Raw genomic sequence first — 44,931 nt, forward strand, 5'->3', positions numbered from 1 at the left:
CACTATTGAGTTCTCAAACATCGTTCGCACACTCAGCGCAATGAATCTTTATCATTCACCGTCTTGAGCGGCTGGAGTTCACACTCTAGTAAACAAGTTTAAACCTTGTCAACTGGGAGTTAATCTCCGTGTCACCAGCGTCTCGCGGCGACTTCGATAAATATACGCACACCCCCAACAAACAACAAATCCCCAGGTATTCATGCTTTTTCGAGCAGTTCTTATCCCGGTTGTGAATCGCAGGTCTAGAAAAACGACGAATCCCGCCGCACAAGGCGGCGGGATAGGCATGGTCTGCTCCGACTAAGAAGACCGGTTGTTAGCTGAGCTTGGCACCGGCGAAGTTCTTCTTTCCTCGTCGCAGAACAAGCCACGAACCGTGAAGCAGATCCGTAGCGTCCGGCTCCCACTCATCAGACTCAATGCGCTTGTTGTTGACGTACGCGCCACCTTCCTTGATGGTGCGTCGGGCAGCGCCCTTCGAATCGGCCAAGCCAGCGGCAACCAACAAATCAACAATGGTTCGCGGCTCCCCTGCGGAAATCTCTGCCACAGTGGTCTCAGACAAGGCACCAGCCAGGGTATTTTCGTCCAAATCAGTGAGCTCAGCTTTGCCGAACAGTGCCTGCGCTGCTAGCTCCACAGCCTTCGTAGCCTCTTCACCGTGCACCAATGTGGTCATCTCCTGGGCCAACCTGCGCTGCGCTTCACGACGGAATGGTTCGTCCGCGACCTTCTGTTCGTAGGAAGCAATCTCTTCCTGATCAAGGAAGGTGAACCAACGCAGGTAGTCGATGACCACAGAGTCGCCAGCGTTTAGGAAGTACTGGTACCACGCGTACGGGGACGTCTTCTCCGGATCCAACCACAGCTTTCCGCCACCGGTGGATTTACCGAACTTCTGCCCCTGGGCGTCCGTAACCAACGGAACGGTAAGGCCGTGAACCTTCGCACCGTTGACACGTCGGTTGAGATCCACGCCGGATACGATGTTGCCCCACTGGTCGCCACCGCCGATCTGCAGGACACAATTCAGCTCGTTATGCAGGTGCACGTAGTCGTTGGACTGAAGCAGCATGTAGGAGAACTCAGTGTACGAGATTCCGTCGGACTCCAAGCGACGCTTGACCGTGTCACGGTCCAGCATCGTATTCAAAGAAAAGTTCTTTCCCACGTCGCGCAGGAAGTCAATGACAGACATCTGAGAAGTCCAGTCCGCGTTGTTGACCATGGTCGCCGCGTTCTCACCCTCGAAGTCAATGAACTGGCGCAGCTGCTTCTTGATAGCCACCATATTCTCATTGATGGTCTCCTGCGAAAGCATGGAGCGCTCCCCCACATCCCGCGGGTCGCCGATTTGCCCCGTAGCGCCACCAGCGAGGGCGATTGGGTGATGCCCGGCCTTTTGAAAACGGCGCAGCATAATCATCGGCACCAAGTGGCCCGCGTGCAAGGAGTCACCCGTGGGGTCGAAACCGCAATATAGAGTGATGGGTTCCTCGCAAGCCGCGCGGAGGGCGTCGAGATCTGTGGACTGGTTAATGAGGCCGCGCCACTGCAGCTCATCAATGATGTTCATGGAGGCTCCTTTTACTTCGATTCCGGCTGGACGGGATAAGTGTTCGCAAAGACCACTAAATTCGCGGGATGCGTCTTAGGCATCGTCGTCAGTTGGCGGCCACGGTGTTGCGTGATCGGCCAGCATGACGGGAATACCGTTTTCAATGGGATAGGCCACCCCTAGCCGGTCATTGACCAGTACCTGTTCTTCTTCCAGGTAGTTCAGCGGGCCTTTGTCCTGCGGACACACCAAAATGTCGAGCAGCTTCGGATCAAGACTCATACCCGCCAACCCTACACCTCCTTGGAATCTGCAGAAGGAGTGGTCCCACCAAATTGCAGCTTCAGCGCCATGGAGTGATCCTGCAGGCCACGGACCGAGTTCTGGGCAATGGCGTCACGAATCTCCGTCATCTCTCGATTGAGTATCCCCAGCGCCTCAGTTACCTCTTTGACCGCTGCGGGCTCGTTGAGTTCCGTTACTTCTAAATAGGACTTCACCAAACTGCTCGAGTGCTCCTCAATCATGTCGCGGACAAGGGACTGCTGACTTGGGGCATCATCGAGCCTGTCCCAGTTGTTGAGCACCCACGTTGCCGAGGCGTCGAACTCCGTCCACGCGCGATCTACGGGCGCCGGAATGTCTCGGTGGTGCAGGCTGTAGCGAGTGCTCTTCAGGCTTGTGGTCAGCCGGTCCGCCTCAGACACCGGAGGGGCCGGAAGCTCCTTGCCCTGCCTCTCCGGCGGGATGAGAAATCCGGCTGCCGCGCCGCAGCTGGCCGCCACGATTGGCCAAAGGAATCCCAGGCCGCCGCCAGTGAGGAAGTGCAAGGCAGCGACGAGCACCGTCACTACAACTGCGGCAATTACCTTGCGAGGGGTTACGTCGTCCATGGATGCCTGCCTTCCTTGACAATGGAGAGGGTGATTTACTGATAAGCGCGAATTTCTTCGAAGGCCCCGGCCAGATCACCGTCGATGGCGTTGAAGGTTTTGCCGCCGGTGAGTTGGGCTAGCTCCTCCATCTCTTGAACATTGGCTTCACCGTACAAGATGACGAACACCGGGATATCCTTCTTGTCCGGTGGGAGCTGTTCATACGCCTCCTTAAACTGAGCAAAGGTTCGGCCGCGAGTGACCTCACCGTCGGTCATGAGCACCACGGTGCCAATATCGCCGTCGCCAGTGCTCAGCTCATCAAAGGCTTTAAGCACTGAGTCGAACGTGGCGGTTTCTCCGTCGGCCTGCAAATCCTCTACTCGATCCGCCAGTTCTTTGACCGAGCCCATGTTTTCGGTATCCATCACCGCGCGGGTCACTGGCTGAGGTTCGGACGAGTACGGCATGAGCTTGATTTGCTCGCGGTTACGGAAGGCAACCTGGCCTTGTTCTGCGGTATTGCCGTCCGCAGAGCCGTCGATAAGCGGGCGCAAGCTGCTCTTGAGAAGCTCGATACGCTCACCTTCCATAGAACCCGAGGTATCCAGCACAAGAGACGTGTTGCCGGGTTTGCGCAGCTCGTGGGCGAATGCGGCCTCCAGCGCCTGTGCAGTCTTCTCGTTAGCGGGATAAGGAAGCTCGAACATGGTGCCCGGCAGATCGGAATTGTCCACACGCAGGTGGTAGCTCTTCAGCAGCTGGGAAGAATCACGCAACCAATCAGCCAACGCCTGCACCTTAGCTTCTGCGTCATCGTCTGGGGAGCTATGAAGGGCCGTGAGTGGATAATCCGCGGAAATGACACCATCGGAAGGAATGACCACTTGTAGGTCTGCGCCTTCGTCCTGGAGCTGATAGAGCACGGATTCGTAGTTAATAATCGCGTCCGCTTGCTCCGGATGCTCGCGGAAGCGATCCGCCAACCACCCCGAGGAGCCAGAGGTGAGCGTCTGATTACCAAACAGGTCTTGGACCTTGTCCGAAGCCTTGTAGATATCCTCCTCCGTTAGCGCTCGGCCAGTGTCCGCGAAAGCGGTGGTGGCCGCAGACAAGGCGGAGAAACCCGAGTTCGACGTTGATGGGTCGGTCATCCCAAAGGTGATACCTGAATCTGAAATCTCCTGCCAGGTCGGCTGCGTGGTGTCCCATCCGTGCTTGCGTGCGATATCCTTATGCACGCCCAACGCCACAGGTGAGCGCGCGACGCTGAATTCCTTTCCCAACTTGCTATCGGCACCAATGATGCGGGCGTAGCGGTTGGTGGCGAACCACGTGGCGTCATAGTGACGGTCAAAGGTTCCTTGTTGCAGCGAACGGGAGTTCTCCAACGTGCCTGACTCCGTGGTCATGGTGATATCAAAGCCGAGCTCCTCGGAGGCCTGTTCCAGGACCGGCTCCAGCGGTGCAAGCTCCGTTGCGGCGACAATCTTCAGGTCACCGTCTTGCTCTTGCTCGCTTGAGGTTGAGTCGTCGAGCCAACTGTTTCCACTGACAGCGGAACAAGCAGCAAGAGTCATCATGCACGACACGGCGACGAATGCCTTCAGGGATCGCAACATTCACATCATCCTTTCCGGGAGTTCGTTTCCCGTGATTAATCCCAGCTCTTGCTGAATGGCTTCAAAGTCTTGCCAAGACGTGGGAGGTTGTTGAGTTGGCAGAGGGAGAGGGCTGTACTCCACGTCGGCGACCAGCTTGTCGAAGATGCTGGTCGGCTCCGTGCGGTATCCCTGCATCGCGGCAACACCTTGAATTGAACGGTCACTCACGGCGGCGGCGAAAGCCTCACCTTCCTCCGTTTGCGGGACGACGGTGGAGGTCAGCATTGCACCTGGGACGAGAGCTAAGGGAGTGTAGTCCTTGAGCTTCGTACTGCCCTCAGAATCTGATTGCTTTATAAGTTCGGCTACGTACTCGGCTTCGGTGGCCAACACCATGGGCATCTCGCCCTTCCCAAGACGCAGGTAGGTATCAAAAATTCCCTGCGTGCTAGCCTCTCCGTGTCCTTGACCGACGAGTAGTCGCTGCATGGCATCATCACCGCCTGCTCCTCCCCCGACGGAACGAATCAGGGCGGCATACTGCAGAGCTGCATTGGATTCGCGGAGGCTGGGAACCGCAACATCGACAACGCGAGGAGATCCAAAAGACGGGCTAATATCGCGCCAGCGTGTGCCTTCCTTTGACATCTCGTTCAATTTTGCAAGATCGAGGGACTTGTTACCGCCGTTGTCAACCACCAAGCCTTGAGATTCCATATCACCCACCAAATCCGTATAGACCAGTGCGATGAGTGGCGTAGAGAATGCAACCACCGAGCCGGGGTCGGCCCCAGTGATGGTCGTGAATTTATCTTTCGTCTCAGCAACACGTGCCGCGCCATCCACGACGGGCATGACGAAGTCATAGTCAGGGTCGGGCCTGCTAGCAATCTCTACCAAGTCCTGGGGCGAGAAAACGTCATACGCCACCGAGATGCCAACCTCTGCAAATACTTGTTGCTGCTCCGCGGCTTTAAAAAACTCCTCATCTTCCGGACTGATGGCACCCTTCACGTGGAGGAGGTCGCGATGCGAGGAGGGCGAACTGGGAAAGCTAAAGCTGGGCATCGAAATCCAGCCACGCCCCACGACCACGGAGACGATAGCGACAACCAGGAAGGCGAGGGCTACGATAACTGACTTCTTTCGTCCACCCGGCTGTGCGCTACTCATGACCTAAATCATAAAAGGCACTCCGCCATGGTGCTCGACTTACCGATCGCGCACCCCCGATGCAGTCCCCCGCTGCTGCTATCCGAAAGCGGTTGCCTTAATAAGAACTGCAGAGATCAATGCGGCCACAGCGGGACAGAGAAAAGGGCGGCGACTCTGTCCCGACCATTGGGCTAAAGAAGCGAGGGGACGTTCGCGACCAAAGAGAAGAGGTCCTTAGGGTCCTCCGGGTTGGCAATGATATCGATCTCTGACTCCAAGTCAGTGCCTCTTACAGAATCACGAAGGTAGCGAAGGGCAGAAAAGTCATTGATGGCGAATCCGACATCGTCGAAAAGCGTGATCTGGTCATCGCTTTCGCGGCCCGTCGCCTGCCCAGTAAGTACCTGGTAGAACTCGACCACTGGAAAGTCTGCCGGCTTCTGTTGAATCTCGCCCTCGATGCGCGTCTGTTCTGGGAACTCAACAAAGACCTTGGACTTGTCCAAGATTGAGCTCTCTAGCTCGGTCTTGCCCGGGCAGTCACCGCCGACCGCATTGAGGTGCACGCCAGGTGTGACGTGATGCTCGGCCAGGATTTGGTTCTGGGCTTTATCGGCCGTGCAGGTGGTGATGATGTCGGCGCCCTGTACGGCTTCATCAACACTTGAGCAAGCTGTGATGTTGAATCCCAATGGCTCCAAGTTTCGCTGGAACTTTTCTACTGCCTTCGGGTCAATGTCATAAATAGCGATGTCATCGATCCCCATTACACCGCGGAATGCAAGGGCCTGGAACTCTGACTGCGAGCCAGCCCCCACCATGGCCATACGCTTGGAGTCTTTTCTGGCTAGGTGCTTTGCCACCATGGCGGAGGTGGCCGCCGTGCGCAGTGCCGTAAGCAAAGTCATTTCGGCCTCGAACGTGGGGTAACCGTTGTCGACGTCAGCAAGCACGCCAAAAGCAGTTACCGTCTGAAAGCCACGTGCGGGGTTCGAAGGATGACCATTGACGTACTTGAAGGAGTACTCCTTGCCATTGGAGGTAGGCATGAGTTCGATGACGCCGAACGGGGTGTGAGAAGCCACGCGTGCGATTTTGTCGAATCGCTCCCATTCGCGGTAGTCCGCCTCAAGGTAGTCCACCATTCCGATAATGATGTTTTCTACTCCCTCACGCTGTATCCAGCGCGCCATATTCTCTACATCTACGAACTTGACAGCATGTTTCATTGCAATCTCCGATCTTGATTCTTGTATTAGTTCTTCGGGTGAAGGTCCGTCTGCGGCGCGGCTGGGAAGCGTGAGGTGGGAAGGTGCTTGGCCTTCCTCTCCGCCGCGATGGTGTAGATACGCTCACGCCAGGCAAACCACATGGCAGCGAACACCGGAATGAGAAGCAGCGTAGAGGCCAGAGCGAAGGTTCCGATTGGGTAGTCAAAAGCCATAAGGATAATGACCACCGCGATGAAGGCAAGCACAGACCAATCACCTGCTTGGCCGAAGGGCGAGCGATAATTTGGACGGGTATAGCGCCCCTTCTTTGCCAGGTGCACAAATTTGATGTGCGACATGGCCACGGCGGCCCACGACGCCAACGTGCCCAGCGCGGCCAGATTCAACACGATCTCGAAAGCCATCTCGGGCACCACATAGTTAAGAAACACACCAGCGAGACCGACGAAGGCGGCCATCACGATGCCTCCATAAGGAACGCCAGATTTGGACATGCGGGCACCGAATTTGGGCCCGGAGCCAGCAGTAGACATGTTGTACATGATGCGGCCCGTCGAATACAGACCGGCATTCAATGAGGAAATCGCAGCGGTGATTACCACCAGCTGGAAGATAGGCGCAGCATAACCTGCGCCAAGTGACTCAAAAAAGGTCACGAATGGCGATACTTCTGTGACGTAGGTGGTGCAGGGCAAAACCAGGGTCAGCAGCAGCACGCTGCCGAAATAAAAGACCACGATACGGAATAGAACACTATTCACCGCACGCGGAATATGCTTTTCGACGTCCTTTGTCTCACCCGACGTGGTACCTACCAACTCGATGCCTGCATAGGCAAAGACAACGCCCTGGATGACAATTACTGCAGGCAACAGGCCATTAGGAAGCCAACCACCGGCATCAGTAATAAGGCTGAACCCGGTTGGATCACCGTTGGGGTGGCCTAGTATGACCACACCGATCGCCACGACCATGAAGATGATCAGCGCAACGATCTTGATCATGGAGAACCAATACTCCAGTTCGCCAAAGATCTTCACCGAGAGCATGTTGAACAAAAGGATGCTACATACGACGCCGAGGGCGAGCAGCCACTGCGGAACCGCGTCCAACCACGAGGTATATTGCCCAAACCATTTGATGTAGATAGCCACCGCGGTACCATCCGCCACCAAGGTGGCTGCCCAATTTCCCCAGTAAAGCCAGCCCGTCACGAAGGCAGTCTTTTCACCGTAGAACTCACGCGCATAAGAGACGAAGGAACCCGAACTCGGGCGATACACGATGAGTTCGCCGAGCGAGCGCAGAATGATGTAGCCGAAGAATCCACACACCAAGTACAAGACGGCGAGGAACGGTCCCGCCGTTTGTAGGCGCCCGCCGGTGCCGAGCAGCAACCCGGTGCCCATGGCAGAGCCAATGGCAATCATCTGCAGCTGACGGTTGCTCATCCCCTTCTGGAGACCGTGGTCTTCCGAAGCATAGACCGCTTTCTCTTTCTCATGAGACTCCGTGTTGGGCGGCCGAAGTGTTTCAGTCATAAGGAAAATAGTCCTTTCCGAATCCGGAACGCGATGGAGCTTCGCATTCCCTAAGGAAACGTTATAGGAACCTTATGAGACACACCTCACGTGTACCCCCGTTTTGTGGTGCACGACAACTATGTGCAGTGGAAAAGAGCGCTCTGCGTCACCCCCACATAAGAAAAGAACCGCATGGTCATAAGGACCATGCGGTTTAAGAAGCTGGCGGGTTTAGCGCAGCGGAATCTGCGCCCATTCGCGCGCGCCACGAGCACGCTCGCGAACCTTTTCGCGCTGTTCCACCACGCGGATACCGGCGGTGCCGCCCTTAGTGGAGCGCGACGCCACTGCCCCATCAATGGTCAGCACCTCGCGAACCTCTGGGAGCAGGCGCTTGTCGACGCCCGCCAATTCCTCATCAGTGAGATCCACCAGGTCAACGCCGCGGGACTCTGCAATCTGCACGCACGCACCGGAGGCCTCATGAGCCTCGCGGAAAGGAACGCCTTGGCGCACCATCCACTCAGCCAGATCAGTGGCCAAAGTGAAACCGCGCGGTGCGAGCTCGCGCATGCGATCTTCGTGGAAGGTCAGGGTTTCGACCAATCCGGTCATCGCCGGCAGCAAGAGGTTCAACTGCGCCACCGAGTCGACGATGGGCTCCTTATCCTCCTGCAGATCACGGTTGTAGGCCAAGGGCTGCGCCTTAAGCGTTGCCAGCAGCCCGGTAAGGTTGCCGATGAGCCGGCCGGTCTTGCCGCGGGTCAACTCCGGTACGTCCGGGTTCTTCTTCTGCGGCATGATCGACGAGCCCGTGGACCAGGCATCATCCAAGGTGACGTAGCCATACTCTGGAGTACACCAGTAGATGATCTCCTCGGATAGGCGCGACATGTCCACGGCAATCTGGGTAAGGACGAAGGCCGTTTCGGAAGCAAAGTCCCGTGCTGCCGTGCCATCCAGAGAGTTCTCTGCGGAGGAGTCGAAACCGAGCTCCTCGGCGATAGCCTCCGGGTCCAAGTGCAGCGAGGAACCAGCGAGTGCACCCGAGCCATAAGGAGACACGGCTAAGCGCTTGTCCAGATCCTGGAGGCGCTCAATATCACGCAGCAACGGCTGGGCGTGTGCGAGCAGCTCGTGCGCTAGCAGAACTGGCTGCGCTGCTTGGGAGTGGGTCTTGCCCGGCATGATGGCATCCGGGTGAGCCTCGGCCTGATCAGCCAGGGCTTCCACTAAGTCGGTGACTTGGAGCGCGATATCGCGGATGGCGTCACGAATCCACATCCGGAACAGGGTGGCTACCTGGTCGTTGCGGGAACGTCCAGCGCGCAGGCGTCCACCAACCTCGGGGCCAACAATGTCGATGAGCCCGCGCTCCATCGCGCCGTGGACGTCCTCGTCTGTCGGCAGCGGGGTGAATTCACCAGAAGCAACCTTCTCCCCTAATTCGCTCAGGCCGTTGAGCATGGTGTCCAGGTCGGCGTCGGACAGCAGTCCAGCCTTGTGCAGGACCTTAGCGTGGGCCTTGGAGGCCAGCACATCATAGGGGGCGAGGACCCAGTCGAAGTGGGTGGATACGGACAGGGCAAACATCGCCTCGGAAGGGCCGCCCGAAAAGCGGCCTCCCCACAACGCGCCCTCGTTAGTCTTGTGCATCGTTTCCTTATCTTGACCTTGGCTGTGCTGGTTTACTTGCCTGTGGGGAAACCGCCGTCGCGGTCACGCTGGTTGGAGATCTGCGTCGACAGACCGTGCAGCTGGACAAAGCCCTTGGCCGCAGTCTGATCGAAGGTATCACCGGTGTCATAGGTGGCCAGGTCGAAGGAGTACAACGACTGGCCAGAGCGACGGCCATTGACGGTGGCGGTGCCGGCATGCAGAACCATGCGAATATCGCCGGTGACGTTCTCTTGGGTGGACTCGGTGAAAGCATCCAGGGAGCGCTTCAGCGGCGAGAACCAGAGACCATCGTAGACCTCCTCGGACCAGCGGGCGTCCGTGAGGCGCTTGTAGCGGGCCAGCTCACGCTCCACGGTGACATCTTCCAGCGCCTCGTGGGCCTTGATGAGCACCATGGCGCCAGGAGCTTCGTAGACCTCGCGGGACTTGATGCCCACCAGGCGGTCCTCCACCATGTCGAGACGGCCAATGCCCTGTGCACCAGCGCGGCGGTTGAGCTCCTCGATGGCCTGAAGGACGGTCACCGGCTTGCCGTCGATCGCAGTAGGAACACCCTTATCAAAGGTGATGGTCACCTCGTCCGGGGCATTGCCCAAGTCCGGCTGCTCGGTATAAGCGTAGAGGTCCTTTGTCGGCGGGTTCCACAGATCTTCCAGGAAGCCGGTCTCGACCGCACGGCCCCACACGTTCTGGTCAATCGAAAACGGGGACGCAGCGGACTGCTCGATCGGAAGGTTGATTTCCTCAGCGAAGGCAATGGCCTTATCGCGGGTCCAGGCGTAGTCACGCGCCGGCGCAATGATTTCCAGTGCCGGATCCAATGCGCGGAAGGAGACCTCGAAACGCACCTGATCGTTACCCTTGCCCGTGCAGCCGTGCGAAACATGGGTACCACCGTGGGCCTGAGCGGCCTCTACAAGGTGCTTGACGATGAGCGGGCGCGAGATAGCAGACACCAGCGGGTACTGCTTCATGTACATGCCGTTCGCCTTGATGGTGGGCAAGCAGTACTCTTCTGCGAACTCATCTTTTGCGTCGACAACGATGGACTCGACAGCACCGCAGTCGAGAGCACGCTGGCGCACAGATTCCATATCCTCGCCGCCCTGACCAAGGTCAAGGGACACAGCGATAACCTCGCCGCCGGTCATCTTGGCCAAGTAGGGAATGGCGACGGAAGTATCCAGACCGCCAGAGTAGGCAAGCACAACGCGTGCAGTCATAGTAGTTTGCTCCTTTAAGACAGACAGGTGCTAAAAATTGAACTGATTTATATTATACAGACTTACGTATAAATGTTAAATGCCGCGGCTGGTGAGCTTTTCTGCAAGCTCACGGCCTCCTAGTCCTTCACGCGCTAGGACAAAGATGGTGTCATCGCCTGCAATACAACCCACCACATCTGGCAGGCCCACACGATCAATGAAGGATGCTAGGTACTGGGCAGCGCCCGCGGGCGTGCGGAGCATCGCGATATTGCCGGAGAAATCGTGGGAGACCACGAGTTCATCGAGCATGCGGCGCAGCTTCTCGCGCGGACCGTTGAGCTGGTCTTCGAATTGCTCCAACTCGCCGCCCACCACGTAGAAGGACCGGCCACCATCGCGTTTTACTTTCTTGGCGCCCAGCTCATCGAGGTCACGCGACAAGGTGGCTTGCGTGATGTCGATTCCCTCATCGAGCAAGAGCTCGGAGAGCTGGACTTGGCTCGTGACCCGTGTGCGGTCAAGAATCTCCAAGATCTTTGCTTGGCGGGCATTGCGCGTCGTTGGGGTTGTCGTCATTCGCTTAGTTCTCCTCCTGAGCTGCAAGAAGCCACACGAGCAGCGCCTTCTGTGCATGGAGACGGTTCTCCGCCTCGTCAAAGACACGGGACTGTGGTCCGTCAATCACCTCAGCAGTCACTTCGTTGCCGCGGTAGGCCGGTAAGCAGTGCAGGAAGATCGCTTCTTCCTTGGCACGGGACATAACCTCTGGGGTGACCTGGTAAGGCAGGAACGGGGTGCGACGGTCCTTGCCGTCATCTTCCTGCCCCATGGAAACCCACGTGTCGGTGATAACAACGTCGGCGCCGTCGACGGCCTCGAGAGAATCAGTCACGGTCACCGTGCCGCGCTTCCGGGCACGTTCCACAAACTCCGGCTGCGGCTGGAAACCTTCCGGCGCAATGATCGTCATCTCCATGCCCGCGGTGGCAAAGCCCAACATATAGGAGTTGGCCATGTTGTTGTTGCCATCACCCAGGTAGACGGCCTTGCGGCCAGCCAGGTCACCGAAATTCTCGCGGCAGGTCACCAAATCCGCCAGGATCTGGCACGGGTGCAGGTCATCGGACAGAGCGTTGACGATGGGTACCGTCGCGGTTTCAGCCATCTCTAGCAGGTTTTGGTGCGCGTAGGTGCGCCAGACAATTGCCTCGACAAACCGGGAGAGAACAGCAGCGGTGTCCTGGTACGTCTCGCCTTTGCCCATCTGCGTGGACTTTGTCTCCGTGACGATGGCGTGCCCGCCCAGGTGAGCAATTCCCGCCTCGAAGGAGAATCGCGTGCGCGTCGACGTCTTGTCAAAAAGAACCGCGACCGACTTCGGGCCCTCCAGCGGACGCTCGGAGAAGGGGTCCCTCTTCAGCTTCAAGGCAAGGTCCAAGACCTCTGCCTGTTCCTCCGCTGTGAGGTCGTCATCTGCCAAGAAATGGCGCACGCTCATCCTATTTCCTCCAGTACCTTATGCAGGCGATCGATTGCTTGCGTGAGTTCTTCATCGGTGATCACTAGCGGCGGGGTCAAGCGCATGACCTCGCTGCTTGGGGCGTTGAGGATGAGACCGTGGTCCAAGCCTGCAGCCACAACGTCCTTAGCCACCGATTTATTTAATACAACTCCTAGCATAAGCCCTCGGCCACGCACAGACTGCACAGCCGGAGATTTAGCTAGCTCGGCGCGTAGCCACTCCCCCTTACGGGCGACGTCGGCGAGGAAGGGGGCGTCGACAAGCTCCAGCACCGTCGCTGCCGCCGCACAGGAAACGGGATTGCCGCCGAAGGTCGTGCCGTGGGAACCCGGGGTGAAGAGATCCTTTGCCTGACCACGGGCAATGGTGGCGCCGATCGGCATACCCGCGCCCAAGCCCTTAGCCATGGTGATGACGTCAGGAAGAACGCCCTCATGCTGGAAAGCGAAGAAATCACCGGTGCGCCCCACACCAGTTTGCACCTCATCGACAATCATGAGGATCCCGTGCTTGGTACAGAGCTCCCGCACGGCGCGCAGGAATCCATCGGGCGCGGGTATCACACCAGTCTCCCCCTGAATGGGCTCCAAGATGATGGCGGCGGTATCCTCCGGGTTCTGTTCCACCAAGGTGGTCAAGTAGTCAATGTCGCCGTAGGTATAGAACTCCACTCCGCCTGGGAAAGGTTCGAAGGCCTTGCGCTTGGCAGGTTGCCCGGTCATAGCGAGAGAGCCCATCGTCCTGCCATGGAAACCGTAGTGCGCGGCGAGGATGCGGCGGCGGCCGGTCAAGCGCGCCAGCTTAAAGGCAGCCTCATTGGCTTCCGCTCCGGAGTTGGAGAAGAAGACACGGGCGTCGCTATCCCCCACCTTCTCCAGGAGTTTGCCCGCAGCCTCGACGACGGGTTTGCTGGCAAAGAGGTTGGAGACATGCCCAACGGTCGCCACCTGAGCGCTGACCGCCTCGACGATGGCCGGGTGGGCATAGCCCAGCGAGTTCACAGCAATGCCGGCGAGCATATCGATGTATTCTTTACCGTCTTCATCGGTCACCGTGGCGCCCTTGCCGGACACGATGGCCACGGGTGGGGTGCCGTAGGTGTTGCTTAACACCTCTCCCCACCGTTGCGTCAGTGTGGTCTGCGCGGTCATTTCTTATCGTCCTTCCTAAAGATCGTGCCTTCTGGGTAGTCCTCACGGTTGTAATCATTGGGCAGCACCATCGTGCCGATGCCGCCCGTAGTGAGCAGCTCTAGTAGCACGGCGTGGGCGATACGCCCGTCGATGACGTGGGCGGCGCTCACATCTCCCTCGACAGCCATAAGGCAGGACTCCATCTTCGGAATCATGCCCGAATCCAGGCCTGGGAGCAGGGCTTTGAGTTTGTCGACCTCAATTTTCGACACCAGTGAATCGCGATTGGGCCAGTCGGTGTACAGGCCCTCCACATTGGTGAGGATGACAAGGCGCTCAGCACCCAGTGCTCGTGCCAATGCACCGGCTGCGATATCCGCGTTGATGTTGTAGACCTCGCCGTCATTTCCGGGAGCGATAGTCGAGACCACTGGAATGCGTCCAGCCTCGATGATGTCCATGACGGCGGAGGGATCGACGCTGACGATGTCTCCCACCATGCCGATATCGGTGGGCTCGCCGTCGACGTCGACAAACCGCTTGCGGGCTTTAAACAGACCCGCGTCCTCACCGGAGGTTCCCACGGCGTAGGGACCGTGGGAGTTGATGAGATTCACCAGACCGCGACCCACCTGGCCGAAAAGAACCATGCGAACCACATCCATGATTTCCGGGGTGGTCACGCGGAAACCGCCCTTGAATTCTCCTTCAATGCCCAGCTTGCCCAGCATCTCATTGATCTGCGGGCCCCCGCCGTGCACCACCACGGGCTTAGCGCCCACGGTGCGCAGGAAAACCATGTCGGCGGCGAAGGCGGCCTTGAGCGAGTCATCCACCATCGCGTTGCCACCGTACTTCACGACGACGATCTTGTCGCGGTAGTGCTGCAGCCACGGCAAGGCTTCCGCGAGCACAGTAGCGCGGTCTACATTGCTGAGTCCCTGAATCATCTTTCCTCCCTGTTTCTCTTAGGAGCTGTACGCGGAGTTGATTTCCACGTAGTCGTGGGACAAGTCGGTGGTGCGCACGAAAGCGGTACCGCTTCCACCAGTACCTAGGTCAACGCGTACGTCAATGTCAGCCCCGGAAAGGTCAACATCACGCGCGCCGGGCGCGCCGGTGGACCCAACGCACACAGCCTGGTTATTGAAGAACACCGAGATGTTCTCCGGATCCATATCAGCCTCTGCCATGCCAACTGCGGCGAGCACGCGACCCCAGTTGGGATCCGAGCCGAACATCGCACACTTGAAAAGGTTGTCGCGCCCCAAGGTGCGCGCGGCGTTCAGCGCCTGTTCATCGGTGGAGGTTCCTTCGACCGTGATCTTCACGCGCTTGGTCACACCCTCGGCATCTGCCTGGAGCTGATCCGCGATATCGGAACACACCGCCAGAACAGCAGCATCCAGCTCTTCCTGGCTAGGCTCAACATCGGAAGCGCCAGAGGACAGGATGATGACCGTGTCATTGGTGGAGGTCGAGCCGTCAACGTCAAGCGTGTTGAAGGTCTGATCACTAGCGGTCTGCAGGGCGGAGTGCAGGGCTTGTGGAGAGGCCACGGCATCCGTCGTCACGCATACCAACATGGTGGCCAGAGAGGGAGCCATCATGCCCACACCCTTGCCCATGGCGCCCATGCTCCAGCCCTCGGCCTTAAAGAGCGATTCTTTGACCACGGTATCGGTGGTCATGATTGCCTCCGCGGCGGCCTGACCGTGCGATTCATCAGAACCGAGATCCCCGGCAACCGCTTCAATACCGGCCAATGCCTTCTCCATGGGAAGCAGCTCTCCGATAAGACCCGTCGAGCACGCCGCGATGTTGGCTGCGGGGATATCTGTGTGCTCGGAGACAGCGGCTACCATCGCCGCCGCATCCTTGTCCCCTTGCACGCCGTTGCAGGCATTCGCGTTGCCTGAGTTATAAATGACGGCTTGGATGGCACCGTCCGCTACTGCTGCACGGGAAAGCTTCACGGGAGCGGCCACCACGCGGTTACGGGTAAACACTGCGGCTGCATCAAAGTTGGGACCTTGATTGACCACAAGGGCCATATCCGGCTTTCCGGAGGGCTTAATCCCAGCCGTCGTGGCGCCAGCGAGGAAGCCGGCGGGTGCAGTAATCATTTCTAGTTTCTCCTTGTCTTAGCGGAACTACAGTTCCAGCGGGATTGGGTGGCGCGAGGAACGCGCGGGCGAGTATTTGGCTATCTAGGGGGCGACGGCTGCCTGCGGCAGGCCCAGAGTTTCCTCCCAGCCCAAGGTGAGGTTCATGCACTGAACGGCCGCGCCGGCGGTGCCCTTGCATAGGTTGTCTAAAGCCGCAGTGATGACAAGACGGTTAGCGCGCTCATCCACGTGTGCCTGAATATGAACCATGTTGCTGCCCACCACGTTCTGGGTTTGCGGTTGCTGGCCTTCCGGAAGCACAAGGCAAAATGGCTCGTCGGCGTAGAACTCACGGAAAGCCTGGGCAACACGGCGCTTGTCGACGCCCCCCTTCAGCGGCGCCGTAATCGTGGCCAAAATGCCGCGCGGCAGAGGGGCAAGCACTGGAGTAAAACTCACGGACACCGGCTCCTGAGTAAAGGGGTGCAGGTTCTGCAGTACTTCCGGGGTGTGGCGGTGGGTGCCACCCGGCTTGTAGGCCTTGAGGTTGCCCATTGTCTCCGCGCCCAACTGAGCTACGGAGGCCTTCTTACCGGCTCCGGATACACCGGTAATCGCGATGACGGACAGGTCCGGCTCAATTAGCCCTTGCGCCACGGCAGGAAGGGCCCCCAGGGTAATCGTGGTGGGAAAACACCCTGGAACAGCGACGCGGTTGCTGCCCTGGAGCTTCTCGCGGTTGCCGGGAACTTCCGGGATCCCGTAGGGCCACGCGCCGGCATACTCACCGCCATAGAATGCATCCCAATCTTCTTTGTTGCGGAGGCGGAAATCGGCGGCACAATCGATGACGGTGACGGACTCCCCCAGCTGACGGCCAATCTCCGCCGAATGCCCGTGCGGCAAACCGAGGAATACGATGTCATGGCCGGCGAGGACTTCTGGGGTGGTGTCCTCGATGACACGGTCTGCCAACTGCGGCAGATGCGGCATGAGTTCGGAGACTCGCCCGCCAGCATTAGAGTGTCCCGTGAGCGCGCCAATGCGCAGATCACCTGAAAGGTACGCTGGGTGCGACAGCACGAGGCGTAGAATTTCGCTCCCTGCATAACCTGTGGCTCCGGCGATTGCTACTGAAATACTCATGCAGCCACCCTAGCAAATAATGCAGTCCGCCGTATGTTATTCAAGAAAAACAGCCGCCGTATTTCTTCATTCCATAAACGGCAAAGCTCGGATTCTCGCGGTACAGTGCGAGAATCCGAGCTTTGGAATAGGAAATAGGAGTGACGCGGGGCCGGCTAACTCCGGGCCCTTTTATGAAACGAGGGCTGCATTTGGACTACATGACACGGGAAGAGACGTCCCCCAGTCCTTCCGAACCAGATACGGCCTTCTTTCCTGCGTAGCCTAGGTAGCCCTGTGGGCCAACGAAGTGGATGCCGCCCTGCGCATCGGCGATAGCGGTGACTTCATTGAATTGGTGAACTTGGCCTGGCTGCAGACGCTTGAAATTCGTGGTCGTAAGCCCTTGGTTGAAGCAATCAGCTTTAGAGCGGCCTGCATGGTAAATAAAACGCGGTGCCAGTTGGCCCGGCGGGTTGCACTGCGGGCTGGTAGCTCGTGCGCCTTCGGACAAACATGCTACGTAGGTTCCTTCGATATTCGCGCTTTCACAGTTGACGGTGCCATCGGCATTGGAGAAGCCTTGAGACAGGTCGGCGGAGGCATGCGGGGCAATTGTGAGTGCACCGGCAACGGCGGCGGTGGCGGTAAGACGGGACAACAGACGCATGGTGTAGACAATCCTTTCGGGGGTTGGAAACGCTGCACCTCTGAGGCTATGAGCCAAGCCACACACCTACCAGTGCTGGGGGATCTTTCCCCACGCCTTCGCACGCTTGCGCAAAGGGAAACCCGGCCCACCTGCAGGGTGAACCGGGTTGATGAATTAATAGATGCCGATACGCTAAGCCCGCATCTGTGCGCCGAGACGCTGCTTTGCCAGCTCCGCAGCGGCGAGACGATGCTGGTTCGCTTCCTCATCGGTCAGCGTGCGGTCATCCGCACGGAAAAGAAGCTGGAAAGCAAGGGATTTCTTGCCCTCACCAAGCTGCTCGCCCCGGAAGACGTCGAAAAGCTCCACGGACTCCAGCAGCTCACCGGCGCCCTCCTCAACGACCTTACGAACCTCTTCAGCCGGGGTGGCATCATCGACGACCAACGCGATGTCTTGGTGCAGGGCCGGGAAGGAGGACAGCACAGGTGCCGGGAACTTTTCCTCCAACGGCAGTGCTGAGACATCGAGCTCCATGGCACACGTGCGTGCAGGAAGCTCCAAAGCCTCAAGAACCTGCGGGTGCAGCTCACCCGCATAACCCACGACCTGCTCTTCATCATCGGCGAGGACAATTGCGGCACAGCGACCCGGGTGCCACGGAAGCTGTTCGGCTGCCTTAACTGCAACGTCAACACCAGCGGAACGAGCCACCTGGCGCGCAGACTCGATCGCATCTGCATAGCTATACGCGCGGCCGGTCCCCCACGGACCTTCGTGCTCAATGTTGCCGGTAGCTACCGTAGCCACGTGCAGCGGCTGCAGAGGCAGGGACTCCAAAAGCTCAGCCACGACGGACTCCTCCGGGCGGGACTCCACCGAAGGCATCGGCGACACATCAGCGCGCTTGAATGCCACCTGCTGGAGGCCGAAAAGGGCAAGGTCGCTTCGGCCACGGGCCACGTTGCGGGCGATGGCCTCAAGAAGGTTCGGGAGCAACGTCGTGGACAGAATGGCCTTGTCGGACTCGAGAGGATTCTGCACGGCCACCGTCTTACGTCGCGGATCCTCCTTGTCCAAGCCCCATGTATCAAAGGTGTCGTTCGGGATAAACGGCGCCGGCAAGACCTCGGCATAACCGGCATAGGCCAAAGCGTGGCCAATAGCGCGGCGGCGCTTCTGGGCCGGCGTCAGACCGCGACCGCCTGCCGGGGTCGGCAGCACAGTGGGAATGTCCTCTAGCCCTTCTAGGCGCAGGACTTCCTCAATGAGGTCGACGTCCATGGAGATATCCGTGCGCCACGTCGCCGGGGTAACTTGCAGCTCATCACCGTTGTCGGTGACGTCGCAGCCCACCTCGCGCAGGCGCTGGATAATGGTGTCGCGGGAGTACTGCACGCCGGCGTATTCGCTGGGCTTGGCGGTGCGCAGGGTGATGGGCTCGCGCTTGGCGACGTCTCCCACGAGCGTCCTGCCAGCCTCGATGGTGCCGCCAGCAATCTGCTGCAGTAGCGCGCAGGCAACGTCGAGGGCGACCTCGACGATGGCCGGGTCGACGCCGCGCTCGAAGCGGCGGGACGCCTCAGAGGAAAGCTTGTGACGGCGAGAGGTCCGGGCCACGGTGATCGGATCCCAGATGGCGGACTCGAAGTAGACATCCGTGGTCTCATCGGAAATCTCTGAGGTCGTACCGCCCATGACACCGGCGAGGGACTGAATGCCGTTGTCATCACAGATGACCACGTCACCAGCCGACAGCTCACGCTTGACGTGATCTAGGGTCTCGAACTTCTCCCCTTCTGCGGCATTGCGCACCACGAGGTTGCCGCTGATCACATTGGCATCGAAGGCGTGCATCGGGGCACCCAGCAACAGCATGACGTAGTTCGTGACGTCGGTGGCCACGTTGACGCTGCGCTGGCCGGACAACATGAGCTCGCGCTCCATCCAAAATGGGGTTCGGGCAGCGGGGTCGATGCCGCTGACCTTGCGCAGACCAAAGCGCTGGGCTTTGGTTTCCTCGCGCAGGTCAACGTCGATAAGCGCGCCCTGTGCCTGAGGAACAGCAGAGATATCTACACCGGCCGCGCTCGGGTCCTGGGCCACGTCCGGGAAGGTGAGGTCAAACGCCGAAGCCACCTCGCGGGTCAAACCGCGCGCGGAGAGGGCGTAGCCGCGATCCGGGGTGATGTTGACGTCGAAGGCAGTATCAGCCAGACCGATGATGGGGCGGGCGTCCTCGCCGACCTTGTCCGCCACCTCGTCCCCTAGAACGATAATGCCGTTGGCCTTGTCGCCGAACCCGAGCTCAGCGGCGGAGCACATCATGCCGTTGGAGATGTGGTCATAAGTCTCGCGAGCAGCAATCTTGAAGCCGCCGGGCAGCTCAGCACCTGGGAGAGAGACCACGACATAGTCATTGAGACGGAAATTGCGGGCGCCACAGATGATGCCCTGCAGCTCGCCGGTGCCATTTGCGTGGCCAACGTTGACCTGGCAATAACGGATTGGCTTCTTGAACTGCGTGAGCTCTTCAATCTCGACGACCTGGCCAATGACCAGCGGGCCGGTCGTCTCTGGGAGGGCCTCAAATCCCTCGGTTTCAAAACCAACGCGAACAAAGCCGGAGTCCAACTCTTCGGAAGGTACGCTCCAGCCGGAATTCGCGGTGCCCAGGATGCGGGTAACCCAGTCTTGGGAAATAAGCATTGTTTTCTCTCTATCCTTTCTCTGGGTTCCTATGCCTGCACGCCGAAGGGCAGGGTGAAGCGAACATCGCCTTCAACCATGTCACGCATATCGGTCAGACCATTGCGGAACTGCAAGGTGCGCTCAAGGCCCATGCCGAAGGCGAAACCTGTGTACTCCTCGGGGTCGATGCCCACGGCACGCAGAACGTTGGGGTTGACCATGCCGCAGCCGCCCCACTCGATCCAGCCGGCGCCGCCCTTCTTATTCGGGAACCACACATCGACCTCGGCCGAGGGCTCGGTGAACGGGAAGTAGTTCACGCGCATGCGGGTGGTGGTCTCGGGGCCAAAAAGAACCTTGGCTAGGTGCTCCAGGGTGCCGCGAAGGTGGGCCATGGTCAGCCCCTTGTCCACTGCTAGGCCCTCCACCTGGTGGAAGACCGGAGTATGGGTGGCATCGAGTTCGTCGGTGCGGAAAACGCGACCCGGGCAAGCGATGTACAGCGGTACGTCTCGCTCAAGCATCGTGCGTACCTGCACCGGCGAGGTATGCGTACGCAAGACCTGCTTGGAGCCTTCCTTGCCCACATGGAAAGTGTCCTGCAACGTACGCGCAGGGTGATCGGGCTTGAAGTTCAGCGCATCAAAGTTAAAGTACTCGGCCTCAACCTCCGGGCCGTCGGCAATCTCCCAGCCCATGCCCACGAAGATGTCGGCGATGCGCTCCGACAACGCGGTAATAGGGTGCAAAGCACCAGTCTGCGCCCGCGTGGTGGGGACGGTAACGTCGACTTTCTCCGCCTTCAGCTGAGCGGCGCGAGCCTCCTGCTCCAGCACTTCACGAATCTGTGCAAAGCGCTTTTCCACCTTGCCGCGGGCCATGTTTACGGCACGACCGGCGTCCTTGCGCTGATCCTTGGGCAACTGGCCCAGCGACTGGCGGGCCTGCGGAATATAGCCACCGTCACCAAGGTGTTCGCGGCGGGCGGAGGTGAGCTCGTCGAGGTCGGATGCAGCCTCGAAGGCGGCAATGGCCTTCTCCGCGGCGGCCCCCAGGGCCTCTTCGGTCAATTCGATCTGAGGTGTATCGGACACGTGCCTTGATTACCTTCTTCTCGCACAAAAACTAACGCGAGCTATCTTACCGTGCTTAACGACTACTGTGGCCACCAGCCCTAGTCACAGAGCAGAGCTAGCTGTTCTGTTGCTTGGCTGATTCATAAAGACAAATGCTGGCGGCCGTAGCCAGGTTGAGTGACTCTGCACGCCCAAGAATCGGAATGCGCACACGCATGTCAGCTTCATCCAAGAGCTCGCCCAGTCCATGTGCTTCGTTACCGAATAACCAGGCGGTGGGTTGGCTCAGATCTGCCTCAGCTAGATCTACTTCACCATCAGCAGCCGTGGCTAGCACCTGCATCCCGGAAGAGCGCAGCTTGCCCAGGACGTCCTTGATGTTGGGATCGCGAGCAACGGGTACATGAAACAGCGACCCCGCCGACGCGCGCGCGACCTTGCAGCCCAAAGGGTCGACCGCCTCACCGGCGAAGATGACACCGTCCGCCCCCATGGCGTCCGAAGTCCTAATCAGGGTACCTGCGTTGCCAGGCTCAGACGTCAGCACTGGGACTGAGACCAGCTGTGGTTTGCCCGCCAGAATCTTGTCGGCGCTCCACAGGACGGGGCGGCACACGGCGAAGAGCCCGGTGCTCGTCGCGGTATCAGACAGGTGCTTGGCCGCCTTATCCGTGATGGGGTGGACATAGACGTCCATATATCCGCAGGCTTGCACGATGTGGGCGAAGCGCTCGGCGGCTCTTTCCGTCACGAAGACGTCGGTCGCCGCTCCCGTGGACACCGCCGCGTCCACAGCGTTTTCGCCCTCGATGATGAAGCGCTCCGCCTTACGACGGTTGGCCGCGCGGTGCAGCTTGGCCGCATTGACTACGCGCGGCGTGCGTTCGGTAAAAGCAGAGGAGAAATCCAGATCCATGTATGTGACGGTACCGACCGAGCTTCACATTGAAAAGTCCCGCTTGCCCACCACGTTCGGGCGGGCAAGCGGGATAAGAGTTCTCCGCGATTCTCTGCAGACGGTTACTTCTTCAGCGGTACGCCGTTTGCGTCCTTATCGTAATTGGAGAAACCACCGGCGATGAACACGAGCTCAACCCACTTCCAGATCACCAATCCAGCGACGAGGAAAATACCAATGATGATAAAGGAAGTAATAAGGCCGACGACGGCAAGAGCCAGCTGCCACATACCGCGCTTCGTGCGGCCGAGGTAGAAGTTATGAACTCCCAATTCACCCAAGAAGAAGCACAAGAGCAGTGCTACTACCCATGACTTTTGCTCTCCTCCAGCCTGTGGCTGCTGGCCGTAGTGTGACTGGTAAGCGTCCTGCTGCGCTGGAACATTCTGAGCCGGCTGCGAACCACCATACGGGGCCGCGCTATATCCGTACTGGTCGTTCGAAGACCCGAAGGGGTTTGCCTGTTGCGGCTGTCCTCCATTAGAAGCGCCGCCATTGGGCTGATAAGCGTTGTTCGGGTTGGTCATTTCTCTTCTCTCCTTCACACCATGTATCTCTGGCCAGCCCCAAGGACTAAGGGCAGACGGCTTTCATGACAGTACTGTGCAATGTAACACAATCCCTCGGGAGAAGCAGGGCTTAAGGGTTCTTGCGGGCATTACTCCCGCAACGACAAAACCCACCGTCCCTTCATCAGGGGCGGTGGGTTCATCTGGCGTCTACGCGCGGTGCTTAGGCAGCCTTCGGAGCGTTGACGTCCTCCGGAAGTGCAGCCTTAGCAGCCTCGCACAGTGCGGAGAAAGCCTCGAAGTCATTAACTGCAAGCTCGGCGAGGATCTTGCGGTCAACCTCGATCTCAGCCAGGCGCAGGCCGTGGATCAGGCGGTTGTAGGTGATGTCGTTCATACGAGCAGCAGCGTTGATGCGCTGGATCCACAGCTTGCGGAACTCGGACTTACGGGCGCGACGATCGCGGTAAGCGTAAGTCATGGAGTGCAGCCACTGCTCCTTGGCCTTACGGTAAAGGCGGGAGCGCTGACCGCGGTAGCCCTTAGCGGACTTCAGGATTGCGCGACGCTTCTTCTTGGCGTTAACTGAGCGCTTTACTCGTGCCACAGTAATACTTCCTTATCTTGATTGTGAGTGTGTGGGGATGGGAGTTTCGGCGCTGACTATGCGCGGCCGAGAAGGCGCTTGACGCGCTTGGTATCTGCCTTGGCGACGTCCTCGGTGCCCTTCAGACGACGGGTACGCTTGGACGGCTTGCCCTCCAGGAGGTGGCGGCGGTTAGCCTGCTCGCGGCGCAGCTTGCCGGAGCCAGTCACCTTGATGCGCTTGGCGGTGCCCTTGTGAGTCTTCTGCTTCATGAGAATTAAATCCTTAAATCCTAAGTGGAGCGTGGTCTACTTCTTGCCTTTGCGGACGGGTCCAAGAACCATGGTCATGTTGCGACCATCCTGCTTGGGACGCGACTCCACAACGCCGACCTCTGCGACGTCGTCAGCCAAACGCTCCAACAGGCGGAAACCCAGCTCCGGACGCGACTGTTCGCGGCCACGGAACATGATGGTCACCTTTACCTTGGAACCCTTCTCCAGGAAGCGCACCACGTTGCCCTTTTTCGTCTCGTAATCGTGATCATCAATCTTCGGACGGAACTTCTGTTCCTTCACCACAGTTTGCTGCTGATTCTTACGGGACTCGCGGGCCTTCTGGGCCTGCTCGTACTTAAACTTGCCGTAATCCATGATCTTGGCTACGGGCGGCTTCGCGTTCGGTGCAACCTCGACCAAGTCAAGATCCGCTTCGTACGCGAGCTTGCGAGCATCGTCAGTACGGACGATGCCCACCTGTTCACCACCGGGGCCAACAAGACGGACCTCGGGTACTCGGATGCGCTCATTAATGCGAGCTTCAGCGCTGATTGTGGTTCTCCTCGATTGTGGGGCTAGTAGTGTGCCTACCGAGGCCACAAACGAATAAATCCCGGCGCCAGTGGCATCCGGGAGTTTCTTTTTCAAGCACGCACCACCATGTGGCGCCTACTCTTAACCTTTATCCTGCGCTGGAATGGTGATTCCTACGCGGCCTCAGGTGGGAGAAACTCCGCTTGCGGCCCAAGTACCTCCTGGAGGAGGCGCTACGGGCGGTAGTGCGCACTACTTTAACACCACATGCATCAATCACCAAATCGGCGTGCAGGTGAGTTAGTTGTTGGTTCGGCTGACGCACCTTGCCTCTTCGACGCTGCGCTTGCCGACGCCTCCCCAGCCCTCGGCGCTGCGCCAGGCCGCGCACAACCAACCAAGGGCTTTAGCGCGCCCTCCCCCAGCGCCTCGGTGACAACACGGCATACGCCTGCAGCAAGCAAGTTAAGAGCGGGTATAGCCTCCTCGGCGTAGTCGCCGGGCATGGTGACCTCAATGGCCAATCCCACCGCGCCATCGGCATCCTCACCGGCCCCCTCGGTCTCCCGGACCCCAATCTGGCGGTGAGTATACCCATTGTCCTCCTCGGAAAGCCCCCAGCCGCCTTTGGCCCGGGTATGCGGGAGGCGGTCGAGTCCATTGTCTTGCCATTCCACGATGTCATCCATCGCGTCATAAACCTGCGCGGCTTCGGGGATACACGGCAAGTGTGCGCCAAACTTGGCCTGCTCTTCAAGCAACCACGTGGAATATCCAAATGGTTCCTCAAATTCGCCGGATGAGTCATATTCCTTCAAGAGAGCCTTCACTGCGCTTCCCGCGTCCCCCTCGGTCCAACGAACGTGGGACCACAGTGCGTAGGCGGCATCGTTGTCCGATTCCTTAATGGCGAGGTCCACAAGCTCAGGGCTAGCCTCGTCGCGCAAAGCCGCGATGGCGATCGGCACCTTTACGGTTGACCATGCAGGCTCTTCGCCCCTTAGTCCAGCGTTGAATGTTCCCTGTCGATCCGCCACTGACACTCCAGCTTGAACGTCATACTCACTTTCGACGTCTGCGACGACGGCGCGCAGCTCCGCATCGAGGTCGTAGCTGTCCTTAACCCCCTCACTAGATGTTTCTGGAGCTTCCTGCACTGCGTCCCTATCCGGGGCAGAACAGCCCGCCGCAGTTGTAGCCACGGCAAGACCGAGAGCCAGCGCAGCCGCGTGCGTGAGCTTCTGCCCTACCATCACACCATCTCCTTGAGGAACCCTCCCGTATAGGAGCCTTCCACCTGTGCCACATCTTCTGGTGTGCCCTGAGCCACGACGGTACCGCCGCCGGAGCCGCCCTCGGGGCCCATGTCAACGATCCAATCCGCGGCCTTAATGACGTCCAGGTTGTGTTCGATGATGATAACGGAGTTGCCTTTATCCACCAGACCCTGGATGACGAGCATGAGCTTGCGGATGTCCTCAAAGTGCAGGCCCGTCGTCGGCTCATCCAAGATGTAGACCGTGCGCCCATTCGTGCGCTTTTGTAGCTCAGATGCCAGCTTCACGCGCTGTGCTTCACCGCCGGAAAGTGTTGTAGCGGCTTGACCCAGGCGGACGTATCCAAGGCCCACCTCCACCAAGGTATTGAGATAACGGTGAATCGAGGTGATAGGCTCAAAGAACTCTGCGGCCTCTGAAATCGGCATATTGAGGACCTCAGCAATGTTCTTGCCCTTGTAAAGAACCTCCAGGGTCTCGCGGTTATAGCGTGCGCCCTCGCATACTTCACAGGGCACGTAGACATCGGGCAGGAAGTTCATCTCAATCTTGATGGTGCCGTCACCTTGGCACGCTTCGCAGCGTCCGCCCTTGACGTTGAAGGAGAAGCGGCCCGGCTTGTAGCCGCGAACCTTGGCCTCCTGGGTTTCCGCGAAGAGGTTGCGGATCTTGTCGAAGACCCCTGTGTACGTCGCTGGGTTTGAGCGCGGGGTGCGCCCGATAGGGCTCTGGTCCACCTGCACGAGTTTGTCTAGGTGCTCCACGCCCTCGACGCGCTTGGCTCGCCCCGGCACTTGGCGGGCGCGGTTGAGCTTGTTGGCCAGCGTCTTGGCCAGAATTTGGTTGACCACGGTGGACTTACCGGAGCCGGACACGCCTGTAACGCAGACGAGGACGCCCAGGGGGATCTCCACGTCAATGCCCTTGAGGTTATTCTCACGGGCGCCGACCACCTTGAGCATGCGCTCAGGATCGATCGCACGGCGCGTATCGGGAACAGCGAGCTTCTTCTTGCCCGAGAGGTATTGCCCAGTGAGCGATTCCTCCACGGCTTCGATACCGGCGGGTTCACCCTGATAGACCACCGTTCCGCCGTACTCGCCGGCGCGCGGTCCTACGTCGACAAGCCAGTCCGCCTCCCGAATGGTGTCTTCATCGTGCTCCACCACGATCAAGGTGTTTCCGATATCGCGCAAGCGCTTCAACGTGGCGATGAGGCGCTGGTTATCGCGTTGGTGTAGGCCGATGGAGGGCTCATCGAGCACGTAGAGAACTCCCGCCAGGCCGGAACCGATCTGTGTGGCGAGGCGGATGCGCTGCGCTTCACCACCGGACAGCGTGGAGGCGCCGCGGTCGAGGGTGAGGTAGTTCAGACCGACGTCGAGAAGAAAGCGCAAGCGCGCCTGGATTTCCTTTAGTACAGCACCAGCGATGATCTCCTCGCGGTGGCCCAGAACAAGCGAGTCGAGGAATTCTGCTGCCTCCTCGATGGACAGTGCCGTCAGGCCCGCGATGGACTGCTCACCGTGTGCGGTCGAGGCCAAGCGCACCGCCAGGATTTCGGGCTTGAGGCGCGTGCCGTTGCAGGCATTACAAGGAACGCGACGGGTGTACTGAAGCAGGCGGTCCTTCTGCGATTCGGAATCAGCCTGATCAAGCTTGCGCTCCAGGAATCCGATGGCACCTTCAAAAGGCGCGGACCAATTGCGTTGGCGGCCATAGCGATTCTTGTAGCGCACGCTGACTTCCACGTCAGTGCCATAAATCAAGGCGTGGCGCTGCTCCTCGGTCAACTCAGAAACCGGAGTGCGGGGCTCGAAGTCCAGGGCCTTCGCTAGGCCTTCGACAAGCTTGACGAAGTACCTCGCATTGGGACTCGACGTCCACGGTTGGATAGCCTCCACAGCCGGAGCATCCGGGTCTGGGATCAGCAGATCAACGTCGACCTCAAGGCGGGTGCCCAAACCGTCACACACCGGGCAGGAACCGAAAGGTGCGTTGAAGGAGAAGGCGCGCGGCTCATATTCCTCAATGGTCAGCGTGTGGCCGTTGGGGCAGGCGGCCTTCTCCGAGTAGGTGTGAGTGAGCTCTTCCCGGTCGACGAAATCCAGGGTTACCAGGCCATCAGCCAAGCGCAGAGCAGTCTCCACGGAATCCGTCAGCCTCTGCTTTTGGGAAGCCTTGACCTGCAAGCGATCCACGACGACGTCGATGTCATGCTTAATCTGCTTCTTCAGCTTGGGCGGATCACTGAGTTGGTGGAGCTCACCATCCACCCGGACGCGGGAGTATCCCTGCGCCGCGAGGTCCGCGAAGAGGTCAACGAACTCGCCTTTACGGCGGCGCACTACCGGTGCGAGGACCTGAAACTTAAGCTTCTCCTCGTGGCTTAAAACCTCATCCACGATTTGCTGTGGGGTTTGACGCTCAATGACGGCATCGCACTGAGGGCAGTGCGCCGTGCCCGCGCGGGAGAAGAGCAGACGCAGGTAATCATAGATCTCGGTGATGGTTCCCACTGTTGAGCGCGGGTTGTGGTTGGTGGACTTTTGGTCAATGGACACCGCCGGAGAAAGCCCATCAATGAACTCAACGTCCGGCTTATCCATCTGGCCAAGGAACATGCGCGCATAGGAACTCAAGGACTCAACGTAGCGCCGCTGGCCCTCGGCAAAGATGGTGTCGAAAGCAAGCGAGGACTTGCCCGAGCCAGATAGGCCGGTAAACACCACCAATTTGTCGCGCGGAATATCGATATCCACGCCCTTGAGGTTGTGCTCACGCGCACCTCGTACGACCAAACGATCAGCCACTAGTTGCTGCCTTCCTACACAAATGTATGTGTGTTCAGAGAGTTCTCAATCAGAATGTACCCGTATGGTTGGACTTATGAACAACGCGCTTGAGCTTCATAAAATTTCCGTGTCCGACATGGACAACAATTGCTACCTACTGTGTGCGGGCGAGGAAGCGCTGCTTATCGACGCCTCCGCTGACGCCCCCGCGCTTCTTTCTCTAGCCGCAGATAACGGAGTAAAGATCACCTCCGTGCTTACCACCCACCGCCACTGGGACCACGTGCGTGCATTGAAAGAAGCCTTGGACACAACCGGCGCCGTGCACTATGCCTCTTTCCTCGACTCCCCTGCCCTGCCCGCGCCCGTCGACGTGGAGCTCGAGCATGGCGATACCCTGCCTTTTGCCGGCTTCGACCTACCCGTCATCATTTTGCGCGGACACACTCCAGGCGGTGCAGCGGTTGCAGCGGAGATTGACGGTGTCACCAACCTCTTCGTCGGCGATTCCCTCTTCCCCGGCGGCGTAGGGAAAACCACCTCGGAAGGTGACTTCGTGCGCCTGTACAAGGATGTCACGCAGCGGCTCTTTGACGTTTACCCTGACGAAGCGATCGTCCGCCCTGGGCACGGAGAGCCCACAACGCTCGGCGCAGAGCGCCCGCATCTGGACGAGTGGTGGGAGCGGCGTTGGTAACGACGTGTTAGCTGCTGCCCTCACAGCAGCAGTTGTTTAACCCGCGTACTATGGTGTGACGAACGTCTTTACAGATCTATCGAATGGAGCACGTCATGATTCGTAAGTTTGCCCGTCCTATGCTGGCCTCCGTGTTCATCTGGGATGGTGTGGATACGCTCCGCAACACCTCGGAGCACGTCGCGGACACCGAGTCCGTGCTCAAGCGCCTGCGCAAGGTGCTGCCGCGCGAGTATGCAGGCTACATCCCTAACGACCCCGAGCTGGTTACCCGCGCGCTCGGCGGCGCAAAGACCGCCGCGGGCACCAGCTTGGCGCTGGGCAAGGCACCGCGCACCTCCGCTGCTGTGCTGGCGCTGACTCACGTCCCCAACTTGGTTGGAAATGCTTTCTGGACCGCAGATTCCAAGGAAGAAAAGGAAGCACAGCGCAACGGCTTCATTACCAACACCGCTCTGCTCGGCGCCCTGGCCATCGTCACCCAGGACACCGAAGGTAAGCCATCTGTGCGTTGGCGCGCTGCCAAGGCTTCCGAGCGCGCGAACAAGAAGATCCAGCAGGCGCTGCCGGGCAAGTCCGAGCAGCAGAAGTTTGCGGATGACTTCTCCACCCGCGCCAATGAGATTTCTTCTGATGTCACGGCCAAGGCCAATGACTGGTTCGAGACCGCCAAGGACTACGTCGAGGACAACCGCGATGACTGGGAGTCCACCGGACGCGATTTCCTCGAGTCCGCACGCACCTTCGTGGAAGACACCGCCGAGACCGCGCGCGAGTTCATTGAGGACAACAAGGATGACTGGCTCGACGCTGCCCGTGATAACTCCGCTACCGCTCGCAAGGGCCTCGTCAAGGCGGCCGGCAAGGCTCAGGACCGCGCTGACGCGGCCCTGGCCAAGGCCGATTCGCTTGATAGCAAGCGCGCCCAGAAGAAGGCTCGCAAGCGCGCGGAAAAGCTGCAGAAGGAAGCATCCAAGAAGCTCGATAAGGCATTCAAGAAGTTCGGTGACCGCCTCTAAGCACGTCGCCTAAAGTTGCGGATAGCCCCGCAACGCACCGCGATACATGGAAGCGGTGGAGACAACAACGGCTCAGCTAGTATGCTGGGCCGTTGTTCTTTTCCACCCAGGAGAAGCCTTCAAACGCGCCCAAGGAGCCTTGTGTCTGAATCTTCATCCGTGCCTCGCACCGCAAACCCTAGTGCTCAAGCAAACGATCCGCACACCGAGATTGCCAGTGAGCAAGCCTACGTCGATGGCCTTTTTGCGCGTCTCGATAACGAGGTTCACGCCGCAAATGAGCGCCTCAATGAGGTACAGGCTGCCGTCGATCCGCATACCCCGGATGCCGATGCGCTGGTGCGCCGCGAAACCGAGTACCACGGGTTGCAGGCCAAGCTGGACCGTCTAAACATCGCCCAACTCGGACTGGTTTTTGGGCGCATCGACATTGATGCGCCCGGTGATAACCCCACCCCGGAGGGACTAGACCGCCGCTATATCGGCCGCATGGGGCTCGATGCCCGCGAGGAGGATTACCGCACGCTCCTTCTGGATTGGCGCGCCCCGATGGCGCGACCTTTCTACCTTGCCACCACCGCGCACCCCGAGGGAGTCCACGTCCGCCGGCACATCAGGACTACTGGGCGCACGGTAACCGGAATCAGCGACGAAGTTCTCGAAGGCGAGTCACACACCGACAGCAGCGACGTTGCCAGTGAGTCCGCCCTCCACCACGTCATGCAACAGGCCCGCACTGGGCACATGCCTTCCATTGTGGAAACCATTCAGAGGGAGCAGGACGAAATCATCCGTGACAGCACGCGCGGCGTCATGGTGGTCGAAGGCGGGCCAGGAACCGGCAAGACGGCGGTGGCACTGCACCGTGTGGCCTATTTGCTCTACACCTACCGCGAACAGCTAGCCGCCACGGGTGTGCTCATCGTAGGTCCCAACTCCACCTTCCTGGAGTACATCTCCCGGGTGCTTCCGGAGCTTGGTGAAACCGGCGTTGTGCTTTCTACCATCTCTTCCCTCTTCCCCGGCATTGAAGCTACTCACCCTGAGTCCCTGCTCGCGCGCGAAATCAAGGGTTCCGCGGCCATGGTGGAGATCCTCGGCAACGCGGTGAAGGACTATCAGCGCCTGCCGGAACAATCGCGCACGCTCGAAATCGATCGGCTCGAGCTCACCGTGGACCCACAGATGGTCAAGGCAGCACGGACGCGTGCACGGCGCTCGCGCAAACCACACAACGATGCCCAGGCAGCGTTTGCGGAACACCTCACCGAGTCACTGGCCCAGCAGATGGCTGAACGCATTGGCGCTGACCCTCTCGGCGGCAACAACCTGCTCTCCCGCGCGGATGTGGATCAGCTCCACGACGACCTCGCGGAAGAACCCCAGGTGCTGGAGCTCATCGACGAGTTCTGGCCCCACCTGACACCCACCGATGTCCTCGCCGATCTCCTCAGCAGCACCGAACGCATCGATTCGGCGGCCGGCGACTATGATGATGAAACCCGCAGTGCGCTCTACCGTGAGGACGGCCGAGCTTGGGCGCCTTCCGACGCCGCGCTTCTCGACGAACTTGCGGTTCTCATCGGCATGCCCGACCCCGAAGCAGAACGTGTCGCCGAAGAAAAAGAATGGCGCGAGCAGGTCGCAGAGGCAGAAGACGCACTCGATATCCTGAGCTCTTCCGATTCCACCGACAACGATGACGACATGTTCGAAGCAGAGATTCTCTCTGCCCACGACGTCATCGACGCCGAGCACCTCGCTCGACGCCACGAGGTTCGGGACTCCCGCACCACCGCCCAGCGCGCGCGTGAGGACTACACGTGGGCCTACGGGCACGTCATCGTCGACGAGGCCCAAGAACTCACCCCGATGGAATGGCGCATGATTTTTCGCCGTAGCCCCTCGCGATGGATGACTCTCGTGGGCGACACATCCCAGACCGGTGCCCCTGCCGGCGTCGATGATTGGGCGGACACGCTCGAGCCGTTCGTCGGCCAGCGCTTTCGGCTTCACGGGTTAAGCGTCAACTACCGCACCCCGCGCCCAATTACCGAATTGGCCAATCAACTCTTGGAATCCATCAACCCCGAAGCGACGCCAGGTATCGCTGTCCGCGACGGCGTGGACGTCATCTGGCGCGATGATACGGACGACCTTGAGCCAGCTACCTTCCAGGATGATGAAGGGCGCCTGCGGGCTGTGATCACGGCGGCCAACGTTGAGCACACCAAGGGACTAGAGTTTGACCACGTCACCGTAGTCAACCCGGATGACATCGTGGCAGCATCACCGCAAGGTTTGCACAACCTCTACGTGGCCCTCACGCGCGCGACGCAGTCCTTGACCATCGCCGGCCGTTACGCGGAGGTTTTCGGTTAGTCTGGTGCGCATGGCACTTTCCGATATCGCCCGCAAAGTCGAATCCACCGCGAATGCATTCTCACTTAAGCACTCCGCACGCAAAGGCTGGCAACCCAGCATTACTGGCTATGCCGGCTACGGCAACGAGGACTTTGTCCATGTGCTTGGCCGCGTGCTCATGCACGATCCCAAGGCTGAGGAACGCGATACGTGGACCCAACGCGGATACCGCCAATTCTTCACCATCCAGGTCACGCACCACGAGGTCGAAGTAACAGTTGGTGGTAAGACGGTGCCGGGCACCACGAACGACAACGGCTATATCGATGTCCTCGTCCATGATCACGGGCTAGAACCTGGCTGGCACGACGTCACCATTCGCGCCAAAGGCGCAGACGAGGTGAGCGCAGAAGTCCTCATAGTGGACAAAGACACGACATTCGGTGTGGTCAGCGATATCGATGACACCATCATGGTGACCTGGCTGCCGCGAGCCATGATTGCAGCGTGGAATTCCTGGGTAAAGCGCACCAATACGCGAACCCCCGTCGAAGGCATGGCCAGTTTCTACCGGGAGATCTCTCAGCAGCACCCAGAGGTTCCCTTCGTCTACCTCTCCACCGGTGCGTGGAATACCTATGACACCTTGGTCAATTTCATGGGGGAGAACGGCTTCCCACGTGGCCCACTGTTGCTCACCGACTGGGGCCCAACGCCCACCGGTCTTTTCCGCAATGGCCAAGAACACAAGCGCGTCCAACTGCGCAATTTGTTCATTGCTTTCCCCAAATTGCGCTGGCTTCTCATCGGTGATGATGGGCAGCACGATCCTCTGACTTATGCCGACGCCGCGGCGGAGCATCCCGACCGTGTGGCAGCGGTAGCAATACGCAACCTCACGCCACAAGAGCAGCTGCTCTCCCATGGCTCGCTTGCTCCCTTGGTCAAGGTCAACAAAGAGTCTTCTTTCGATATCCCGCTCATTCAAGGCGCCGACGGTAACGCCCTCGCCCGCGCCTATCGCAAGCTTCGGTTCGGCTCTTAGAAAAGCACCACAACGCGCAAACACGCCCCAGAGACTTCCGACGAAGAAGTTTCTGGGGCGTGTGCGCGCCGTAGCCCGAGAAGGCTTAGTTCACGGTGTGGACGATCATGACGTCACAATCAGACTGACGCGCGACATCCGCCGGAACCGAACCGAGCAGACGGCCGGTCAAAGAATTAATTCCGCGGTTACCAACGATGAGCAGGTCAGCCTTGTTGTCGTTGACGATCGACATCAGGGCTTGAACCGGGGTGCCCGGACGCACAGCGGTCTCCACCTTCGTCACGCCGAACTTCTCTGCGTGTTCCTTACCGGAGGCGAGGTTGGCCTGAGCCTTCTCATCGCCGAGAATCGTCACTGAATCCTGGCGCAGTGTCTTGGAGGCTTGCTCCTGGTTCTCGTAGTAGGCGCAACCGATGATGAGGGTGGCATCGAAGGCTGCGGCGATCTTGGCGGCGCGCTCCACTGCGAGCAGGGAGGACTTGGAACCGTCGGTACCGACCACGATCTTGTTGTAATCGCTCATGATGACCTTTCTTCGCTGGGCCCCAACCTTGAGGCCACCGCTAAACAAAATTCTAAAAGCTTTTGCGCACCCGCTAGTCTAACAACGCTGGCGTGTTCGCGTCGATCAGCGCGTGTGCTGTGCACCCGACTGGGTCCCGGCGCTTACTCAGTGGTGTTGACCACCACAACATCCGCGTGGGCCTTACGGGTTAGCTCCGTCGCAACGGAACCGAATACCCGGCCGCGAACTGAATGGATTCCCTTGTTACCCACCACGAACAAGTCGACGTCATAGTCCTTGCCCACCTCGATGAGTGAGTTCACAGGGTCGCCAGACTTAGCGATGATCTCGATGCGCTTCGCGCCCTCGCCGTGCGCGATCTCCGCGGCATTGTTGAGGAAATTCTCCGACATTTCCTCGCTGACAACGGGCACGCGGGCGTCCTCTGCGTTCGGTGCGCCGAGCATCGAACCGGAGTGGTTGTAGAAAGCAGACACGATGATCAACGTCGCATCATAAGCACGCGCCATAGATGCGGCAGAACGGACGGCACGCAGGGATGTCGGTGATCCATCGGTTCCCACGGCGATGACGTTGTAGCTCAGCATGATTCTCCTTATAACTAGTGGTTAATCCCTAACAGTATGGCACGGCTGCCGGCACTGAGTGTGGTGTTACCCGCCCAGTGCACTAACGAGGTCTCAGTACGCCGGCCCAGACTGTTAAATCCCGGCCTCTTTGAGTCCACGTTGCTCCTTCTTCAGGTCCGCGATTTCATCGCGCAAGCGCCCCGCCAGCTCGAATTTAAGCTCTCGGGCGGCTTCGCGCATTTGGGTCGTCAGGTCGTCGATAAGCGCCTGCACCTCGTCGGCAGCCATGGAAGACACATCGGGCTTCTCGACGATTGCCGTGGGGTCCGCCCCCTGCTCCTGTTCATCGGCGTTGTCGTAGACCTGGTCCAAAATGTCAGCGATCTTCTTGCGCAATGGCTGCGGGTCGATGCCGTGTTCCTTGTTATAGGCAATCTGCTTTTCACGGCGGCGCTCAGTCTCCTCGATGGCTTCCTGCATCGAGTCCGTAATCTTGTCTGCGTACATGATGACCTCACCGGACACGTTTCGGGCGGCGCGGCCAATTGTCTGGATGAGCGAAGTGGTGGAACGCAGGAAGCCTTCCTTGTCTGCGTCCAAAATAGCGACGAGTGAGACTTCGGGAAGGTCGAGGCCCTCGCGCAGCAGATTAATACCAACGAGCACATCGAATTCACCCAAGCGCAGCTGCCGCAGCAGCTCCACGCGCTGCAGCGTATCGATATCCGAGTGGAGGTAGCGCACCTTGATGCCATGCTCCAGAAGGTAATCAGTGAGGTCTTCTGCCATGCGCTTAGTCAAGGTGGTGACCAATACACGCTCCTGCTTAGCGGTGCGGGAGCGGACCTCATCGATAAGGTCATCGATCTGGCCCTTGGTGGGTTTGACCGTCACCTTGGGATCCACCAGGCCGGTGGGGCGAATGACCTGTTCCACGAACTCGCCGCCGGAGGCCGTCATCTCGAAATCACCAGGCGTGGCCGACATGTAGACCGTTTGCCCCACGCGCTCTTCGAACTCATCAAAGGTGAGCGGACGGTTATCCACAGCAGACGGCAAACGGAAGCCAAACTCCACGAGGTTGCGCTTGCGGGCCATATCACCCTCAAACATGCCGCCGATCTGCGGGACGGTCACGTGGGACTCATCGATGATGGTGAGGAAGTCCTCTGGGAAGTAATCCAAGAGCGTCGCCGGCGCCGAACCGGCGGGGCGCCCGTCAACGTGGCGCGAATAGTTCTCAATGCCGGAGCAAAAGCCCACCTGCTCGATCATCTCGAGGTCGTATTCGGTGCGCATTCGCAGGCGCTGTGCTTCGAGCAACTTGCCGCGGTTCTCCAGCTCGGCGAGGCGTTCCGCAAGTTCTTCCTTGATGTCCTCGATGGCCCGCGCCATGCGCTCTGGACCCGCCACGTAATGCGTCGCGGGGAAGATTCGCACCTCGTCGACTCGCTCGAGAACATCGCCCGTCAACGGGTGGATGTAGTAGAGCTCGTCCACGTCATCGCCGAAGAATTCGATGCGCACCGCGCGCTCCTCATAGGCGGGGATGATATCCACGGTATCGCCCTTGACGCGGAAGGTTCCGCGGGTAAAACCCACGTCATTGCGCTCGTACTGGATATCCACGAGCAGGCGCAGGAAGCGATCGCGGTCAATCTCCTCCCCTTCCTCCAACACGACAGAGCGGTCGAGGTAGGACTGCGGCGTGCCCAAGCCATAGATACAGGACACAGAGGACACCACGACAACGTCGCGGCGGGAAAGAAGCGCCGAGGTGGCGGAGTGGCGCAGGCGTTCCACGTCCTCATTAATGGAGGAATCCTTCTCAATGTAGGTATCCGTCTGCGCGATATAGGCTTCCGGTTGGTAGTAATCGTAGTAAGAAACGAAGTATTCAACAGCGTTGTGCGGGAGGAGCTGGCGCAGCTCATTTGCCAACTGGGCCGCCAGCGTCTTATTCGGCGCCATCACGAGTGTCGAGCGCTGCTGTTTTTCGATGAGCCACGCCGCAGTAGCGGACTTACCAGTACCCGTGGCACCCATGAGCACAACGTCGCGCTCGCCGCGACTCAGCCGCTCATCCAGTTCCGCGATGGCGGCAGGTTGGTCGCCGGCGGGCTGGTACTCTGATTCAACACGAAAATCGGCCGAGCGCCGTTCGATTTCACCGACAGGACGGTGTTCCGAGACCGGCAGGATAGGGTGTTCAGCAGCAAAAGCCATGCCGACCAGTCTAACGCGCCGAAGCCTAAACCTGCTAGGTCCCGGCAGCTCAACACCCCAGCCACTGTGTGAGGCAAGAGAGAACGGTTTAGGGCAATACAGCACGCGTCGTGCGCAGCCACAGATCTAACTCACCCGTGGTTTCCCACAGTGCATAGATCGGGGAATTATTGGGCTCCATCGCAGTGTTAATTTTCTTGCGCAGCCAGGCCCGAGTCTGCGGTGTGCGCAGTGCTTTAACGGATTCGACACTGACTCCAGCGGGAAGTTTGTCCGCCGGGGACGTCGCCAGTGCGCCTAAGGCGATGACGACCTCGGCGTCGTCAACATCGATGGGAGAATCCACGCAGCTCTTCTTAAACGTGTCGAGGTCGAAGGAGCCATCACGAATTTCCGCGAGCGCTTCGCACGCGGCGTGATTATCAAAAGGCCCAACGTCCCAGGTTCCCATGGAGGGGCAGATTAAGCACTCAAGATGAACGGGGCACGAGCACAAGGTAAATTTTAGCCACCATATGCTTTAAAAGTTGCCGCTCTCCTTTAGAATCGGCTGGCATGAAGTTTCGTTCCCTCGCCAGCGCAGTGACCATCGCCGGTCTCGTGCCCGTCGCTATCGTGTCCCACACGCCCACCGCCCAAGCTTCTCCGTGTACGGCCTATTCGAAGTCCGGTAGCTTCACGTCGAAGCCCGAGGCCTCCGGGCCGGGAGGTGGCTCTTCGCTAGGAGGGCTCGACGCGCTGCTGGGTAGCTCCTCTCGTTCGAGCAGTTCAGGTGACTCCGCAGCACCACAGCGCAGCAACTATAACCAGCGCCAAATCACCGGCGGACCGACCCAAATCATGCAGCTCATCACCGGTTCCGGTTCCCCGAACCGCACCGACCAAAAATTCGACATTTCCGGAACCGACCTCGGCATTGCCTACTCTGACAACGCGGGCCGCTCCTACTACGTCTTCGGCGATTCCATGGATTGTTCGAGCGACGGTGATGGGTGGCGTTCCAACCTCCTCTTGCGCACGAGCGACCACGACTATGGTGATGGCCTGCGTCTGGAGGAGGCGCTGACTAATTCCGGATGGTCCGCCAATGGCCGTGCAAAGGAGTTCATCCCCTCCCAGAAGGTGGGAGATCAAGATACCAACGGCGAGCGCACCACCATCCCCACGGCGGGCATCGTGGTCGACGGCGTGCACTACATCGACTACATGTCCGTGCGCTCTTGGCACGACCCGAAAACCGGCTGGTCAACCAACTTTGGTGGGACCGTGAAGTCGACCGACGGCGGAGTCACGTGGCGCGCGGTACCGGAGGCCACACGCACTAACGCTAGCCACGGGACGAACGCTCCCATTCCCGGCGGCGCAAACTACCGCCCAGGGTTCGAAAAGCTGCAGCAATCGGCCTTCATCGAGCACGACGACTATATCTACCGTTACTCCACGGGAAACGGCCGCCGTGGCCCGGCATATTTGTCCCGCGCGTTGAAGTCTGAATTCCCCAACGAAGATGCCTTCAGCTACTACTCAGATGGCTCATGGGTGAAGGATCCCGCGCGGGCCACCGAGGTGCTCGATGGCAAGGTCTCCGAGCTTTCCGTGGCCTACAACCACTACTTGGGCAAGTACGTCACCATGTATGGAGTGGAGGGAGAGGGCATCGTCATGCGCACCGCAGATAGCCCCGAAGGACCGTGGTCACCGCGCCGCATGCTTGTGGGCGCGAAGACCACCGAGGTTGTCAGCGGCGAGCCACTCAACGACACGTACGCGCCCTTCGTGCTGCCAGACCAGGATGACCAGCACCTGTATTACACGCTGACATCGTGGCACGATTACAACACCATGCTGATGCGCACTGACCTTGATTTCGTGGGCGAGGACATGGAAAACAACGACCACATCGCAGTCTCTGACGTCATAGCAACGCGCTAGGAGCTTCTGCCAGGAAGTTGCTGCTAGGAAGCTGCGTGCCTAACCTAGGCGGGCGCGCAGCTTCTCGGCGACCCCCTCGACCTGCTCATCCAGTGCTTCGAGGGGGCCGTTGTTGTCAATGATGAAATCAGCGACAACACGCCGCACGTCGTCCGGAATCTGCGCCGCAATCCTGCGGCGCGCGTCCTCCTCATCCAGCCCGCGGTATGCCACCAGGCGGCGCACACGCTCCTCTGCGTCAACGTCAACAACAATGGTGGCGTCCATATCCTTGTGGAGTCCTTTGTCCACGAGGAGCGGCATATCGTAGACCACGAAATCGGCACCAGCCTGCCGCGCTGCGTCGAAGCGGGCTTGGGTTTCCTCGTTAATGCGCGGGTGCGTAATCGAGTTGAGCACAGCGGTCTTCTCGCGACTAGAGAAGGCACGGGAAGCTAGTAACCCCCGGTCCAGGCTCCCATCTTCTTGGAGAATGTCTTCCCCGAAAGCCTGCGCCAGTTCTGTAAGCGCTGGTTGACCCGGTTCAACAATGTCCCGGGCTATCTGATCGGCATCCACTAGTTCCCAGCCGTGGCGCACGAGAAGCTGCGCCACAGTCGATTTTCCGCTGCCGATTCCGCCGGTGAGTCCAATGAGTTTCATACCGGCTTAGGATACGCGAAAGGCCGCCCCTCCCACAGCGGGGAGAAGCGGCCTTTCTGCAAGAACTAGATCGTCTCGGACTAATCGGCGGAGCCTATCCGAGAGGACTTAGCTTTTAGTTGCCAGCGAGCTTGTCGCGCAGAGCAGCAAGCTGCTCGTCGGAAGCGAGGGAGCCGCCAACCTCTGCCTGAGAATCGGATGCCGGAGCTGCATCCTGAGACTCGGAAGAGTAGTTGGAGTTGGCAGCGGACTCGGCGGCCTCAGCGGCTGCAGCACGGTTGCGCTCGATCTGAGCGGTGTGCAGGTTGAAGCGACGCTCGGACTCTGCGTAGCGAGCCTCCCAAGCCTGGCGCTGCTCGTCGTAGCCCTCGAGCCACTCGTTGGTCTCCGGGTCGAAGCCCTCCGGGAACACGTAGTTGCCCTGCTCGTCGTAGGAGTCAGCCATGCCGTACTTGGACGGATCGAACTCGTCGGTGTAGTCCTCGTCTGCCTGCTTAACGGACAGGGAGATGCGGCGACGCTCGAGGTCGATGTCGATGACCTTGACCATGACTTCCTGGCCAACGTTGACAACCTGGTCCGGAACCTCCACGTGGCGCTGAGCCAGCTCGGAGATGTGGACGAGGCCCTCGATGCCCTCCTCGACGCGAACGAAGGCGCCGAACGGAACGAGCTTGGTGACCTTGCCCGGGACGATCTGGCCCACAGCGTGGGTGCGGGCGAAGACGCGCCACGGATCCTCCTGGGTTGCCTTCAGGGACAGGGACACGCGCTCGCGGTCCAGGTCGACGTCGAGAACCTCGACGGTGACCTCGTCGCCCACAGTGACAACCTCGGACGGGTGGTCGATGTGCTTCCAGGACAGCTCGGAAACGTGAACCAGGCCGTCGACACCGCCGAGATCGACGAAGGCGCCGAAGTTGACGATGGAGGAGACAACGCCCTTGCGGACCTGGCCCTTCTGCAGCTGGTGCAGGAACTCGGAGCGGACCTCGGACTGGGTCTGCTCGAGGTATGCACGGCGGGACAGGACAACGTTGTTGCGCTGCTTGTCCAGCTCGATGATCTTGGCCTCGAGCTCCTGGCCGATGTACGGCTCCAGGTCGCGGACGCGGCGCATCTCAACGAGGGAAGCCGGGAGGAAGCCGCGGAGGCCGATGTCCAGGATGAGACCACCCTTGACAACCTCGATGACGGTACCGGTGACCGGCTCTTCCTTGGCGTGCAGCTCTTCGACGGCGCCCCAAGCACGCTCGTACTGTGCGCGCTTCTTGGACAGGATCAGACGGCCTTCCTTGTCCTCCTTGGTGAGAACAAGTGCGTCGATCTCGTCGCCGACCTCGACAACCTCATCCGGGTTGACGTCGTGCTTGATGGAGAGCTCGCGGGACGGGATGACGCCCTCGGTCTTGTAACCGATGTCGAGCAGGACCTCGTCGTGGTCAACCTTGACCACGGTGCCCTCGACGATGTCACCATCGTTGAAGTACTTGATGGTGGCGTCGACAGCTGCGAGGAAGTCCTCTGCGGTTCCGATGTCGTTGATCGCAACCTGAGGGGTGTTAGAAGTTGGCATGTAGTTATGCTCCGAATAAACGTAGGAGATCGTAATTGGACAGTTACGCGTCTCTTGAAAAGCGTCATTAAGCAGCGCGAATGCGCAAGGCTTAAGATGGATTTCAATCCCGACTCGCAGCCGTGCCGAGCTCTCCTACAGTAGCCCAGCGCGTCCCGAGTCATAGACACGCCCGTATAACCCTACATCCTCGCAGCTAAAACGGCAAATGCGCCATGGAAAAAGAATTGGGAAAGGAAGAATGTCTGCAGCAGCGTTTTCGGCATCCTCTGCCAACCGAGATTTTTGGGATCGTGACGCCGATTCCTACCACGCGGAGCATCCCGAGTACCTATCCTCTTTCTACTGGTGCCCGGAAATGCTGCATGAGGCTGAGGCGCAGCTGCTTGGTGACGTCTCCTCCGCCACCGTTCTCGAGCTGGGTTGCGGCTCTGCGCCGTGCACGCAATGGCTGCAAGGACGCACGCACTTTGCGACGGGTTTTGATCTCTCGTCGGGAATGCTCTCCCATGCCGCGCCCGAGCTACCACTAGTCCAAGCTGATGCCCTAGCGCTTCCCTATCGAGACGAATCCTTTGACGTCGTCTTCTCCGCCTTCGGCGCCTTGCCCTTCGTAGCAGACCTGGACGCGGCGCTGCGCGAGGTCCACCGTGTCCTGCGTCCACGTGGACGCTTCGTCTTTTCTGTGACGCACCCAATGCGCTGGGTCTTCCCCGACGATCCCCAGAACCTCACAGCAGAGCTGTCCTATTTTGAGCGCGCCTACCTCGAGCAGGATGCCAACGGTGAGCTTAGCTATGCCGAGTTTCACCGCACGATGGGTGATTGGGTGCGAGCACTACAGGTTCGCGGTTCCTTCGAGATTTGCAACCTCATCGAACCCGAGTGGCCAGAGGGCCTCGACATCACGTGGGGCCAGTGGTCTCCAGAACGAGGTGAAATTTTCCCTGGCACCGCCATCTTCGTGTGCGAAGCACGATAGCCCGGACGCCTGCCCACCCTGGTGCGGAGTGTGCCGCCCGCAGCGAACTAAGCTGGCAGCCATGCTTTTAGAACGCCTCGGGATTTTCCTACGCCGCACGGTGGCCTGGTGGATTGACGCCTTCCTCGCCGCCGCTGTCATCGTGGTAATCAAATGGGCAATCAACCTCAGCACCGACGGAGTATTGAACGGCAGAGCAGGAGCTATCTACGACATCATCGCGCTCGCCCTCGTCTTCTACGTCTACCGGGTGTGGGCGGAGTCAATTAAGCACACTTCTCTGGGCAAGTGGTCACTGAAGCTAGAAGTCATCGCTGAGCATCCCGGAATCGCCAGCGCAGCAATTCGCAACAGCTGGCTACTCCTTACTCTTGTTGCACTGACAGGGCTCCCCTATGTTGAGGCAACCATCTTGGCCATCCTTGGCCTCAGCGTCCTTGTGCTGGGCCAAACCCCCTTCGACCTACTCGCCGGGTGTTTAGTCGAGCGCCGCACGCCCACCGAGGACGAGCGCGCGGTGGGCTTGACCTAAGCCCCTAGTGCGCTGCGGCATCCCAGTTCTTGCCCACGCCAACGGACACCTCGAGTGGCACAGTCAACTCGATAGCCTTGTCCATTTCGCGCTCAAGGATGCGCTGCACGTCTTCTGCCTCCCCGGGAGCCACCTCCACGACAAGCTCATCGTGAACCTGAAGCAGCACGCGCGAGGCCATGCCTTCAAGGGCCTTATCCACGCGGATCATGGCAACCTTGATGATGTCCGCAGCAGTTCCCTGGATGGGCGCGTTCAAGGCAGCGCGCTCAGCGTTCTCACGGGCCACGCGGTTATCGGAGTTTAGCTCCGGCAGGTAGCGGCGGCGCCCAAAGACCGTGGAGGTATAACCATCCTTTCGGGCCTGCACCACCACCTCGTCGAGGTAGCGCTTCACGCCGCCGAAACGCTCAAAGTAGCTCTCCATAATCTCCTTAGCCTCACGCGCTGGGATACCCAACTGCTGCGATAGGCCAAAAGCGGAAAGTCCATAGACCAAGCCATAGGACATAGCCTTGACTCGGCGGCGCAGCTCCGGGGTGACCTCATCGACAGGCACGTCGAAGACCTTGGAGCCAACGTAGTTGTGCAGGTCTTCGCCCTCACGATAGGCCTCAATAAGCCCGGGGTCTGCGGAGAGATGCGCCATGACGCGCATCTCAATCTGGGAGTAGTCGGCCGTGATCAAGGTCTCAAAGCCTTCGCCGACCACAAAAGCCGAACGGATCTGGCGTCCTGCCTCAGTGCGCACCGGAATATTCTGCAGGTTCGGTTCCGTCGAAGACAGACGGCCCGTCGAAGTCACCGTTTGGTTAAACGTGGTGTGGATGCGGCCATCCGGCTGAATGGTCTTAATGAGACCTTCCAGCGTTGTCTTCATCTTCTGATACTCGCGGTGGGCCAGCAGGTGATCCAAGAAGGGGTGCGGATGCGTTGCAGCAAGCTGCTCAATTTCCTTAGCGGCAGTCGAATAGCCGGTCTTGGTCTTCTTCGTCTTCGGCATATCGAAGGTGCCGAAGAGCACCGACTGCAGCTGCTTCGGGGAATTCAGGTTGAGAGAATCATCACCGGCCAGCTCGCGGGCGGCGCGTTCCTGTTCATTGACCTGCTCAATGAAAGCATCGCGCTGAGTTTCTAAGACATCCCTGTCGACTGCAATACCGGCGGCCTCCATGCGGGCAAGGATGTTGACCAGCGGCAACTCCAGGTCGGTATAGAGCTCGAAGGAGTCAATCTCCTGGAGTTGACGCGTTAGTTCTGCCGCTAATTCCATAATGGCAGCGGCCTGATCCACCAGAGGGTTCTCATCAAGGATGGAGAGCTGCTCCGTGGCCGCTCCAAGGGACTTCTGTAGGTGGCGCTGGTACACGTCCGTCAACGCATACGTGCGCTGCCCCGGACGCAAGAGGTAGGCGGCAAGGGCGGTGTCGTGGGCAATTCCGCACAGTTCAATCCCCCGGCCGGCCAGCATGTGCCAGGCGGCCTTTGCCTCGTGTAGGTATTTCGGCGCGTCTGATGACAGCCACGCGGCCAGCGCGGCGTCATCCTTAGCATCGAGATCTGCCAACTCAATCTGGCGGCCCTCAAAGGAGGAATCGACCAGTGCCAGTGCCGCAGCATCACCCGCGCCCGGGGTCCCATCACCTTGTACGAAGACTGCTACGTCTTCCTTACCCTCGAGCCACTCAGCCAGCGGTGTGTCCACCACGGTAACCGTGACGTCCGGGGCTTCCTCAGCCGCAGCAGCTTCCGCGGCGGCGTCGTGCGGGACGGCGTTGAGGACCCGCTCGCGCAGGTTGGTGCCGAATTCCAGCTCGTCGAAGCGAGCCGCGACCTCGCTAGCGACCGCTCCCTTAAACTCCAGATCCGCAGGGCCCACCTCCAGGTCCATATCCGTCACCATTTGAGTGAGCTGTCGGTTGAGCTTGACCTGTTCGATGCGGTCGCGGAAGTTCTGGCCCGCCACTCCCTTGATCTCCTCGGCATGCTCGATAAGGCTATCGAGGGAGCCATACTGGGTAATCCATTTCGTGGCGGTCTTCTCCCCCACCTTTGGCACGGAGGGCAAGTTATCGGAGGGGTCACCACGCAGGGCCGCGAAGTCTGGGTACTGCTGCGGGCTCAGACCGTACTTCTCCTCCACTGCCTCTGGAGTAAAGCGATGCAGCTTGGACACCCCGCGCATGGGATAGAGGACGGTCGTGGAGTCGTCGACAAGCTGCAAATAGTCGCGGTCACCGGTGACCAGGAAGGTCTCATAGTCCGCGCCCGCCTGCGTGGACAACGTAGCCACGATGTCATCGGCCTCGAAGTTCTCGCGCGACAGCGTAGTGATTCCCAGCGTCTCCAAAACCTCACGGATGAGCTCAACCTGCCCCCGGAACTCTTCCGGGGCGGCTTCGCGCTGTGCCTTGTAGTCGGGGAACATCTCCGTGCGGAAGGTCTTGCGGCCCACGTCGAAGGCTACCGCGACGAAGTCCGGCTTCTCCTCCGCCAAGATATTCGCCAGCATGGAAAGGAATCCGTAGACCGCATTCGTATGCTGCCCGCCCGAGGTAGAAAAGTTCTCCGCGGGCAGTGCATAAAATGCGCGGAAGGCCATGGAGTGGCCGTCGATGAGCAAGAGTCGGGGCTGAGAAGTAGTCACCCGGCCCATCCTAACGTGTTGCGCCAAACAGCACCGACGCTGCCCTTAGGCAGGCAATGTGATGTCTAGCGACTTTTTGGACACGGAGT

General features: G+C 59.5%; 39 protein-coding genes. 7 read left to right on the forward strand and 32 right to left on the reverse strand.

Features of this window, described 5'->3' with window-relative positions; translation table 11 throughout:
- Window positions 1-319 precede the first annotated feature (319 nt).
- The 25 genes from tyrS to uvrA all read right to left on the reverse strand — a co-directional run bounded on the left by tyrS (window position 320) and on the right by uvrA (window position 28,100).
- Complete coding sequence (tyrS, locus tag HMPREF2822_RS07460; protein WP_070523122.1) at window positions 320-1,579, reverse strand: tyrosine--tRNA ligase; 1,260 nt, start codon at window positions 1,577-1,579, stop codon at window positions 320-322.
- Between the two features lie 75 nt (window positions 1,580-1,654).
- Window positions 1,655-1,843: a Trm112 family protein gene (locus HMPREF2822_RS07465; protein WP_070523125.1), complete on the reverse strand. Its 189-nt coding sequence runs from the start codon at window positions 1,841-1,843 to the stop codon at window positions 1,655-1,657.
- A gap of 11 nt (window positions 1,844-1,854) precedes the next feature.
- Window positions 1,855-2,454, reverse strand: coding sequence for a hypothetical protein (locus HMPREF2822_RS07470; protein ID WP_070523128.1), 600 nt, complete (start codon window positions 2,452-2,454; stop codon window positions 1,855-1,857).
- 35 nt (window positions 2,455-2,489) lie between these two features.
- Entirely contained in the window at window positions 2,490-4,058 is a 1,569-nt protein-coding gene (locus HMPREF2822_RS07475; RefSeq protein ID WP_070523133.1) for a vWA domain-containing protein, read from the reverse strand.
- Window positions 4,059-5,213 (reverse strand): hypothetical protein, encoded by a 1,155-nt coding sequence (locus tag HMPREF2822_RS07480; protein WP_070523136.1) that lies wholly within the window; start codon window positions 5,211-5,213, stop codon window positions 4,059-4,061.
- A gap of 173 nt (window positions 5,214-5,386) precedes the next feature.
- Complete coding sequence (locus HMPREF2822_RS07485; protein WP_070523139.1) at window positions 5,387-6,424, reverse strand: ornithine cyclodeaminase; 1,038 nt, start codon at window positions 6,422-6,424, stop codon at window positions 5,387-5,389.
- 26 nt (window positions 6,425-6,450) lie between these two features.
- Window positions 6,451-7,968 carry an amino acid permease gene (locus HMPREF2822_RS07490; RefSeq protein ID WP_070523143.1) on the reverse strand — a complete coding sequence of 506 codons (1,518 nt, stop codon included), beginning with the start codon at window positions 7,966-7,968 and terminating at the stop codon, window positions 6,451-6,453.
- Window positions 7,969-8,181: 213 nt separating this feature from the next.
- The gene (argH, locus tag HMPREF2822_RS07495; protein WP_010190047.1) at window positions 8,182-9,606 is read right to left on the reverse strand and encodes an argininosuccinate lyase; all 1,425 of its coding nucleotides are present in this window, start codon (window positions 9,604-9,606) and stop codon (window positions 8,182-8,184) included.
- Between the two features lie 32 nt (window positions 9,607-9,638).
- A complete protein-coding gene (locus HMPREF2822_RS07500; RefSeq protein ID WP_010190050.1) occupies window positions 9,639-10,853 on the reverse strand; it encodes an argininosuccinate synthase in 1,215 nt (404 codons plus the stop codon).
- A gap of 75 nt (window positions 10,854-10,928) precedes the next feature.
- Window positions 10,929-11,414 (reverse strand): arginine repressor, encoded by a 486-nt coding sequence (locus HMPREF2822_RS07505; protein ID WP_010190051.1) that lies wholly within the window; start codon window positions 11,412-11,414, stop codon window positions 10,929-10,931.
- Window positions 11,415-11,418: 4 nt separating this feature from the next.
- Window positions 11,419-12,336 carry an ornithine carbamoyltransferase gene (gene argF / locus HMPREF2822_RS07510; protein WP_070523151.1) on the reverse strand — a complete coding sequence of 306 codons (918 nt, stop codon included), beginning with the start codon at window positions 12,334-12,336 and terminating at the stop codon, window positions 11,419-11,421.
- Entirely contained in the window at window positions 12,333-13,511 is a 1,179-nt protein-coding gene (locus tag HMPREF2822_RS07515) for an acetylornithine transaminase (protein ID WP_070523154.1), read from the reverse strand. The genes argF and HMPREF2822_RS07515 overlap by 4 nt, the downstream gene beginning before the upstream one ends.
- Window positions 13,508-14,443 (reverse strand): acetylglutamate kinase, encoded by a 936-nt coding sequence (gene argB, locus HMPREF2822_RS07520; protein WP_070523157.1) that lies wholly within the window; start codon window positions 14,441-14,443, stop codon window positions 13,508-13,510. Before argB ends, HMPREF2822_RS07515 begins: the two co-directional genes overlap by 4 nt.
- Window positions 14,444-14,461: 18 nt before the next feature.
- The gene (argJ, locus tag HMPREF2822_RS07525) at window positions 14,462-15,619 is read right to left on the reverse strand and encodes a bifunctional glutamate N-acetyltransferase/amino-acid acetyltransferase ArgJ (RefSeq protein ID WP_070523160.1); all 1,158 of its coding nucleotides are present in this window, start codon (window positions 15,617-15,619) and stop codon (window positions 14,462-14,464) included.
- Between the two features lie 84 nt (window positions 15,620-15,703).
- Window positions 15,704-16,747 carry an N-acetyl-gamma-glutamyl-phosphate reductase gene (gene argC / locus HMPREF2822_RS07530; RefSeq protein WP_070523164.1) on the reverse strand — a complete coding sequence of 348 codons (1,044 nt, stop codon included), beginning with the start codon at window positions 16,745-16,747 and terminating at the stop codon, window positions 15,704-15,706.
- A gap of 196 nt (window positions 16,748-16,943) precedes the next feature.
- Window positions 16,944-17,396 (reverse strand): hypothetical protein, encoded by a 453-nt coding sequence (locus tag HMPREF2822_RS07535; protein ID WP_070523167.1) that lies wholly within the window; start codon window positions 17,394-17,396, stop codon window positions 16,944-16,946.
- A 174-nt stretch (window positions 17,397-17,570) separates the two neighbouring features.
- Window positions 17,571-20,087 (reverse strand): phenylalanine--tRNA ligase subunit beta, encoded by a 2,517-nt coding sequence (gene pheT / locus HMPREF2822_RS07540; RefSeq protein ID WP_070523170.1) that lies wholly within the window; start codon window positions 20,085-20,087, stop codon window positions 17,571-17,573.
- A 29-nt stretch (window positions 20,088-20,116) separates the two neighbouring features.
- Window positions 20,117-21,163, reverse strand: coding sequence for a phenylalanine--tRNA ligase subunit alpha (gene pheS, locus HMPREF2822_RS07545; protein ID WP_070523173.1), 1,047 nt, complete (start codon window positions 21,161-21,163; stop codon window positions 20,117-20,119).
- 97 nt (window positions 21,164-21,260) lie between these two features.
- Window positions 21,261-22,061, reverse strand: a complete 801-nt coding sequence (locus HMPREF2822_RS07550) for a TrmH family RNA methyltransferase (RefSeq protein ID WP_070523178.1) — start codon at window positions 22,059-22,061, stop codon at window positions 21,261-21,263.
- A 104-nt stretch (window positions 22,062-22,165) separates the two neighbouring features.
- Complete coding sequence (locus HMPREF2822_RS07555) at window positions 22,166-22,630, reverse strand: TM2 domain-containing protein (protein WP_070523181.1); 465 nt, start codon at window positions 22,628-22,630, stop codon at window positions 22,166-22,168.
- Window positions 22,631-22,835: 205 nt separating this feature from the next.
- Window positions 22,836-23,219 carry a 50S ribosomal protein L20 gene (gene rplT / locus HMPREF2822_RS07560; protein WP_005323264.1) on the reverse strand — a complete coding sequence of 128 codons (384 nt, stop codon included), beginning with the start codon at window positions 23,217-23,219 and terminating at the stop codon, window positions 22,836-22,838.
- A 56-nt stretch (window positions 23,220-23,275) separates the two neighbouring features.
- Window positions 23,276-23,470 carry a 50S ribosomal protein L35 gene (rpmI, locus tag HMPREF2822_RS07565; RefSeq protein ID WP_010190075.1) on the reverse strand — a complete coding sequence of 65 codons (195 nt, stop codon included), beginning with the start codon at window positions 23,468-23,470 and terminating at the stop codon, window positions 23,276-23,278.
- 36 nt (window positions 23,471-23,506) lie between these two features.
- On the reverse strand, window positions 23,507-24,076 hold the full coding sequence (gene infC, locus HMPREF2822_RS07570; RefSeq protein ID WP_083299163.1) for a translation initiation factor IF-3: 570 nt from the start codon (window positions 24,074-24,076) through the stop codon (window positions 23,507-23,509).
- A gap of 206 nt (window positions 24,077-24,282) precedes the next feature.
- Window positions 24,283-25,263 (reverse strand): serine hydrolase, encoded by a 981-nt coding sequence (locus tag HMPREF2822_RS07575; RefSeq protein ID WP_232755626.1) that lies wholly within the window; start codon window positions 25,261-25,263, stop codon window positions 24,283-24,285.
- A complete protein-coding gene (gene uvrA, locus HMPREF2822_RS07580; RefSeq protein ID WP_070523188.1) occupies window positions 25,263-28,100 on the reverse strand; it encodes an excinuclease ABC subunit UvrA in 2,838 nt (945 codons plus the stop codon). The genes HMPREF2822_RS07575 and uvrA overlap by 1 nt, the downstream gene beginning before the upstream one ends.
- Window positions 28,101-28,176: 76 nt before the next feature.
- Here uvrA and HMPREF2822_RS07585 point away from each other — a divergent pair, with 76 nt between their 5' ends.
- The 4 genes from HMPREF2822_RS07585 to HMPREF2822_RS07600 all read left to right on the forward strand — a co-directional run bounded on the left by HMPREF2822_RS07585 (window position 28,177) and on the right by HMPREF2822_RS07600 (window position 33,207).
- Window positions 28,177-28,779, forward strand: a complete 603-nt coding sequence (locus HMPREF2822_RS07585) for an MBL fold metallo-hydrolase (RefSeq protein WP_070523192.1) — start codon at window positions 28,177-28,179, stop codon at window positions 28,777-28,779.
- A gap of 95 nt (window positions 28,780-28,874) precedes the next feature.
- Window positions 28,875-29,798, forward strand: a complete 924-nt coding sequence (locus HMPREF2822_RS07590) for a DoxX family protein (protein WP_070523195.1) — start codon at window positions 28,875-28,877, stop codon at window positions 29,796-29,798.
- Window positions 29,799-29,939: 141 nt separating this feature from the next.
- Window positions 29,940-32,180 carry a HelD family protein gene (locus HMPREF2822_RS07595; RefSeq protein ID WP_070523198.1) on the forward strand — a complete coding sequence of 747 codons (2,241 nt, stop codon included), beginning with the start codon at window positions 29,940-29,942 and terminating at the stop codon, window positions 32,178-32,180.
- A 10-nt stretch (window positions 32,181-32,190) separates the two neighbouring features.
- Entirely contained in the window at window positions 32,191-33,207 is a 1,017-nt protein-coding gene (locus HMPREF2822_RS07600; protein WP_070523201.1) for an App1 family protein, read from the forward strand.
- Between the two features lie 85 nt (window positions 33,208-33,292).
- Here the strand turns inward: HMPREF2822_RS07600 and HMPREF2822_RS07605 are convergent, their stop codons facing one another.
- From HMPREF2822_RS07605 to HMPREF2822_RS07620, 4 genes are all read right to left on the reverse strand, one after another.
- Window positions 33,293-33,733: a universal stress protein gene (locus tag HMPREF2822_RS07605; protein ID WP_010190091.1), complete on the reverse strand. Its 441-nt coding sequence runs from the start codon at window positions 33,731-33,733 to the stop codon at window positions 33,293-33,295.
- Window positions 33,734-33,876: 143 nt separating this feature from the next.
- Complete coding sequence (locus tag HMPREF2822_RS07610) at window positions 33,877-34,323, reverse strand: universal stress protein (RefSeq protein WP_070523204.1); 447 nt, start codon at window positions 34,321-34,323, stop codon at window positions 33,877-33,879.
- A 114-nt stretch (window positions 34,324-34,437) separates the two neighbouring features.
- Window positions 34,438-36,531 (reverse strand): excinuclease ABC subunit UvrB, encoded by a 2,094-nt coding sequence (gene uvrB / locus HMPREF2822_RS07615; RefSeq protein ID WP_070523207.1) that lies wholly within the window; start codon window positions 36,529-36,531, stop codon window positions 34,438-34,440.
- 88 nt (window positions 36,532-36,619) lie between these two features.
- The gene (locus HMPREF2822_RS07620; protein ID WP_198530966.1) at window positions 36,620-36,982 is read right to left on the reverse strand and encodes a DUF4259 domain-containing protein; all 363 of its coding nucleotides are present in this window, start codon (window positions 36,980-36,982) and stop codon (window positions 36,620-36,622) included.
- 104 nt (window positions 36,983-37,086) lie between these two features.
- On the opposite strand from HMPREF2822_RS07620, the gene HMPREF2822_RS07625 reads away from it, so the two are divergent.
- The gene (locus tag HMPREF2822_RS07625) at window positions 37,087-38,463 is read left to right on the forward strand and encodes a DUF4185 domain-containing protein (RefSeq protein ID WP_070523213.1); all 1,377 of its coding nucleotides are present in this window, start codon (window positions 37,087-37,089) and stop codon (window positions 38,461-38,463) included.
- 39 nt (window positions 38,464-38,502) lie between these two features.
- Here the strand turns inward: HMPREF2822_RS07625 and coaE are convergent, their stop codons facing one another.
- Window positions 38,503-39,105, reverse strand: coding sequence for a dephospho-CoA kinase (gene coaE, locus HMPREF2822_RS07630; RefSeq protein ID WP_070523216.1), 603 nt, complete (start codon window positions 39,103-39,105; stop codon window positions 38,503-38,505).
- Window positions 39,106-39,220: 115 nt separating this feature from the next.
- Window positions 39,221-40,681, reverse strand: coding sequence for a 30S ribosomal protein S1 (gene rpsA, locus HMPREF2822_RS07635; RefSeq protein ID WP_010190105.1), 1,461 nt, complete (start codon window positions 40,679-40,681; stop codon window positions 39,221-39,223).
- A gap of 241 nt (window positions 40,682-40,922) precedes the next feature.
- Here rpsA and HMPREF2822_RS07640 point away from each other — a divergent pair, with 241 nt between their 5' ends.
- Both HMPREF2822_RS07640 and HMPREF2822_RS07645 read left to right on the forward strand, forming a co-directional pair.
- Window positions 40,923-41,663, forward strand: a complete 741-nt coding sequence (locus tag HMPREF2822_RS07640) for a class I SAM-dependent methyltransferase (protein WP_070523219.1) — start codon at window positions 40,923-40,925, stop codon at window positions 41,661-41,663.
- Between the two features lie 61 nt (window positions 41,664-41,724).
- Window positions 41,725-42,195 carry an RDD family protein gene (locus HMPREF2822_RS07645; RefSeq protein WP_070523222.1) on the forward strand — a complete coding sequence of 157 codons (471 nt, stop codon included), beginning with the start codon at window positions 41,725-41,727 and terminating at the stop codon, window positions 42,193-42,195.
- 4 nt (window positions 42,196-42,199) lie between these two features.
- Here HMPREF2822_RS07645 and polA read toward each other — a convergent pair whose 3' ends face one another.
- Window positions 42,200-44,851, reverse strand: coding sequence for a DNA polymerase I (gene polA, locus HMPREF2822_RS07650; RefSeq protein ID WP_070523225.1), 2,652 nt, complete (start codon window positions 44,849-44,851; stop codon window positions 42,200-42,202).
- Window positions 44,852-44,931 lie beyond the last annotated feature (80 nt).

It is taken from the genome of Corynebacterium sp. HMSC062E11 (genome assembly GCF_001811845.1).
Taxonomy (GTDB): domain Bacteria; phylum Actinomycetota; class Actinomycetes; order Mycobacteriales; family Mycobacteriaceae; genus Corynebacterium; species Corynebacterium hesseae.

Coding starts and splice junctions, on each gene's coding strand:
- HMPREF2822_RS07555 (WP_070523181.1), bottom strand. CDS start 22,630: ATGACCAACCCGAACAACGCTTATCAGCCCAATGGCGGCGCTTCTAAT.
- argJ (WP_070523160.1), bottom strand. CDS start 15,619: ATGATTACTGCACCCGCCGGCTTCCTCGCTGGCGCCACGACGGCTGGG.
- HMPREF2822_RS07490 (WP_070523143.1), bottom strand. CDS start 7,968: ATGACTGAAACACTTCGGCCGCCCAACACGGAGTCTCATGAGAAAGAG.
- HMPREF2822_RS07585 (WP_070523192.1), top strand. CDS start 28,177: ATGAACAACGCGCTTGAGCTTCATAAAATTTCCGTGTCCGACATGGAC.
- HMPREF2822_RS07605 (WP_010190091.1), bottom strand. CDS start 33,733: ATGAGCGATTACAACAAGATCGTGGTCGGTACCGACGGTTCCAAGTCC.
- coaE (WP_070523216.1), bottom strand. CDS start 39,105: ATGAAACTCATTGGACTCACCGGCGGAATCGGCAGCGGAAAATCGACT.
- HMPREF2822_RS07480 (WP_070523136.1), bottom strand. CDS start 5,213: ATGAGTAGCGCACAGCCGGGTGGACGAAAGAAGTCAGTTATCGTAGCC.
- argH (WP_010190047.1), bottom strand. CDS start 9,606: ATGCACAAGACTAACGAGGGCGCGTTGTGGGGAGGCCGCTTTTCGGGC.
- HMPREF2822_RS07600 (WP_070523201.1), top strand. CDS start 32,191: ATGGCACTTTCCGATATCGCCCGCAAAGTCGAATCCACCGCGAATGCA.
- rpmI (WP_010190075.1), bottom strand. CDS start 23,470: ATGAAGCAGAAGACTCACAAGGGCACCGCCAAGCGCATCAAGGTGACT.
- argC (WP_070523164.1), bottom strand. CDS start 16,747: ATGAGTATTTCAGTAGCAATCGCCGGAGCCACAGGTTATGCAGGGAGC.
- HMPREF2822_RS07610 (WP_070523204.1), bottom strand. CDS start 34,323: ATGCTGAGCTACAACGTCATCGCCGTGGGAACCGATGGATCACCGACA.
- HMPREF2822_RS07645 (WP_070523222.1), top strand. CDS start 41,725: ATGCTTTTAGAACGCCTCGGGATTTTCCTACGCCGCACGGTGGCCTGG.
- HMPREF2822_RS07505 (WP_010190051.1), bottom strand. CDS start 11,414: ATGACGACAACCCCAACGACGCGCAATGCCCGCCAAGCAAAGATCTTG.
- HMPREF2822_RS07620 (WP_198530966.1), bottom strand. CDS start 36,982: ATGGGAACCTGGGACGTTGGGCCTTTTGATAATCACGCCGCGTGCGAA.
- argF (WP_070523151.1), bottom strand. CDS start 12,336: ATGAGCGTGCGCCATTTCTTGGCAGATGACGACCTCACAGCGGAGGAA.
- HMPREF2822_RS07485 (WP_070523139.1), bottom strand. CDS start 6,424: ATGAAACATGCTGTCAAGTTCGTAGATGTAGAGAATATGGCGCGCTGG.
- rpsA (WP_010190105.1), bottom strand. CDS start 40,681: ATGCCAACTTCTAACACCCCTCAGGTTGCGATCAACGACATCGGAACC.
- HMPREF2822_RS07550 (WP_070523178.1), bottom strand. CDS start 22,061: ATGGATCTGGATTTCTCCTCTGCTTTTACCGAACGCACGCCGCGCGTA.
- uvrB (WP_070523207.1), bottom strand. CDS start 36,531: ATGGCTTTTGCTGCTGAACACCCTATCCTGCCGGTCTCGGAACACCGT.
- HMPREF2822_RS07470 (WP_070523128.1), bottom strand. CDS start 2,454: ATGGACGACGTAACCCCTCGCAAGGTAATTGCCGCAGTTGTAGTGACG.
- HMPREF2822_RS07535 (WP_070523167.1), bottom strand. CDS start 17,396: ATGCGTCTGTTGTCCCGTCTTACCGCCACCGCCGCCGTTGCCGGTGCA.
- HMPREF2822_RS07465 (WP_070523125.1), bottom strand. CDS start 1,843: ATGAGTCTTGATCCGAAGCTGCTCGACATTTTGGTGTGTCCGCAGGAC.
- HMPREF2822_RS07575 (WP_232755626.1), bottom strand. CDS start 25,263: ATGGTAGGGCAGAAGCTCACGCACGCGGCTGCGCTGGCTCTCGGTCTT.
- HMPREF2822_RS07500 (WP_010190050.1), bottom strand. CDS start 10,853: ATGACTGCACGCGTTGTGCTTGCCTACTCTGGCGGTCTGGATACTTCC.
- HMPREF2822_RS07640 (WP_070523219.1), top strand. CDS start 40,923: ATGTCTGCAGCAGCGTTTTCGGCATCCTCTGCCAACCGAGATTTTTGG.
- argB (WP_070523157.1), bottom strand. CDS start 14,443: ATGATTCAGGGACTCAGCAATGTAGACCGCGCTACTGTGCTCGCGGAA.
- tyrS (WP_070523122.1), bottom strand. CDS start 1,579: ATGAACATCATTGATGAGCTGCAGTGGCGCGGCCTCATTAACCAGTCC.
- pheT (WP_070523170.1), bottom strand. CDS start 20,087: ATGCTTATTTCCCAAGACTGGGTTACCCGCATCCTGGGCACCGCGAAT.
- HMPREF2822_RS07515 (WP_070523154.1), bottom strand. CDS start 13,511: ATGACCGCGCAGACCACACTGACGCAACGGTGGGGAGAGGTGTTAAGC.
- polA (WP_070523225.1), bottom strand. CDS start 44,851: ATGGGCCGGGTGACTACTTCTCAGCCCCGACTCTTGCTCATCGACGGC.
- HMPREF2822_RS07475 (WP_070523133.1), bottom strand. CDS start 4,058: ATGTTGCGATCCCTGAAGGCATTCGTCGCCGTGTCGTGCATGATGACT.
- HMPREF2822_RS07590 (WP_070523195.1), top strand. CDS start 28,875: ATGATTCGTAAGTTTGCCCGTCCTATGCTGGCCTCCGTGTTCATCTGG.
- HMPREF2822_RS07625 (WP_070523213.1), top strand. CDS start 37,087: ATGAAGTTTCGTTCCCTCGCCAGCGCAGTGACCATCGCCGGTCTCGTG.